The 46,130-nt window shown below is 69.6% G+C and carries 42 protein-coding genes and 1 pseudogene; 18 read left to right on the plus strand and 25 right to left on the minus strand.

Annotated features, from left to right (window positions below; translation table 11 throughout):
* Positions 1-72: 72 nt before the first annotated feature.
* The 3 genes from VFZ09_RS41210 to VFZ09_RS41220 form a co-directional block, all read right to left on the minus strand.
* Entirely contained in the window at positions 73-1,251 is a 1,179-nt protein-coding gene (locus VFZ09_RS41210) for a lipid-transfer protein (protein ID WP_329733278.1), read from the minus strand.
* Between the two features lie 36 nt (positions 1,252-1,287).
* Positions 1,288-3,861, minus strand: coding sequence for a peroxisomal multifunctional enzyme type 2 (locus VFZ09_RS41215; RefSeq protein ID WP_329733279.1), 2,574 nt, complete (start codon positions 3,859-3,861; stop codon positions 1,288-1,290).
* A 240-nt stretch (positions 3,862-4,101) separates the two neighbouring features.
* Positions 4,102-4,395: an aldo/keto reductase gene (locus tag VFZ09_RS41220; RefSeq protein WP_329733280.1), complete on the minus strand. Its 294-nt coding sequence runs from the start codon at positions 4,393-4,395 to the stop codon at positions 4,102-4,104.
* 129 nt (positions 4,396-4,524) lie between these two features.
* Here VFZ09_RS41220 and VFZ09_RS41225 point away from each other — a divergent pair, with 129 nt between their 5' ends.
* Positions 4,525-5,070 (plus strand): hypothetical protein, encoded by a 546-nt coding sequence (locus VFZ09_RS41225; protein WP_329733281.1) that lies wholly within the window; start codon positions 4,525-4,527, stop codon positions 5,068-5,070.
* 91 nt (positions 5,071-5,161) lie between these two features.
* Here the strand turns inward: VFZ09_RS41225 and VFZ09_RS41230 are convergent, their stop codons facing one another.
* The 3 genes from VFZ09_RS41230 to VFZ09_RS41240 form a co-directional block, all read right to left on the minus strand.
* Complete coding sequence (locus VFZ09_RS41230; protein ID WP_329733282.1) at positions 5,162-11,854, minus strand: myxosortase-dependent M36 family metallopeptidase; 6,693 nt, start codon at positions 11,852-11,854, stop codon at positions 5,162-5,164.
* Positions 11,855-12,099: 245 nt separating this feature from the next.
* A complete protein-coding gene (locus VFZ09_RS41235) occupies positions 12,100-12,648 on the minus strand; it encodes a DUF2062 domain-containing protein (RefSeq protein WP_329733283.1) in 549 nt (182 codons plus the stop codon).
* 118 nt (positions 12,649-12,766) lie between these two features.
* Positions 12,767-13,198 carry a hypothetical protein gene (locus tag VFZ09_RS41240; RefSeq protein ID WP_329733284.1) on the minus strand — a complete coding sequence of 144 codons (432 nt, stop codon included), beginning with the start codon at positions 13,196-13,198 and terminating at the stop codon, positions 12,767-12,769.
* Positions 13,199-13,485: 287 nt separating this feature from the next.
* On the opposite strand from VFZ09_RS41240, the gene VFZ09_RS41245 reads away from it, so the two are divergent.
* The gene (locus VFZ09_RS41245) at positions 13,486-13,995 is read left to right on the plus strand and encodes a hypothetical protein (RefSeq protein ID WP_329733285.1); all 510 of its coding nucleotides are present in this window, start codon (positions 13,486-13,488) and stop codon (positions 13,993-13,995) included.
* Here the strand turns inward: VFZ09_RS41245 and VFZ09_RS41250 are convergent.
* Positions 13,976-14,626: a TetR/AcrR family transcriptional regulator gene (locus VFZ09_RS41250; RefSeq protein WP_329733286.1), complete on the minus strand. Its 651-nt coding sequence runs from the start codon at positions 14,624-14,626 to the stop codon at positions 13,976-13,978. The two genes, VFZ09_RS41245 and VFZ09_RS41250, sit on opposite strands and share 20 nt — an antisense overlap.
* Positions 14,627-14,764: 138 nt before the next feature.
* On the opposite strand from VFZ09_RS41250, the gene VFZ09_RS41255 reads away from it, so the two are divergent.
* Positions 14,765-15,775: an aromatic ring-hydroxylating dioxygenase subunit alpha gene (locus VFZ09_RS41255; protein WP_329733287.1), complete on the plus strand. Its 1,011-nt coding sequence runs from the start codon at positions 14,765-14,767 to the stop codon at positions 15,773-15,775.
* A gap of 53 nt (positions 15,776-15,828) precedes the next feature.
* On the opposite strand, the gene VFZ09_RS41260 is transcribed toward VFZ09_RS41255, so the two are convergent.
* From VFZ09_RS41260 to VFZ09_RS41275, 4 genes are all read right to left on the minus strand, one after another.
* On the minus strand, positions 15,829-16,605 hold the full coding sequence (locus VFZ09_RS41260; RefSeq protein WP_329733288.1) for a hypothetical protein: 777 nt from the start codon (positions 16,603-16,605) through the stop codon (positions 15,829-15,831).
* A gap of 72 nt (positions 16,606-16,677) precedes the next feature.
* Positions 16,678-17,457, minus strand: coding sequence for a hypothetical protein (locus tag VFZ09_RS41265; RefSeq protein WP_329733289.1), 780 nt, complete (start codon positions 17,455-17,457; stop codon positions 16,678-16,680).
* A gap of 72 nt (positions 17,458-17,529) precedes the next feature.
* The gene (locus tag VFZ09_RS41270; RefSeq protein ID WP_329733290.1) at positions 17,530-18,603 is read right to left on the minus strand and encodes a CapA family protein; all 1,074 of its coding nucleotides are present in this window, start codon (positions 18,601-18,603) and stop codon (positions 17,530-17,532) included.
* Between the two features lie 35 nt (positions 18,604-18,638).
* Positions 18,639-20,000: an MATE family efflux transporter gene (locus VFZ09_RS41275; protein ID WP_329733291.1), complete on the minus strand. Its 1,362-nt coding sequence runs from the start codon at positions 19,998-20,000 to the stop codon at positions 18,639-18,641.
* Between the two features lie 266 nt (positions 20,001-20,266).
* Between VFZ09_RS41275 and VFZ09_RS41280 the strand changes: the two genes are divergently transcribed.
* Positions 20,267-21,670 carry a pyridoxal phosphate-dependent decarboxylase family protein gene (locus VFZ09_RS41280; protein WP_329733292.1) on the plus strand — a complete coding sequence of 468 codons (1,404 nt, stop codon included), beginning with the start codon at positions 20,267-20,269 and terminating at the stop codon, positions 21,668-21,670.
* Positions 21,671-21,771: 101 nt separating this feature from the next.
* On the plus strand, positions 21,772-22,284 hold the full coding sequence (locus VFZ09_RS41285; protein ID WP_329733293.1) for a hypothetical protein: 513 nt from the start codon (positions 21,772-21,774) through the stop codon (positions 22,282-22,284).
* A gap of 6 nt (positions 22,285-22,290) precedes the next feature.
* On the opposite strand, the gene VFZ09_RS41290 is transcribed toward VFZ09_RS41285, so the two are convergent.
* A complete protein-coding gene (locus tag VFZ09_RS41290) occupies positions 22,291-22,791 on the minus strand; it encodes a hypothetical protein (protein WP_329733294.1) in 501 nt (166 codons plus the stop codon).
* 35 nt (positions 22,792-22,826) lie between these two features.
* Positions 22,827-23,225, minus strand: a complete 399-nt coding sequence (locus VFZ09_RS41295) for a cupin domain-containing protein (RefSeq protein WP_329733295.1) — start codon at positions 23,223-23,225, stop codon at positions 22,827-22,829.
* Positions 23,226-23,247: 22 nt separating this feature from the next.
* Here VFZ09_RS41295 and VFZ09_RS41300 point away from each other — a divergent pair, with 22 nt between their 5' ends.
* Positions 23,248-24,543: a citrate/2-methylcitrate synthase gene (locus VFZ09_RS41300; RefSeq protein ID WP_329733296.1), complete on the plus strand. Its 1,296-nt coding sequence runs from the start codon at positions 23,248-23,250 to the stop codon at positions 24,541-24,543.
* A gap of 18 nt (positions 24,544-24,561) precedes the next feature.
* Here the strand turns inward: VFZ09_RS41300 and VFZ09_RS41305 are convergent, their stop codons facing one another.
* Positions 24,562-25,587 (minus strand): potassium channel protein, encoded by a 1,026-nt coding sequence (locus VFZ09_RS41305; RefSeq protein ID WP_329733297.1) that lies wholly within the window; start codon positions 25,585-25,587, stop codon positions 24,562-24,564.
* Between the two features lie 115 nt (positions 25,588-25,702).
* Between VFZ09_RS41305 and VFZ09_RS41310 the strand changes: the two genes are divergently transcribed.
* On the plus strand, positions 25,703-25,978 hold the full coding sequence (locus VFZ09_RS41310; RefSeq protein ID WP_329733298.1) for a hypothetical protein: 276 nt from the start codon (positions 25,703-25,705) through the stop codon (positions 25,976-25,978).
* A 154-nt stretch (positions 25,979-26,132) separates the two neighbouring features.
* Here the strand turns inward: VFZ09_RS41310 and ychF are convergent, their stop codons facing one another.
* The 8 genes from ychF to VFZ09_RS41350 form a co-directional block, all read right to left on the minus strand.
* Positions 26,133-27,242 carry a redox-regulated ATPase YchF gene (gene ychF / locus VFZ09_RS41315; RefSeq protein ID WP_329733299.1) on the minus strand — a complete coding sequence of 370 codons (1,110 nt, stop codon included), beginning with the start codon at positions 27,240-27,242 and terminating at the stop codon, positions 26,133-26,135.
* Between the two features lie 45 nt (positions 27,243-27,287).
* The gene (gene atpF, locus VFZ09_RS41320; protein WP_329733300.1) at positions 27,288-27,818 is read right to left on the minus strand and encodes a F0F1 ATP synthase subunit B; all 531 of its coding nucleotides are present in this window, start codon (positions 27,816-27,818) and stop codon (positions 27,288-27,290) included.
* Positions 27,819-27,938: 120 nt separating this feature from the next.
* Entirely contained in the window at positions 27,939-28,169 is a 231-nt protein-coding gene (locus tag VFZ09_RS41325; protein ID WP_047854685.1) for an ATP synthase F0 subunit C, read from the minus strand.
* Between the two features lie 144 nt (positions 28,170-28,313).
* Positions 28,314-29,402 (minus strand): F0F1 ATP synthase subunit A, encoded by a 1,089-nt coding sequence (atpB, locus tag VFZ09_RS41330; RefSeq protein WP_329733301.1) that lies wholly within the window; start codon positions 29,400-29,402, stop codon positions 28,314-28,316.
* A complete protein-coding gene (locus tag VFZ09_RS41335) occupies positions 29,402-29,758 on the minus strand; it encodes a hypothetical protein (protein WP_329733320.1) in 357 nt (118 codons plus the stop codon). Before VFZ09_RS41335 ends, atpB begins: the two co-directional genes overlap by 1 nt.
* A 41-nt stretch (positions 29,759-29,799) precedes the next feature.
* Entirely contained in the window at positions 29,800-30,063 is a 264-nt protein-coding gene (locus VFZ09_RS41340) for an AtpZ/AtpI family protein (RefSeq protein WP_329733302.1), read from the minus strand.
* A 142-nt stretch (positions 30,064-30,205) separates the two neighbouring features.
* Positions 30,206-31,624, minus strand: coding sequence for a putative metal-binding motif-containing protein (locus VFZ09_RS41345; protein WP_329733303.1), 1,419 nt, complete (start codon positions 31,622-31,624; stop codon positions 30,206-30,208).
* 5 nt (positions 31,625-31,629) lie between these two features.
* Positions 31,630-32,574, minus strand: a complete 945-nt coding sequence (locus tag VFZ09_RS41350) for a hypothetical protein (protein WP_329733304.1) — start codon at positions 32,572-32,574, stop codon at positions 31,630-31,632.
* A gap of 84 nt (positions 32,575-32,658) precedes the next feature.
* Between VFZ09_RS41350 and VFZ09_RS41355 the strand changes: the two genes are divergently transcribed.
* The 10 genes from VFZ09_RS41355 to VFZ09_RS41400 all read left to right on the plus strand — a co-directional run bounded on the left by VFZ09_RS41355 (position 32,659) and on the right by VFZ09_RS41400 (position 43,102).
* On the plus strand, positions 32,659-32,961 hold the full coding sequence (locus VFZ09_RS41355; RefSeq protein WP_329733305.1) for a metalloregulator ArsR/SmtB family transcription factor: 303 nt from the start codon (positions 32,659-32,661) through the stop codon (positions 32,959-32,961).
* On the plus strand, positions 32,958-33,314 hold the full coding sequence (locus VFZ09_RS41360) for an SdpI family protein (protein WP_329733306.1): 357 nt from the start codon (positions 32,958-32,960) through the stop codon (positions 33,312-33,314). The genes VFZ09_RS41355 and VFZ09_RS41360 overlap by 4 nt, the downstream gene beginning before the upstream one ends.
* 18 nt (positions 33,315-33,332) lie before the next feature.
* Complete coding sequence (locus VFZ09_RS41365; RefSeq protein ID WP_329733307.1) at positions 33,333-34,295, plus strand: CPBP family intramembrane glutamic endopeptidase; 963 nt, start codon at positions 33,333-33,335, stop codon at positions 34,293-34,295.
* A 720-nt stretch (positions 34,296-35,015) separates the two neighbouring features.
* Positions 35,016-35,792, plus strand: a complete 777-nt coding sequence (locus VFZ09_RS41370) for a hypothetical protein (RefSeq protein WP_329733308.1) — start codon at positions 35,016-35,018, stop codon at positions 35,790-35,792.
* A gap of 422 nt (positions 35,793-36,214) precedes the next feature.
* Positions 36,215-36,745 (plus strand): YbhB/YbcL family Raf kinase inhibitor-like protein, encoded by a 531-nt coding sequence (locus tag VFZ09_RS41375; RefSeq protein ID WP_329733309.1) that lies wholly within the window; start codon positions 36,215-36,217, stop codon positions 36,743-36,745.
* 73 nt (positions 36,746-36,818) lie between these two features.
* Positions 36,819-38,948 (plus strand): ATP-binding protein, encoded by a 2,130-nt coding sequence (locus VFZ09_RS41380; protein ID WP_329733310.1) that lies wholly within the window; start codon positions 36,819-36,821, stop codon positions 38,946-38,948.
* A 286-nt stretch (positions 38,949-39,234) separates the two neighbouring features.
* Positions 39,235-40,260, plus strand: coding sequence for a hypothetical protein (locus VFZ09_RS41385; protein ID WP_329733311.1), 1,026 nt, complete (start codon positions 39,235-39,237; stop codon positions 40,258-40,260).
* A 54-nt stretch (positions 40,261-40,314) separates the two neighbouring features.
* A complete protein-coding gene (locus VFZ09_RS41390) occupies positions 40,315-41,733 on the plus strand; it encodes a hypothetical protein (RefSeq protein ID WP_329733312.1) in 1,419 nt (472 codons plus the stop codon).
* Positions 41,734-41,869: 136 nt separating this feature from the next.
* Entirely contained in the window at positions 41,870-42,343 is a 474-nt protein-coding gene (locus tag VFZ09_RS41395; protein WP_329733313.1) for an ankyrin repeat domain-containing protein, read from the plus strand.
* Between the two features lie 207 nt (positions 42,344-42,550).
* Entirely contained in the window at positions 42,551-43,102 is a 552-nt protein-coding gene (locus VFZ09_RS41400; protein ID WP_329733314.1) for a DUF2378 family protein, read from the plus strand.
* On the opposite strand, the gene VFZ09_RS41405 is transcribed toward VFZ09_RS41400, so the two are convergent.
* The 3 genes from VFZ09_RS41405 to VFZ09_RS41415 all read right to left on the minus strand — a co-directional run bounded on the left by VFZ09_RS41405 (position 43,099) and on the right by VFZ09_RS41415 (position 45,314).
* The gene (locus VFZ09_RS41405; protein ID WP_329733315.1) at positions 43,099-43,731 is read right to left on the minus strand and encodes a cupin domain-containing protein; all 633 of its coding nucleotides are present in this window, start codon (positions 43,729-43,731) and stop codon (positions 43,099-43,101) included. The genes VFZ09_RS41400 and VFZ09_RS41405 overlap by 4 nt on opposite strands.
* A 4-nt stretch (positions 43,732-43,735) precedes the next feature.
* Positions 43,736-44,245, minus strand: a complete 510-nt coding sequence (locus VFZ09_RS41410; RefSeq protein WP_329733316.1) for an RNA polymerase sigma factor — start codon at positions 44,243-44,245, stop codon at positions 43,736-43,738.
* A gap of 133 nt (positions 44,246-44,378) precedes the next feature.
* Positions 44,379-45,314 (minus strand): hypothetical protein, encoded by a 936-nt coding sequence (locus VFZ09_RS41415; RefSeq protein WP_329733317.1) that lies wholly within the window; start codon positions 45,312-45,314, stop codon positions 44,379-44,381.
* 326 nt (positions 45,315-45,640) lie between these two features.
* Here VFZ09_RS41415 and VFZ09_RS41420 point away from each other — a divergent pair.
* A pseudogene (locus VFZ09_RS41420) lies at positions 45,641-46,130 on the plus strand (hypothetical protein); the annotation flags it as partial.

A 46,130-nucleotide genomic window follows, 5' to 3' on the forward strand; every position in this document is an offset into this window, starting at 1 on the left:
TGCCGTCGTCCAGGAGGGATGGAGAGGGAGAGCGCCAGGTGTGACGCGGGCCGCCATCGCCCGCCTGCCCGCTCAGTCGCGGCGGTACATCGTCACCACGCACGCACCGCCGAGGCCCAGGTTGTGCTGCAGCGCCACGCGGGCGCCCTCGACCTGGCGCTGCTCGGCCTGGCCCCGAAGCTGCCAGACGAGCTCCGTGCACTGCGCGAGCCCCGTGGCACCCAGCGGGTGGCCCTTGGAGAGCAGCCCGCCCGAGGGGTTGGTGACGAACTTCCCGCCGTAGGTGTTGTCCCCGTCCCAGATGAACTTCTCCGCCTCGCCCTCCTTGCACAGGGCGAGCGCCTCGTAGGTGAGCAGCTCGTTGGCGGTGAAGCAGTCGTGCAGCTCGACGACGTCCACGTCCTCGGGGCCGAGGCCCGACTTCTCGTACACCTGCTTCGCGGCGAGGGCCGCCATGTCGAAGCCGACCATCTTGATCATGCTGTCGCCGAAGCTGGAGGGCAGGTCCGTGGTCATCGACTGGGCGGCGATGTACACGGGGTTGGAGTGCCCCAGCTTCCGGGCGAACTCATCCGAGCAGACGATGGCCGCGGCGGCGCCGCACGTGGGCGGGCAGCACTGGTAGCGGGTGAGCGGATCGAAGACCTCGTCCGAGGCGAGGATCTCCTCCACCGAGAGCGTCTGGGTGAAGAGCGCGAAGGGGTTCTTGCTCGCGTGCTTGCGGGCCTTCTCCGAAATCTTGGCGAAGGTCTCGCGCTTCGTGCCGTACTTCCAGCGGTACTCACGGCCGGCGCCGCCGAACATCTGCGCGGCGAAGGGCGACTGGTTCATGCCCTGGGCGCGGTTCATGGTGTCCACGTGGCGCTCGAGCGGATTGGCGCGGTCGTCGAACTTGGAGGCGAGCGCGCCCTTCTCCATCTTCTCGAAGCCGAGCGCGAGGACGCACTCGGCCATGCCGCCCTCGACGGCCTGGCGCGCGAGGTAGAGCGCGGTGGAGCCGGTGGAGCAGTTGTTGTTCACGTTGATGACGGGGATACCGGTGAGGCCCACCGAGTACACGGCGCGCTGGCCACAGGTGCTGTCACCGAAGACGTAACCGGTATAGGCCTGCTGGATGTCGCCATAGGAGATGCCCGCGTCCTTGATGGCCGCCTGGGCCGCCTTGGAGGCCATGACGTCGTACTCCTCGCTGGCGCCCGGCTTGGCGAACTTCACCATCCCCACTCCGATGACATTGACTCGACGTCCCATGGTTGTTGTTCCTTTTCGTGTGGGTTCACGTGACCGTCAGATGAGCTGCTTGAGGAAGCCCAGGCGCGAGGCCACCCGGACATCTCCGTCCACCCGCAGCTTGCCGTGCTGGTAGAGCCGCTGCACGGCCTGCGGATCCTGCACCAGGGCCGCCAGGTCCTCGTCCGAGAGGCGAAGCGTCAGGTCCGCCTTGCCGGCCTTCCCCTCGCGCACGCCGGGAGTGTCCCTGCCATCCACCACCCAGGAGCCCTGGGGCTCGGTGACGTGGAACTGGATGACGGCGCCCAGCTCGCGGGCCAGCTCGGGCTTCTGCGCCAGCCGCTCGCCGAGCGCCTTGAAGATGGCGGGAGCACGGCCGTTGCCCGTCTTCTCGCTGCCCGAGGCCGGAGCCGGAGCCGCGGCCGCCTTCGCGGGAGCATCCCCCGCGGGGCCCACCTTCGCGAGGAAGCCGAGCTTCTGCGAGGCCATGACGTTGCCGGTGATCTTGAGCTTGCCGCCGAAGTAGAGCTTCTGCGGATCGGCCTTGCCGGAGGTCATGGCGAGGAAGTCCGCGTCGGTGAGCTCCAGCGAGCAGTCGGCCTTGCCCTGCGCGCCCTCCTGCACCGAGCCCGCGCCGTTCTTCAGGTCCAGGGTCCAGGTGCTGTCCGGCTGGGTGAGCTTGAAGAGGTAGACGTTGGCCACCTTGGCGACGAGCTCGGGGTGCTGGGCCACGTAGGCGCGGATGGCGCCGAACACCTTCGCGCTGGCGGAGCTTCCACCGGCCGCGGCGGGAGCGCTCGCCTGCGCGGCGGGCTTCGCCTGGGCCGAGGGAACCTCCTTGTGGAGCTCCACGGCGGCGTTGCTGATGACGACCTTGTCGCGCTCGACGACCTTGCAGCGGATGATGACGCGCTCGCCGTCCTTCCACATCTCGGTGCGGAGCGTCTCGCCGGGCAGCACGGTGTCGGCGAAGCGCACGCGGATGCTCTTGAAGAGGCGCGGGTCGCCATTGGCGAAGGCCTTGATGACGTGGCGGCCCACGTAGCCGAAGGTGCACAGGCCGTGGAGGATGGGCTTCTGGAAGCCGAAGTTCCGGGCGAACTCGGGGTCGGCGTGCAGCGGGTTCCAGTCTCCGGACAGCCGGTAGAGGAGCGCCTGGTTCTCGTGCGTCTTCTCGGTGATGACGGCGTCGGGCGCGCGCTCCGGAGGAGGAATGTCCGTCACCGGCCCACGCTCGCCGCCCCAGCCGCCCGCGCCACGGACGAAGGTGGTGATCTCATTGCGCACGAGCGGCTCGCCCGTCTGCGCGTCGTAGCTGGTGACCTCGGTGACGACGAGCGCGTTCTTGCCCTTGTCGAAGATGTCCTTGATGCGGCCCTTGTGGCGCAGCGTGGCCTTGGCGGGCAGCGGGCGGAGCAGCTCCGTGTACTGCTCGCCGTGGAGGACGCGGTCCAGGCCGTAGTTGAGGCCCGGGGCCTGCTTGCCCTCGGCGGACATCTTCAGGACGGAGTTGAGGGCGGGGATGACACCGTAGGTGGGCAGCGGGCGGAAGCCCTCGCCGTGGAGCTCGTAGACGTACTGGAGCTCCTTCGTGTCGAGCGGATCCTGCGCGGCGCCCACGCCCAGGGCGTAGAGCGAGAGGTCGCGCTCGTCATAGGCGGAGCGCGTCTCGGGGAACTCGTAGCCGAGCGCGGCGTCGACGTCGATGAGCTCGTTACCGCCCTTGCTCTGGGAGGTGAGGTTGTCCATGACGGGCTGCATGCCGCCCGCCACGTCGGTGGGGTGGGTGGCGCCGGTGAAGTCGGTGATGGACTCCCAGGACTTCTGGACGGCCTCGGGAGTGATGGCGCGGCCGAGCTTGAACACCTTGCCGCGCGTGCGCTCCCAGCGCAGCTTGGCCATGAAGCCGCCGCCGACCTCGAAGAGGGCACCGGTCTCCTGACAGTCCTCGTGGCAGAGCCAGGCGGCGAGCGGACTGACGTACTCGGGGCGGAGCGCATCGACGACCTCCTTGGGGAGGACGGTCTCGGTCATGCGGCTGCCGGCGATGGGGGCGATGGCGTTGACGAGGATGTTCTTCTTGCGGCCCTCGATGGCGAGGGTGTTGGCGAAGCCGACGAGGCCGAGCTTGGCCATGCTGTAGTTGGCTTGGCCGAAGTTGCCGTAGATGCCGGCGGCGGAGGCGGTGAAGAGGATGCGGCCGTAGCCCTGGTCGCGCAGGTGGGGCCAGGCGGCCTGGGTGACGCGGAAGGCGCCGAGCACGTGGACGCGGTAGATGAGCTCCCAGTCCTGCTCGGTCATCTTCTGGAAGCTGGTGTCGCGGAGGATGCCGGCGTTGTTGATGACGATGTCCACGCGCTTCCACGTATCGAGCGCGGACTGGACGATCTTCGCGCCGTCCTCGACGGAGTCGTAGTTGGCGATGGCCTCGCCACCAGCGGCCTTGATTTCAGCGACCACCTTGTCGGCGGCCTCGGAGCCGCGGCCGCCGCCGGTGCTGGAACCGCCGAGGTCATTGACGACCACCTTCGCTCCACGGCTCGCGAGCAGCAGCGCGTGAGAGCGGCCCAGGCCGTTACCGGCACCGGTGACGATGGCGACCTTCCCGTCGAAACGAAGCTCGTTGCCCATTCAGTCTCCTTGCGGAGCGGGAGCAGACGACGAGCCGGTCACTTTGACAAGTGAGTCAATCCAGCACCCCACCAGAAGCCAGGCACCGCAAACAACCCCAGGACGCCATGTTCCCAGGTTCCCCAAGAACCCCTCTCCCCTCGGGAGAGGGACGGGGTGAGGGTGCCACGGCCCCCGGGTTTTGACTCCGTGTGCGCCCCAGTGGCTCCCGGGTTTCGCCGAGCGACACGACGCTCCGCGTTACGGATGCGCGGAGCGCTCACTGTCGAGGTGCTTCATCTGTTCCGCGCCGTACCGTTCACCCGAGATGGTCACGATGGAATCGAGGGCGGCGAGGTCCGCCTTCGACAAGGTCCGCGACAGCGCCCCGAGCGAGTCCTCGAGCTGAGCCACGGTCTTCGCGCCCACGACGGGAACGAAGCCGGGCTGGCGCGCGAGCACCCAGGCGATGGCGAGCTGTCCAGGCGTCCGTGACTGCCCGGGACTGAGCAGGCGTGCGGAGGAGCGTTCCTCCCGCCCGCGAGTGCAATTCACGCGTGAGAGCGGGAGCAGAGCCCCCACCCCGTCGCCCCATGGAAGAGGGCACCTCCGGGTCCCCACCCTGAAGACAGGAGGCGGGCACCTCGACTCGGCCCGCCAGCATGCGGCACGGAGGGAAGGGACATGCGGGGAACCTGGACGAAGACGGCGCTCTTCACGCTGGTGGCGATGCTGGGAGTCTCGGGTTGCGGTGGCCCGATGGAGGAGGAGGACCCCCTCGACGAGCAGGAGGAGCTGACGCTGGACGACGGAGACGGCGTGAGCGCGCAGTGGGACGACTCCTCCTGCAAGAGCGTGAAGGCGGACCCGAAGCTGCTCTGGCCGCCGAACCACAAGCTCCACACCGTCACGCTGAGCGGGAAGGACGAGTACGGAAAGTCCTTCAAGGTGACCATCAAGAAGGTGCTGCAGGACGAGCCCGTGGATGGCCTGGGTGACGGTGACACGGCACCGGACGCGAAGTGGGTGGGCGACTACCGGGATCGGGTGCAGGTGCGAGCGGAGCGCAGCGGCCGGGAAGACGGGCGCGTGTACTGCATCACCTTCACGGCGAAGGACAGCAAGGGCAGGACGTGCACGGGCACGGTGGAGGTCGGCGTCCCGCACGACATGGGCGGACATTCGGAGCCGATCAACTCCGGGTGCAGGTACAACTCGTTCGGCCACTGAAGTGGGAGCACCTCACGGGCCCACGAAACACCAGCGGCCGGCACCTGGGTGACAGGGGCCGGCCGCCGGGGCACGACAGTTCAGCGGTCTGTCAGTTCAACCAGCGGCGGCGGCGCAGCAGGCCGAGGAGCGCCAGGCCGAGCACGCTGGCCGGGGCGCCCGTGCCGGTGGAGGAGCAGCCGCCCGGCTCCGGCGTGGAGGTGGACAGCGTGGCCGTGGCCTCCACGGTGGCGTTGTGCGAGGCCCCGCGGGCATCCGTCACGGTGAGACGGAAGCTGTAGGTACCGGTCGCGGGCACGTCCACGTTCAGCACCGCCTGGTTGGCGTTGCTGAACTGCACGGACGGGCCGTTGATCTGCTCCCACCTGTAGGTGAGCGCGTCCCCCTCCCCATCGCTGGAGGCCGAGCCATCGAGCGTCATGGACTCCTGGCTGCCGGAGAGGAGGATGCGGGCGCGGGCCACGGGCGCCTGGTTGTCGGCGGGCGAGACGGTGACCGTCACCGTCGAGGGCTCGCTGGAGAGCGAGCCATCCCGCACCACCAGCCGGAAGACGAGGTCGGTGTTGGACCTCACGGCCGGAGCGGTGAAGGACGGCGTGGCGGTGTCCGCCCCCGCCAGCGTCACCCACGGACCCCCCACCTGCGTCCACTGGTACGTCAGGGTGCCGCCATCGGCGTCCGCGCTCGTGCTGCCGTCGAGGTTGACGGTGGCATTGGACACCGCGGAGAGCGCGGTCCCCGCCCTGGCCACGGGCGCGCGGTTGACGTTGCGCACGGTCACCGACACGTCACGGGTGGCCGAGGCCTTGCCGTCGCTCACCGTCACGCGGAAGGTGAGCACGCGGTCCGAGGGCACCTCGCCGGTGGCGAAGGTGGCCGTCGCCGTGTTGGCGCCGGAGAGCGTGACCGACGGGCCGGTCAGCTGCGTCCAGGCGTAGGTCAGCGCATCGCCGTCCGGGTCCGAGGCGATGGCCACGAGGGAGGCGGTGCTCCGCTCGTCCACCGTCACCGGAGACGCCGTCACCACCGGCGCGCGGTTCACGTCGTTGACCACCACGTCCACCGTGTCGCTGGCGGACAGCTTGCCGTCGCTCACCGTCAGCATGAAGGAGAGCGTCTCGCCGGAAGCCGTCTCCGGCGCGATGAAGCTGGCGGACGCCGTGCTGGCACCGGTCAGCGCCACCGGGGTACCGGACACCTGCACCCAGGCGTAGCTGAGAGCGTCACCGTCCACGTCGCTCGCGGAGCCGCTCAGCGTGTAGACGCTCCGCTCGTTCGCGGTGCCATCCACACCCGCGTTCACCGTGGGCGCGCGGTTGACGGTGACGTTGCGCACCGTCACCGCCACGTCGGAGCTGGCGGTGGTGAAGCCATCGAACACCTCCACGCGGAAGGTGAGCACGCTGTCGGCGCTCACCTCGCCCGCGGAGAAGGTGACCCGGGCCGTGTCGGCCCCGGAGAGCACCACCGGCGTGCCGGTCAGCTGCGTCCAGCTATAGGTCAGCCTGTCACCATCCGCGTCCGAGGCGATGGCCTCGAGCGTGGCGGTGCTGAGCTCGTCCACCGTCACCGCGGGCACCGTCACCACCGGCGCGCGGTTCACCGTGTCCACCACCACGTTCACCGTATCGCTGGCGCTGCTCTGGCCGTCGCTCACCGTCAGGCGGAAGGAGAGCGTCTCACCGGACACCGTCTCCGGCGCGGTGAAGGTGGCCCGGGCCGAGGTGGCACCGGACAGCGCCACCGGCGTGCCGGACACCTGCACCCAGCTGTAGCTCAGCGTGTCGCCGTCCTCGTCGCTGGCGGAGCCGGAGAGCGTATAGGACGCGCGCTCGTTGACGACGCCGTCCACGCCCGCGTTCACCGTGGGCGCGCGGTTGACCTGGCGCACGTTCACCACCACGTCCTGGGTGGCCGTGGCGCCGCGGCCGTCGCTCACCGTCACGCGGAAGGTGAGCACGCTGTCGGCGCTCACCTCGCCCGTGGAGAAGGTGGCCCGGGCCGTGTTGGCCCCGGAGAGCGTCACCGCCGTGCCGGACACCTGCGTCCAGCTGTAGCTCAGCGTGTCCCCGTCCGCGTCCGAGGCGGTGGCCTCGAGCGTGGCGGTGCTGCGCTCGTCCACCGTCACCGAGGACGCCGTCACCACTGGCGCGCGGTTCACGTCATTCACCGTCACGCTCACCATGTCGCTGCTGGTCACCTTGCCGTCGCTCACCGTCAGGCGGAAGGTGAGCGTCTCACCGGACGCCGTGTCCGGCGCGGTGAAGGTGGCGGAGGCCGAGGTGGCACCGCTCAGCGCCACCGGCGTGCCGGACACCTGCACCCAGCTGTAGCTCAGCGTGTCCCCGTCCGGGTCGCTCGCGGAGCCGGAGAGCGTGTAGGACTCGCGCTCGTTCACGGAGCCATCCACGCCCGCGTTCACGGCCGGCGCGCGGTTGACCTGGCGCACGTTCACCACCACGTCCTGGGTGGCCGTGGCCCGGCCGTCGCTCACCGTCACGCGGAAGGTGAGCACGCTGTCGGCGCTCACCTCGCCCGTGGAGAAGGTGGCCCGGGCCGTGTTGGCCCCGGAGAGCGTCACCGCCGTACCGGTCAGCTGCGTCCAGCTGTAGCTCAGCGTGTCCCCGTCCGCGTCCGAGGCGGTGGCCTCGAGCGTGGCGGTGCTGCGCTCATCCACCGTCACCGAGGACGCCGTCACCACCGGCGCGCGGTTCACGTCGTGGATGGCCACGTCCACCGTGTCGCTGACGCTGCTCTGCCCGTCGCTCACCGTCAGGCGGAAGGTGAGCACCTCGTCGAACGCGACCTCCGGCGTGGCGAAGGTGGCGGACGCCTTGTCGTAGTTGCTCAGCGCCACCGGCGTGCCGGACACCTGCGTCCAGAGGAAGCTGAGGGTGTCGCCGTCCGCGTCGCTCGCGGAGCCGGAGAGCGTGTAGCCGCCGCGCTCGCTGGCCGAGCCATCCAGGCCCGCGTTCACCGTGGGCGCGCGGTTGACGTTCAGCACGCGCACCGTCACGGTGTCGCTGGCGGTGAGGGTGCCGTCGCTGACGGTCAGCCGCAGCACCACGTCGCTGTCACCCGTCACCTCGGGGGCCGTGAAGGACGGGGTGGCCGTGTCCTCGCCCGTGAGCGTCACCGCCGGGCCGGACACCTGCGCCCAGCTGTAGCTCACGCTGTCCCCATCCACGTCCGACGCGCTGCCGGACAGCGTCACGCGCGAGCGCTCGTTCGCCGTCAGGTCCGTGCCCGCGTTGGCCACGGGCGGACGGTTCATGCACACGCCGTCCTCGCCGACGATGCTCGTGAAGGGCGTGCCGATGATGCCGGTGAAGGCCAGGTCATCCAGCAACCAGCCCGTGCGCGCCGCGGCGTCGTCGGAGCCGATGCGGAAGCGGATTTGAACCGTCTGGCCCGCGTAGGCGGTCCCCAGGTCCAGCGTCGCGGGCGCCAGCGTGGGGAAGCCCGCCGAGGTCCCCACGAAGCCGCGGCGGCCCTTCAACGGGTTCTTGCCCGTCGTGGTGTTGATGATCGTACCGGTGTACAGCGAGTCACCGATGTCCACCCACGTCGCCCCTCCATCGCTGGAGAGCTCGATGACGGCACCGTCGTAGTAGCCGGTGGCGTCGAACTCGAGGTCATACGCGTGACGGAAGGAGAGGACGAGCGGCTCCGTGGCGCTCACCTCCAGCGGCGGGGTGACGAGGCGGATGTCGCCCGGGGCGCCCAGGTTCGGGCCGAAGAAGGCCCGGTTGAGGTCGGCGATGAACTCGACGACCTGGAAGGAGCCCGGGGTCAGCGTGGTGTCGGACTCGAAGCCCCACGGCAGCGTCCGGCCCTCCACCGTCTCCGTGGCGGTGGTGGCGGGCGCCTCGTCGTACTGCGTCTCGAGGCCGAACGCGTGGACCTTGTCCCCCGGAATCGCCTGGGCCTCGTCACGGAAGGCGAGGCTGAAGTTGACGACCTGTCCCTTCGTCGCGCCGCGCAGCGTCACGGGCACGGACACCTCGGCCTGCCCGCCCACGGGAATCACCGGGAAGCGCATGGAGCCGCCGTTGCCCACCGTCACGCCCGCGGAGGGAGAGAACACGGTGACGCTGGTGTTGCTGGCCTCCTTCGAGCCCGAGTTGCGCACGGTGACGATGATGCGGCCCGTCTCCCCGTTGTCCAGGACGCCGTCCTTGTCGCAGGAGCCGGTCGCCAGGTCATCGGCGAACACGGCGGAGACGAGCTCCAGGTTCGTCCCGACGCTGAAGCTCTCCACCACGCCGGCGTGGTTGGTGGAGTAGCGGTCCGGAGCCACCGCGCCCACGCCCGCGCCGCGCCGGGCGAAGGCCGCCCAGAAGCGCTCGCCGTCGGCCGGGTCGTTGGCGTTGGCCGCCGCGATGATGGCGTCACGCGCCTCCAGGTAGGTGGGCGCCACGGGCGTCATCTTGAACCCGTTCACCAGGTAGCTCTTCATGCGGCGCTGCGCCTCCTCGAACGGATGCGCGCGCAGGAGCGACACGTAGCACTCCCACAGCATGGTGGCCCACACCTCACCGGAGTTGTGGACCTGGGAGTTGACGCCGCCCGGGGAGATGGGCGCCGAGGTGGGCAGCGCCACGCCATCGGAGATGTGGCGGAACATCAGCGCGTTCCGGGCCATGTCCGCCGAGTACGTCACGCGGCGGATGCCGAAGAAGGCGGAGTCCGGGGAGCTGCCACGCGTGGCGAACTCGGCCGCGGCGTAGGCCCCGTTCCAGTTCGCGTTGGAGGCCACCAGGGCGTCCTCCGCGCGCGTCACCATCAGCAGCGCGGTGAAGTCACCCCAGCCCTCCCCCATGGCGCGGCCCTGGTTGTTGACCAGACCGGCCGCGTTGCCGATGAGGCGGTTGCTGATGTAGTGGCCCCACTCGTGCGCCACGATGATGTTGTCCACCGTGCCGTCCAGGTACGGAGCCGCCGCGCGGTACAGCCGCACGTTGACGCCGGTGGCCTCGCGCAGCACCTTGCCCTCCGCCATCGTGAGGCGCAGCGAGGGAATGGTGATGGTGGTGGAGGTGCCGCCCATGTTCGAGCGCAGACCGTCCACGTTGTCCACGAGGATGACGCCGATGGCCCCCGCGTTCTGCGCGTTCGTCATCTTGACGGTGAAGTCGCAGTTGCCACGGTCGATCAGGGCGATCTTCCCGGCCACCTCCGCCGCGTTGGACAGCGCGGTGCACGCGTCGGTGCTGGTGGCCACGCCGTCCTGCGCCCCCACCACGTCCCCGGTGGTGTCGAAGGACTGCGGACCGAAGCCCCCGGCGATACCCGCCGCGAAGTCACGCGCGATGCTCTCGGGCGCGTTCACCGTCACGCGCGCGTCGCGGCCGGAGAAGCGGTACATCTGCATGCGCGGGGACCTGCCGTCCGCCGGCGTGGACATGTTCGCGTTGTTGAGGCCGCTGTAGTCCTGCGCCTGCGCGCGGATGGCGTCGCCGCCCAGGCCTCCGCGGCCGTAGTTGTCCGTCTGCGCGTTGCCGGACGCCTCGTCGAAGCCCGAGTCGTAGAACCAGTCGTGCAGCCAGTTGTTCAGGAAGAACAGGCTGGTGGTGGCCGCGGCGATCTGCTCCGCATCGGCGTTCGGCTCGATGTCGAAGCGCATGGTCCGGTCGAACACGCCCGGCGCGGTGACGGAGGGACGCAGGTCTCCCGCGTTGTAGTTGTCCGGCGCGACGAGGTCCGCGTACGCGTCCACGTTGTTACCGGTGGTCTCCGTGGCGCCGTCCGGCAGCCAGGGATCGTTCTGGCTGAAGGGAGCGTTCCGCAGGGTGACCAGCGAGGGCGGCACGAACGCCGGGAAGAAGCCGCTCGGCGTGCCCGTGGGGTGCGGCGTGGCCTGGGTGCCCGAGGGGCCGTCATGCGGGGTGTACGGCGGCGTGGCGTCCGCGAAGACGCGGTAGCTGTACTCCGCGTCCGCCGTCAGGTTGTTGCGCAGCAGCAGCCGGCCATCCGCCGCGGACACGACGTACGCGTAGTAGTCCGACTCCTTGCTGTCCGCGCGTCCCGTGTTGAGCTCCACGTAGTACGCGGGCACGAGTCCGCCCGGCAGCGAGTAGAGCACCTGCTTGGCCCGGGCCGGCAGCAGGAACTGCTCCGTCAGCGGGCGCGCGTAGGACACCGGCTCGTAGTGCGAGTAGCGGCCGGTCTCCAGCTTCGTGTCCACCGGCGCGAGCAGGCTCTTGTCCAGCGCGTGCCCCGTCAGGTCCTGGTAGGCCAGGGCGATGACCTCGGAGGCCGTCAGCTGGAAGCGCACGCGCGAGGCGGGCACGTCCGCGGAGACATGCTTGGAGAGGGTGCCGGAGACGGCCACCAGGTCATTGCTCCGGTTGAGCAGCAGGCGGAGCGACTGCCGGAAGACCTCGATGCCCGCGGCCTCCTGGGCGATCGTCACCACCTTGACGCCCTGCTCGTTCTGGCTGACGGACTGCACCCGCGCCCCCGCCGACTCGAGGGAGCTCAGGCCGTAGAGGCTGGCGTGCTCGGAGAGCTGCGCCAGGGCGGCCTCCCCCGGCGCCATGCGCGCGAAGGGCGCCATCAACCGCGCCGGGGGACTGCCCTTGTTGACCCAGAGGAACGTGGGCGAACCCGTCCGCTCGTCCTGATGGGCAACGCGCGCACCCGGCTCCTCCACCGGCCTGAAGCTCGGGCCCGTGGGTTTCACGTCCTGCAGTGCATCGTAGTTCGGCAACGACCGGGCCGCGGCGCCTGTACCCGACAACACCAGCGCCAGCCCTGACAGCGTGGCAACCAACCTTCTCACGTGGGGGAGCTCCCTTTGCGTACGACAGCGGGACGGGGAGCGTCTCCGAGACTTCTCGCGACCTGAGAATCCACCCCGGCATCCACGCCGGAGCGCCCGGTCACCTCGGGTCACTCCCAGGTGACAAAGTGTCACCTGGTGAAAATCGTAGTGCCCCGGCGCATGTGGGTTCAAATGCGACAACCGCTTTTTCAGCGGGCCTGCTACAGCCGGGACGGAATCACGGTCTCTCCCGGGCGGGCCGCCTACACCTCGGGGGCGAGCTTCAGGCCGCGCGCCCTGCGAGCCCGGCGCTGCTCGCGATCGGCCTGGTGGCGGGACACCATGCCGTAGGTGATGCGGTAGCCGAGCCAGGCGGTGGGCACGCCCAGCACGACGCCGCCGATGACGAGGCCGAGCCCCACCTCGAGCGCATCCGGTCCGGAGAGGGACAGCGCGCTCAAGTCCAAGGCGCTGGCCGTCGCCACGCCCTGGGGGGAAGCCGGGAGGAGGCGGTGCGCGATGGGGCGGCCGATGAGGTAGCACAGGCCGTAGACGGGGGCGGCGGTGACGGGGTTGTTGAGCCACACGCCCGCGGCGGCGGCGACGCGCGAGAGCTGGAAGTGCGTCAGCCGGCGCACCAGCTCGGAGGCGGCGAGGGCCAGGGGCAGTTGGAGGCCCATGACGGGCAGCACGGCGATGAACAAGCCGAGCGCCATGCCACCGGCGATCTCACCCGGAGCTCCCGAGCCGCGCAGCAATCGCACGCGCGCGCGCCGGAGCTTCCTCTTGGCAACCTTCCACCACGACGACACGGGGCACCACGCTTCTTCGGAACCGGGACACTCTCGGGGGACGGCGCCAGGATAATGCGAAGCCCGGGCGCGCGCAGGACATCATGGCGGAGCGCGATGGGCTGCCTGCCACCAGACATCAGATGGCGTGAAGCGCGCTCGGGAAGGGGCGGAAGCCGAGCGCGGCCTCCACGAAGGCGCGCAGCTCCCCGGCGGCCCACGGCGTGGCGAGCGCGAAGTGGATGATGCTGGCCTGGCTGAGGGTGGAGGCTTCCTCGGGGCGGAACTTGGTGGACAAAAGAACGCGCGGACCGGGGTAGCCGCGCTCCACCAGGGCGGCGAGGAAGTCCGCCGCGCCCTTCGCGTCCGCCAGCCCCATGTCGATGACGACGGCGGTGGGCGCCGGCTCGAGGTCGAGCAGGGGCAGGGCGAGGGAGAAGGTGTTGACGGGGAGCAGCTCGAAGGCCGGCGACAGCTCCCTGCGGGCGGTGTCGCGCAGCACGGGATCGTCCGCCACGAAGAGGACACGCAGGGGCCCGGAGGTGGCCCGGCCTTGGGACGAGGAAGGCACGGACGCAGGGTACCGCCGGAGAGGAAGCAGGGGCAACGCTTCCTCGGGCCAGGACAACCCGTGAACAGGGCGCGGACGCGAGCCCTCCACTCACGAGGAGGATGACGGCCCCCACACCGGGCGCGCCCGGCAACCGGGCGGCCGCTCGCCGTGCCGTCCTGGCGGAGCACGCCATCCCCTCCTCCCCACGAGCGGGCGGCCGGGGGTCCGGCACACGGGAGTGCCTCCATTCCTATCCTCCCCGCATGAATTCCTCGTACACCCAGCGAATCGGTCGAGCGCTCGGGATGACCGCCCTGCTCGCAATGGGAACGGCGGCCGCTCAGGGCTGGGACCAGTACCTCTACCTGCGCACCCCGAACGCCGCCATCACGGCGCGCGTGACGGGCGACAGCATCTCCAGCCCGGACCTCCAGCTCTCGCGGGATGGAAAGACGCTGCGCGGGAGGGCCTTCGGCCAGACGGTGTTCCTCGGCCTCAACGGCAAGGAGCTGGGAGGCACCGTGGGCCGGGAGCTGACGCGGTTGAGCTTCGAGGACCACGACGGCGTCACCCACGCGCGGGGCTCCTTCTACGGCCGCGTCTCGGAGCTGAACATCAGCGCGGAGGAGCTCACCGGGACGGTGGGCGCGTGCAGCTACGACTTGAAGGCCACGAAGGACGGGAGCTACGTGGGCTCGCGCAGCTGCGGAGGCGTGCCGGAGCGGCCCGTCATCCTCGACATTCCGCCCGCGCTCGCGAAGCAGGGCACGGCGATGACGCTGGCCACGCTCGGGCTCATCCTCGGCGTGCCTTGAGCGGCTCGGGCTCCGGAGCGTAGGCGCGGAGGAACGTGTCCAGGTGGTCCTCCAGGAAGCGCTCCACGTCCAGCGGACGGCAGCGCGAGCCCGCGAGCTGCACCTGGTGCAACATGCCGAGCACCACCGGGCACACCAGCTCCAGCGCGGCGTGGCGCACGTCGCAGCGGCGCAGCTCCCCGTCGGCGATGTGGCGGGACAACCGGGCCTCGGTGGCCTGCAGCGTGGGCTCCAGCAACTCCTGCACGTAGACGGGGCCCAGCTTCTCGTGGCCCAGGCTCGAGGTGAGGCCGAAGGCGTGCACCTCCCCCACCCCGGCGCGCCAGCCCACGAGGAACTGTTGGAGCAACCACTGGAGCGACTCGCGCACCGGGCCGTGGAACTCCGTGGCGGTGGCGTGCAGGTAGGGCAGGCCGCGCTGGTGCATGTCCGCCATCACCTCCGACAGCAGCGCCTCGCGCGAGCCGAAGTAGTGACGCAGCGTGGCCACGCTCACCCCGGCCACCTCGGCCAGCTCGCGGAAGCTCGCCTGCGCCCCGTCCTTCGCGAGCAGGCGTTCGCGCACGGCGTGCAGCAGGCGCTCGCGCTCCTTCTCGTAGTCGGCGTTGCGGCTTCCCTTCACCCGGGCCATGCGTTCTGAATAACCCGCGTGGGGTATGAAATCCACTCTCCGCCCGGTCGGGGGCCGCGCTCCGACGCACTTCGACTTGAAATTAAATAAACCAACGTGAATATTCTATACCCGGAGCGGTACCTGCGGGAGGACTTCATGCTGGACGGTTTCGCCGACGAGGGTTTCGCGGACGTATGGACGCCGGTGGCGATGTCGAAGGAGGTGCGCAAGGCGCCCTACGCACTGACGCTGGCGGGGGAGCGGCTCGTGCTCTTCCGGGACGCCCAGGGCCGGGTGTCGGCGCTGCATGACCAGTGTCCGCACCGCGGGGTGAGGCTGTCGCTGGGGAAGGTGGGCAAGGACGGGTGCCTGGAGTGCCCCTTCCACGGGTGGCGCTTCGCCTCGGGCGGGGCGTGCACGCACATTCCGCTCAACCCCATGCCCGAGGAGAAGCGCCAGCGCTACGCCGCCACGGCCTTCCCGGTGCAGGAGCGCGGAGGCCTCATCTGGGTCTACACGCGCCCGGGAGCCGAGGCCCCGGAGGAGCTGTCCGTGCCCGCCGTGATGGAGCAGCCGGGCGTGCACGTGTGGCACTACGCCGAGACGTGGAACGCGCACTGGACGCGGGCGATGGAGAACATGCTGGACTCGCCGCACCTGCCCTTCGTGCACCGGCGCACCATCGGTGGAGCGCTGGCGAAGCGGATGAAGCCGGACTCGAGGATGGAGATCGAGGTGCACCCCACGCCCACGGGGTTCCGCACCTCGGCGGACATGGATGGAGCAGGCTCGGAAGGCTTCCTGGACTGGCTGCGGCCCAATGGCATGTCGCTGAACATTCCCGTGCCCAAGCGCATCATGAACCTGTTCATGTGGTGCGTGCCGGTGGATGAGAGCCACACGCGGATGATGCTGGTGAGCACGCGCGACTTCCTGAAGGTCCAGCCGCTCGCGGCCGCGATCGACCACTTCAACAAGCGCATCCTCAAGGAGGACCAGGCGGTGGTGGAGTCGAGCCGCCCGATGGAAGCGCCGCCGGTGACCGAGGAGCGCAGCGTGGGGACGGACCGGGCCACGCTGACGTTCCGCCGCTGGTACCTGGAGCGCAAGAAGCGGGGCCCCCGAGAGGCCACCGCCCTCACCGAGGTCCCGCCGCTCGCGAGCTGACACACGAAGGCCCCGCCTCCATCCTCCGGAGACGGGGCCCTGGCACGAGCCCGTTACGCCTTGGCGGCGGCCGAGGCCTTCTGCGCCACGTCCTGCGCGGTGAGCACCGCCGTGGTGGCGACGTTCTGGGTGTTGGGGAGCAGGTCGGACTTCGTCTTGCTCGCCAGCTCGTTCAGGTACGCGCTGAACAGGCCGAAGTAGACGTTGAGGTGATAGAGCACGCGCTCCTCGTCCTGCTTGCCGTTCACCATCGTCATCAGCACGTTCCACACGTCGGTCGAGTGGTCCTCGTTCACGTCGTAGTTGAGGTGCGCCTCGGCCCCGCGCACGGCCTTGTCACCCAGCGAGCGCTTGATGTTCTCGTTCCAGGAGCCCTGCGTCTTGCGGGTGGTGTACTCGACGAAGTACGACTTGGTGATGAGGCCGCGGGGCCCCTCGTGCTCGAGCGTGTAGTAGAGGTAGCCCTGCAGCAGCTTGGTGGCCAGCAGCGGATCCGTGCCGTAGACCTCCTCCTCGGTCATCCCGATGTTCGTCAGGTCCTTGAGGAAGAGCCGGTCGTGCAGCATCTCCTCCTCGGTGTACTTGGCCCACTTGTGCGCGGCCACCGGGTCCGTCTTGGTGAACAGGCACAGCGCCTTGCTGTCGGCCACGCGCGCCAGGCGGATGCGGAGGATCGTCTCCACCGTGTGGCGCTTGAACATCGTCAGGTCCACCTGGTTGGAGCTGGCGAGGTAACGCGCCGCCGGCGCGGCCTTGTAGACGGACTCGATCATGGAATCGAGGAGCGCATCGACCTTGGTACGGAACTCGGGATTCACGGCTTGCGACATGATGTCTCTCCTTGGAACTGCGATCTTCGAAGGGTGATGAGGGGTACTCTGGCGGACTCGGGAAGTACAGCGTCAGGAAGCGCGGGCGCTGCTCAGCATCCGGCCCGCGAGGCTTCCCAACCACCGCGGCACCGAGAACAACACTTCCCTGGAGAGCTCGCCCTTGAGGAGCTGGTAGGCGTGCTCCCCTCTCTCGGGAATCGTGAAGCTGGGGGCATTCTGTGACAACTGGAAGCCCGAGAAGGACTTGCGCCCATGCGGCCGGGCATACCCGAAGTACTTGCGGTAGGGCGTGAGCCCATGCAGGTACAGGCCGGCGTAGGTGAGCAGCGCCGGAGTGAGCCGGTTGAAGCCCTCGGTGGAGTCCACCAGCAGGCGTCCCCACTCGAGGAAGTCGGTGTCCCAGCCCTCCTTCATCCAGCTGGAGAGGGCCGGCTCGGGCACGTACCGCAACGTCTCGTAGGGATAGCGGGTGGTGCGGACGGTCGCCACCACCCGGTCCTTCCACCAGGTGGCGAAGATGAAGGAGTGGGCGTCATACGCGTCCATCCCCTCCGGGGAGAGCTCCTTGAGCAGGTAGGGCAGCTTCGCCCCATACACGCGCAGGCGCATCCGTCCCACCGCCGCGAATTCCTCCGGCTCCCTCACCAGCCCAAAGCGCAGCGTCTCCGAGCGCGGCTTCTGCACCACGAGGTGGGCGGCCCCCTGCGCGAAGGCATGAACCCACCGCTCCCGCAGGCCGGGCTCCCGGCCCGGAGCCGCAATGGCTCTCAGGGACCGGGCGGCGCCCTGTGAGGGCAATACCTCATTGACCACCTCGAACGAGGCGGCCAGCTGTTCCGTCGAACTCATGATGACCTTCTCCCAGGGATGTCGGCGCCAGCACCGCTGGCGGCCGTCCTGTACGAAAAAATTCCGGACAACTCAGGCCCGGCGCTCGGCTCCCTTCACCGGCTCGTAGACGAGCCCGAGCCGCTGCTGCCATCCGGCCTGCTTCACGGCCGGCGTCTTCTCCATCGGCAGCAGGGAAACACGCTCCCCCTCATGGAACTGGATGAAGGGATGAAGCTGATAGCCCATCACCCGGCCCCGGTTCGCCCCCCGCGTCCCGACCCGGACCTCGAGCAGGGAGATGAGCTTCACCGCCCAGGCGAAACCCAGGCCGCAGAAGTTGCCCAGGCTGTAGGCACACAGCCCGTCGTCGAACCACTCCATCGGCTGCACCACGTGGGGGTGACATCCCACGATGAGCTTGAAATTGCGGGCGTTGAGCTGCCGCGCCAGCTCCCGGGTGGAGCGGTGCGGGAAGTGCTGGAACTCGTACTCCCAATGGGGGAAGGCCACCACGAGGTCCAGACCGTGGCGCCGCTTCAGCTCCTCCGCGTCCAGCCCGTCCAGGTGCGTGTGCCGCCACACGCCGGGCTCTTCCCGCCGCGGCTCGATGTTCATCCACTGCGTCCAGGAGACCACCCCCACCGCCATGCCCTCCACCTCCACCCGCACCACCGGCGACGTGCCTCCATTCCACAGCCCGAGGGGCTGGATGCCCAGCGCGGCGAAGCGCTCCTGGGTGGAGAAGTAGCCGGCCTCGCCCTGGTCGAAGGTGTGGTTGTTGGCCACCGAGAGCAGGAGCCGCCCCGGCTTCACGCCCAGCTGCTCCACGATGGCCCGCAGGTATTCGTGGGACATGTTGAACACGAAGCCGTTGCGGGTGACGTTGCTGAGCGGGCGGTTCATCACCGGCGCCTCGCAATTGCCAATCACCAGGTCCGCGCCGGAGAGCAGCTCGCTGATGGCGGGGTCCACGCGGGAGATGCGGTCCCCGTGCAGGGACATGATGTCGCCGAGGAAGAGCAACCGGAGCGGTTTGTCTTCCGGATCGGACACGAAGGTGTGCTCGAGCGGGCGCTGTCCGAGCTGGGTGCGGTTCCAGATGGAGGGGCGGCAGAAATAGAACGGCCACCGCACGGTGTAGTGCCAGGGATAGGGGGAAGGCATGTGCGCTTGGGAGTGCGGAGAGCAGTCGCCGGGCGTCAGGAAAGTCCAGGAGCCGGAAGCGCCGGGGCGGAGGCTCGCGGGTGGAGCGCCAGGGGAAAGAGGGAATGAGAGAGCAGCCCATAGAGGGCGAAGGAGGCCGCGATGGCGGCGGCGGCGAGCCCGGCGGAGCCACCGGACCAGACCGCCAGAGCGACCCCGGGCAGTGCGACCAGGGCCACGCGGGTGAAACCAAACAGGAGCCCCCACTCCGCCCGGGCGAGCGTCTGGTAGGCATAGTTGTACATGAGGCCCAGGGCGTAGAAGGGATAGGCCAGGGCCACCACCCGGAAGTACGCGCTCCCCGCGGCCACGACGGCCTGCTCCGTCTCGAAGAGGGAGAACCACACCTGGGGAAGGAAGAACAGCACCAGCGCCCCCACGCCCACCGCGCCGGCCGAGAGCCCCGCGGCGGTGCGGACCACCCGGCGGAATCCCTCCCGGTTGCCGGCGCCCAGCTCCTCCCCGCCCAACGTCACCACCGCGCTCCCCAGCCCGTAGAGGGTGAGGATGAGCACGTACTCGAAACGGCTGGCCAGCCCGTAACCCGCGACCGCCTCCGTCCCGAAATGGGCCCAGGAGAAGGCCAGCAACATGTACGTCACGTTGTTCACCACGTAGGTGAGGATGGTCGGCAGGGCGATGCGGATGATGTCGCGCGCGGCCGCCCCGTCCCATCGCAGCCGCGAGGGCCGGAGGGTGAGACGCGAACGGCCCATCATCACCCAGGCGCCCAGCAGACTCGACGCCACGAAGCCCGCCACCGTGGCCCACCCCGCGCCCTTCAACCCGAGGGCCGGCACCGGTCCCCACCCGAACATCAGCACCTGGGCCGCCACCGCGTTCACCACGCCTCCCACCACCATCATCACCGAGGGCACCACCAGATTGCGCTCGGAGCGCAGCATGTTGGTCAGCGTGAGCGAGAAGCCCAGCACCGGACTGCCCAGGAAGATGGGCAGCGAGAAGTCCAGGGCGGCCTGCACCAACGCCGGCTCCGGGCTCGCCCTCCTGAGCACCACCTCACCCAGCAACAGGTAGAGCACCGAGAAGAAGACCGCGACGAGCAGCCCCAATCCCAGACATGTCCCCACACACGCCTGCGCGTCCTCCACCCCTCCCCTGCCCAGCCGCCGCGAGATGACCGCGGAGATGCCAATGCCTATCCCACCCCCGAGGGCGGTGAGGAGGATCATGAACACGGGAAAGACAAGCGTGGCGCCCGCGAGCTCCGTCGTCCCCAGGCGGGCAATGAACCAGGTGTCCACCACCAGGAACAAACCAGACAACATCATCACCACGGTGGCCGGCACCGCGAAGCGGACCAGCGCTCCGATGGGTTTCAATACGGTCGTCGACACACCCTCACCTCGTCCCACATGACGGCCGCTCGGCCCGTGTTTCACAAGCGTTGCACAGGCGTTGCAAAGGCGCGGAACTCCCCAAGGAATCCAGCTTTTCCAGATATATCTACCCATTCGACTATCAACCGGTCAACAGATAATTCAGTTCTTGATATCTGAAAAACCAAGGGATGTCAGACTGCTGTGCTGACCGTCCGCCAGGTGTGGGCCGTGCACGGAGGTGGCCGTGGCCAGGTGAAGGCCGCTCGGGTATAGGGGCCGCCATGGACAAGGCGTTGACAAGGGATTTGCACGAGCTCGCGGCCCTGTTGGAGCGGACGAAGACCGAGGCCCAGCGATTCCTCGGCGAGTTGGATCGCACACCCGCGGCGGTGAAGGCCAGCGAGAAAACACAGCTGGAGCTGCCGTCGGAGGGGCTGGGAGCGGAGAAGGCTTTCAACCTCTTCCTGGACCGATACGGAAAGGAGATGGGCGGCTGCACGGGCCCGCGCTACTTCGGTTTCGTGCAGGGAGGCTCCACCCCGGCCGCCCTGGCTGGAGACTGGATGGCGAGCGCACTGGACCAGAACCCGTTCAGCCCGGGGAGCTCCGCCGCGCCGCAGGTGGAGTTGGAGACCCTGAAGTTGCTGCGCGAGCTGCTGGGCCTGCCCGACAGCTTCTTCGGCAGCTTCGTGTCGGGCGCCACCATGTCGAACTTCGTCGGGCTGGCGAGCGCGAGACAGTGGGTGGCCCGGCAGCGGGGAGTGGATGTGGCGAAGGAGGGGCTGTACGGGATGAAGCCCATCTCCGTGCTGAGCGCCCTGCCCCACTCGAGCACCCTCAAGTCGCTGTCCATGCTCGGCATGGGACGCGGCTGCCTGGTGAAGGTGCCCTGCCTTCCGGGCCGGGAGTCCGTGGACCTCGCCGCGCTCCAGGCCCGTCTCGAGGCGCTCGGGGGTGAGCCCTGCATCGTCGTGGCGAGCGCCGGCACGGTGAACACCGGGGACTATGACGACCTGGAGGCGATGGGCCGGCTCAAGGAGAGGCACTCCTTCTGGCTCCACATCGACGGGGCCTTCGGAGGATTCGCGGCGTGCTCGCCCCGGTTCGCGCACCTGACGCGCGGCATGGAGCTGGCGGACTCGCTCACCGTGGACGCACACAAGTGGCTGAACGTGCCGTATGACTCGGCCCTGCAGTTCACCCGCCACCCGGAGTTGCTGCACGAGGTCTTCCGCAACGGGGCCGCCTACCTCGATGTGAGGCAGGGTGCGCCGTCATTCGCGGACATGGGGCCGGAGAACTCCCGCCGCTTCCGGGCCCTGCCCGCGTGGCTCACCCTCATGGCCTATGGGCGCACGGGGTACCAGGACATCATCGAGCGCAACTGCCAGCTCGCACGTGAGCTGGGAGCGCGCATCGAGGGCTCCGGCGCCTTCAGGCTGCTGGCGCCCGTGCGGCTCAACATCGCCTGCTTCACCCTGCGCCGGCCGGAGCAGGGACCGTCCCAGGAGGAGGTCCGGGCGTTCCTGGATCGGCTCCGGGATGACGGCCGCGTGTTCCTCACCCCCACCGTCTACGACGGGGTGCAGGGCATCCGCGCCGCCATCTCCAATTGGAGAACCACCCCTCAGGACATCGATATCGCCTGGGCGGCCATGACCGAGCGGGTCTCCTCCGCCCTGTAGCTGCCCGGCCTTGTGGCTCACCTGCGTGACGGGTGGGCCACCGTGCGGTGGAGTGCACCCCACGGGTCGCGGGACTATGCTCCCGGAGACGGGGTGCAACCGTGGCGAAGACGGAAGAGCGCGAGCTGAGGGATCTGCTCGAGGCAACACAGTCGGAGGTGAAACGCCTCAAGGCCGAGCTGGCGGCACGCGAGAAGGCGGCCCCCGTGGCCCCCCCCCGCGACGAGAAGCAGGAGGCGGCGGAGCTCCAGGCCCTGCGGACGCAGGTGCAGTCGCTGGAGAAGGAGAACACCGCCCTCCGCTCCGCGCGCACGGAGGTGGAGCAGCAGCTCGCCACACTCACGGCCGAACTGAGCGAGTCCCGGCGGGAAGCCACCCTGGCGCGTGACGAGGTGAAGCAACTGAAGAAGCAGCTGGAGGCCACGAATCAGGCGCTGACGAAGGCCAGGGCGAAGCGCGGTTCCCGCTCATCCAACAAACGCTCGTTGTTGGAGCGGCTCCGGGAGCTCTTCGGTGGCACGAAGCCGTCGGAGGAGCTCGAGGCCGCGCGGAAGGAGATCGCCCGGCTGAACCAGCAGCTCAGCCTGGCGCAGTTCAAGCGGCGGGGACGCTGACGGGCCTCAGTCCCTCTCCGGCTTGTTCTCCAACGCCTCCCTGTTCTGGGGCGCGAAGAAGCGCTCGCGCAGGAGCTTCGGGAGGGAGCGCTTGTCCACGCACAGGAGCTGGAGCGCATCGTTCCACTCGCCGAGCAGGGCGATGGCGCGCACGTCGGGAGCGTCGCGGTAGAGGCTGTTGAGGTTGTGCACGAGCGCCCAGAGGTCCTCCACCTCCCAGCGCTCGGACGTCTCTCCGGCGAGGACGTGGAGCTCGAGGCGCGGGCGCTCGCGGACATCGACGACCTTGAAGCGCTTCGCGGCGCCACCCATGGCCATGGTGAGCGGACCCACGAGCTCATCGGGCCGCACGCCGAAGGCCACGGTGAGGCCGCCCTCGAGCAGCCCGGCGTCGCACAGGCGCAGCAGGGAGACATGAGGAGGCTCGGCGGGGTTGAGGACCTCCCGCGCCGCTTCCCGGTCCTTGAGGAGGCGCGAGCGTTCGAGTGAGTCCAGGAGGGAGGCCATGGGACGGCGAGGGTGCCACGGCGTCTCCCCGAGGCTCAACCTTCCTCGCCGTCCCAGTAGCCCACCTGTGAGGCAAGAGGCAGGTACGCCTCCAGGGTGCGCGCGGCCTTGTTGCCCCCGGGAGCGGCCCCGGCGAGCACGCCCACCTTGTTGGAGTCCGGGTACACGATGACATCGGGCTCGAGCATGGTGGAGAGGGCGAGGTAGCGCAGGGGCGAGTCGCCGTCATTGCGAAGCTGGTGCGCGCACGAGGGCCCGGCGGGGAGGGCCACGTAATCCCCGGCCTTCAGGGGCACGGTCTGCTCGCCGAGCCGCAGTGTGCCGGAGCCCTCGAGGATGAAGAGGGCCTCCTCGTTGGCGAGGTGGTAGTGGCGGGGCCAGGAGTACCTGCTCCTTCCCTCTCGACTCGACGCGCCATCGAGTCGAGTCGACAATGCGCGCCGGGAGGCATGACGCATGGTGAAGGCGAGAGGGCCCAGGGCTCAATCTCGATTCGACAGTCGAGATGAGGAGCTGGTGCCGGCGGCGGAGGCGGCGGCGCTGCTGGGGGTGAAGCGGGCAACGCTCTACACGTACGTGAGCCGGGGCCTGGTGCGGTGCGTGCCGGAGCCGGGGACGAAGGAGAACCGGTACGTCCGGTCGGACCTCGAGCGGCTGAAGGCGCGGCACGATGCACGGGCGGGACACGCGGCGGTGGCGGCGGGAGCGCTGCGCTGGGGCGAGCCCGTCATCGACTCGGCGGTGTCCCGGGTGGGGGCGGAGGGGCTGGCATACCGGGGGTACCCGGCGGTGCGGCTCGCCGTGGAGGGGCGGAGCTTCGAGGACGTGGCGGAGCTGCTCTGGACGGGAACGCTGCCAACGCAGCCGGTGCGATGGCCCTCGCCGGAGCTGCCCGTGCAGCCCTCGGCGGTGGCGGGGCTGGTGCCGAAGCGCTCGCCTCCGCTGGCGGTGTTGCTGGCGGTGGTGCCCTTGCTGGGAGCCTGGGACGAGGTGCGCTTCGCGGCCCCGGCGGAGCAGGAGCGGCTGCGGGGGCGCCGGCTGTTGCGGCACCTGGCGGCCTGGGTGTGCGCGGCGCACGCGCCGGCGCGGGTGGCCCGGGCGCTGAAGGAGGAGACGGTGGCGGCCTCGCTGGCGGTGGCGTGGGGAGCGACGGCGAAGCGGGCACCGGAGATGCTGGACCGGGCGCTGGTGCTGTGCGCGGACCACGAGCTGAACGTGTCCACGTTCGCGGCGCGGGTGACGGCGTCCTCGGGGGCGGACCTGTACGCGTGCATGAGCGCGGCGCTGGCGGCGGTCTCGGGGCCGAAGCACGGAGGCGCGAGTGACCGCATCGAGGCCCTGCTGCAGGAGGTGGGAAGGCCGGAGCGGGCGCGCACGGTGGTGCACGAGCGGCTGCGGCGGGGCGAGTCGGTACCGGGCTTCGGACACCGGCTGTATCCGGAGGGAGATCCACGCACCCCGCCGCTGCTCGAGGCGGCATATGCCTTCCGTCCGGAGACGGTGGGCGTCCGGGTGCTGCGCGCGGTGGAGGAGACGATGCGGGAGGCGGGCCACCCGGCGCCGACGGTGGACTTCGGCCTGGTGGCGCTGGCATCGGCGCTGGAGCTGCCCGCGGGAGCGGCGGCGGCGCTGTTCGCGGTAGGGCGAGCGGCGGGCTGGATAGCGCACGTGCTGGAGCAACGCGAGCAGGGACACCTGCTACGCCCGAGGGCCCGCTACGTGGGAGCCCCGGTCACCCCGCCCTCGAGCTGAAGCCTCGCCAGAACGCCATCAGCGCGGGGCGAGCAGCATCTTCTCGAGGCGCTCGAGCTGCTCGTCCGTGCCCAGCGCGAGGAGCCGGTCCCCCGTGGCCAGCACCAGGTCCGGCTTCGGTGCGGCGATGGCCGTGTTGTCCCGCAGCACCGCCAGCAACGTGGCCCCCGTCTCCTGCGACAGCTCCGCGAGCGGCCTGCCCACCATCCTCGACCCGGACACCAGGACGATCTCCCCGATGTTGAGCGCCTGGTTGCCCCGGCGCATGGCCGTCTCGAAGAACTCCACCGCACCCGGGCTCAACATCAGGTGCGCCAGCCGCCTGCCTCCAATGGCATACGGGCTCATCGCCCGGTCCGCCCCCGCGCGCATCAGCTTGGGCACGCTGTCCTCTTCATCCGCTCGCGCGACGATGAAGAGGTTCGGATTGAGGATGCGAGCGGAGAGCACCACGTAGAGATTCGTCGCGTCGTTGTTCGTGGTGACGATGAGCCCCTTCGCCCGGCGGATTCCCGCCCGCTCCAGCACCTCGTCCTCGGTCGCGTCCCCCTGCAGGTGCAGGTAGTCCCGCTCCCCCGCCAGCGCCTCCACCTCTTCCGAGGGGTCCACCACCACCACCGCTGCCTTCGCCTCCCGCAGCTCCTCGGCCGCGCGGCGCCCGACCCGGCCCAGCCCCGCCACCACGTAGTGGCCACTCAGCGCGTCGATCCGATTCTGCATGCGTCTCCTCCCCCGCACGTCCAGGAACCGCTGCGTCACCAGGTAGTCCATCACCACGCTGAACAGGAAGAAGGCGCCGCCAATCCCCGTCACCCCCACCGCCATGGTGAGCCACCGGCCCGCCGCATCCAGCGGCCTCACCTCCTTGAAGCCCACCGTCGCCAGCGTGTTGAACGTCATGTACAGCGCGTCCAGCCACGTCCCCCCCTGCTCCCGCCACAGCACGTAGAAGCCCACCGTCCCGCCCAGTCCCGCGATGCAGATCGCGGTCAGCGGGATCAGCACGCGGATGCGCAGCGAACGCAGCTCGTCCTGACGGGCCATCTCCCGGCCATCCTACGCCTCCGTGCGCGCCCTCCCGCCCACCGGCCGTCTCCTGGCGCACGCCGGATGACAATGCGCTGGACTCCGCCCCCGCCCCGCCTTACCCGAGCACCCCATGAGCCCCTTCGCCCGCCTCCAACTGCTGCTCCTGCTCGGCAACGTCGCCTTCATCGGCGCCTGGGCCGTGGCCGTCTCCCGCCCCCCGGGATGGAAGTGGATCGGCGCCGCCCTGCTCGCCTGCTTCGTCGCCATCCGCGTGGGCGGCATGTGGGTGCGCGCCCGGAAGTTTCCCGACGAGGGCCGCTCCCGCCGCGCCGCCCTCTTCTCCACCGCCGTCGCCGCGCTCGCCGTCGCCATGTGGCTCTACACCGCGTTCCGCGGGCCGGCGTAGTCGCTGAAAACACAGAGGGTGCCGGGACCCCTTCGGTCCTCTCGGCACCCTCTCTTCGGGCACAGTGGGTTCAACCCCTGGTCCCCGATACCCTCACCCCGTCCCTCTCCCGAGGGGAGAGGGGAAATGGGCTCGGGTCGTCTGGCTGGTATGGCTACACGTTGAAGCGGAAGTGCATGCAGTCACCGTCCTGCACCACGTACTCCTTGCCTTCCACGCGCAGCAGACCCTTCTCCTTCACCGCCGACTCGCTGCCGTACTTCAGCAGGTCCTCCCACCTCATCACCTCGGCCTTGATGAAGCCGCGCTCGAAGTCCGAGTGGATGACGCCCGCCGCCTGCGGCGCCTTGTCACCCTTGTGGATGGTCCACGCCCGGCACTCCTGCTCGCCCACCGTGAAGTACGTCTGCAGGCCCAGCAGCTTGTAGCCCTCGCGCACCACCTTGTGCAGGCCCGGCTCCGTCAGCCCCGCGCTCTCCAGGAAGCCCGGACGCTCCTCCTCGGGCAGCTGCTGGATCTCCGCCTCCATCGCCGCCGCCAGCACCACCACCCCCGCGCCCTCCTTCGCCGCCATCTCCCGCACCCGCTGCACCATCGGGTCCGAGTCTTCCTTCCCAATCTGCTTCTCGCTGATGTTCGCCACGTACAGCACCGGCTTGTCCGTCAGCAGGAAGAGGTCGCGCAGCAGCGCCCGCTCGTCGGACGTCAGCTTCTGCGCGCGCACGGTGATGGCCGCGTCCAGCCCCGCCTTCACCTTGTCCAGCAGCGCCAGCTCCGCCTTCGCCTCGTCGCCCGCCTTGCCGCCCATCTTGGCGTTCTTCTGCGAGCGCTCGCGGCGCTTCTCCACCGTCTCCATGTCCTTGAGGCACAGCTCGGTGTCCACCACGTCCCGGTCCCGCACCGGGTCCACGCCCCCCTCCACGTGGGTGACGTTGTCGTCCACGAAGCAGCGCAGCACGTGCAGCACCGCGTCCACCTGGCGGATGTTGCCGAGGAACTGGTTGCCCAGTCCCTCGCCCTTCGAGGCGCCGCGCACCAAGCCCGCGATGTCCACGAACTCGAGCGAGGTGGGAATCTTCTTCAGCGGCTTCACCAGGGCGGACAGCTTGTCCAGCCGCTCGTCCGGCACCGGCACCACGCCCACGTTGGGCTCGATGGTGCAGAACGGGTAGTTGGCCGCCTGGGCCCCCGCCGCCGAGAGTGCGTTGAACAGGGTGGACTTGCCCACGTTGGGCAGACCGACGATGCCGATGGAAAGCGCCATATTGGATTCCTGAACAGCGGTGCGCGGACCCGGAAATCCGGTGGGCTACGCCCGGCCCTGCTTGACCGGCAGGCCCTGCACGAACTGCTCGGCCAGGGCGCGGTGCTTCGTGTCGTCCAGGCGCTCGTTGAGCAGCTTGCTGGCCACTTCCATGGACAGGTCCACCGCCATGGCCTTCACCTCGGCGATGGCCTTGGACTTCTGCTCTTCAATCTCGCGCGTGGCGGACGCCTTGAACTCCTCGGCCTCCTTGCGGCTCCTGGCCATCAGCTCCTCGCGGAACTTCTCCACCTCCTGCTGATTGCGGCGGAGCATCTCCTGCGCGTCGCGGCGGGCCTCGGCGATGGCCGTCTTCTGCTCGGCGAGCAGCTTCTCGGCCTCGGCGCGCTCGCGCTTGGCCGCCTCGATGGAGCTGGCGATCTGCTTCTCGCGCTCCTCGACCAGCGACAGGATGGGGCCCCACGCCTTCGCCCGCAGGATGATGGCGACGATGATGAAGGTGACGAGGGTCCAGAAGATGAGGCCCGGGCGGACCTCCACGAAGCTGCTGGCGGCGAGAACGTTGGGCAGGAGCATGGCGGCCTTCGGCGGTGCGGCAGGGGGACTGCAGGGAATCTCTACATGATGCAAGGGCCGGCGCCCCCCGTCTGGAGCGGGCGCCGGACCCCGGGTCCTACTCGACAGCGAGAACCTGAATCAGGTCTTGATGGCGAGGAGGATGCAGACGACCAGCGCGAACAGCGTGGCGCCTTCGATGAGGGCCGCGGCGATGATCATGGTGGTGCGGATGTCACCACCGGCGGCCGGCTGACGGCCCGTGGCGTCCATGGCGGCGGCGGCCAGGCGGCCGATACCGAGGGCGGCACCGATGATGGCGAGGCCGGCACCGATGCCGGCGGCGAGGAAGGCGAGAGCGACGTTGGTCATGGGAGTGCTTCTTCTTTCTTCGGAGGGGGACCCACTTGTGGGGGGGTCGTTGCTGCCCTTTGGGACGACCTCCGGCGACCTTTCGAATCGCCGGGTACTCACCGGGGCCCCGGACCGCCGGGCCCCGCTCACTCAGGAAGGGACTCAGGAGCCCAGCATGTGGGCCTTGCCGTGGTCGTGGCTGTGACCCGCCTCGCCATGGCCGTGCTCCTCGGCGTGCTCGTGGCCGTGGTGGCCCATGGCCACGCCCATGCCGATGAAGAGCGCCGAGAGCATGGTGAAGACGTACGCCTGCACGAAGGCCACGAAGAGCTCCAGCAGGTAGATGCCGAGCGCGAAGGGCACGCTCACCAGCGCCACCGCCGGGTGGCCGAGCATGAAGATGAGGCCCAGCAGGAAGAAGATGACGATGTGGCCCGCCAGCATGTTGGCGAAGAGACGGATGGTGAGGGCGAAGGGCTTGGTGAAGAGGCCCAGGATTTCCACCGGCACCATGATGGGCCACAGCCAGGGGGCCACGCCGCCCGTCAGGTGCGCCAGGTAGCCGCCGAAGCCCGCGGCGCGGATGCCCGCCACCTGCGTCAGCACGAAGGTGCACAGCGCCAGGCCGCACGTGACGGCGATGTTGCCCGTGGCCGTCGCCATCCAGGGGAACAGGCCCAGCAGGTTCATGAAGAGGATGAAGAAGAAGGCCGTCAGCAGGTAGGGCGTGTAACGCGGACCCTCCTCCTTGCCGATGTTCTTGATGGCCAGCTCGTCGCGCACGAAGAGCACGAGCATCTCGAAGAGGTTGGCCGCCGCGCCGCGGGGCACCAGCTTCGTCTTGTCGCGGTTGCTCCAGATGAGCAGCGAGCCGATGAGCAGCGCCGCCGCCAGCCACATCATCACCATGTGCTTGGTGATGGAGAGGTCCAGGCAGCCCGCGCCCAGGCCGGGGACGGTCTCGCCGTGGTCCGTCATCTGCTTCTCACACGCCCCGGCCTTCAGGGGGACGAGGATCTCCGGCAGGTGGATGGGGATGTGGTTGCGGCTGAGCGGAACCTCGATCTCCAGCTCCCGCGAGTCGGAGACGTGGTGGAGGATGTAGCCCGCGACGTCCTGCTCCTCATGCTCCAGGCGCGTCTCGGCCTTGCCGTGCTCGCCGCCCACGGGCTGCACGTGCTCATCGTGTGCGGGGGCGGCCAGCGCCACACCCGCCATCAGCCCGGCGACAAGAATCATTGCCTTGCGCATCACTCGTCTCCGCCCGCCGCGTCCCGGGACGCGGCCATCACGTAACTCACTTCAATCCACTGCAGCGCGAAGTAGGTCCCGAAGAACCCCGCCACGAACGCCACCGGACTCAGCCCCGACTCCACCGCCCACAACAGCCCCACCACCACTCCCACCGCCCTCAGCCCGAACACCACCCCTACCGCCTTCAGCGCCGCCTTCAAGTCCTTGCGCACCGCCCGCCGCTTGAGCACCAGGGCCACCACCCCCGTCGCCGCCGCCAGCGCCACCCCGATGAAGGCCGACTGCCTGGCCTCCGGCACCTTCGGGAGGAAGGCCGCCACCGCCAGCCCCGCCACCGCCACTCCCGCCGCCATCCCGGCATGCTTCCGGAAGGCCTTCTCCGCGTCGTGCTCGCTCACCGCTTGCGCTTCCCCAACCGTGCCATCTCGCGGAGGAATCCGTAGAAGCCCACGGAGATGCCCACCAGACTCAGCCCCAGCAGCAGCCAGGGCGACGTGCCCAGCTTCCCGTCCAGGAAGTAGCCTCCCAGCACCCCCACCACCGCCCCGCCCACCAGCTTCCACACCGCCGCGATGTACGGCTCCGCCGCCCTCATCTGCCGGGCCGTCTCGCCCAGCTCGCTTCCGTCCGAGTCCTTCCGGGGCTCCTGCTCCGCCATCGCCACAACCCCCGGGAAAACCTCGGGTTTGCCTTCCGACCACCCCGCCGTTCCTACGCGCGGGCGCCGCTTAGCATTGAAGGCGAGCAGCGCGCAACCGCCACGCTCCCGGAGTGCTCCCATCTAGAAGGGGGCGGAATACCTAGGGCAAGCCGAAGTCCGGTTGGAAATCCGCCGTGAAGCTGACGGTGGAGCCGGCGGGCTGGACGAGCAGCTCGATGCGCTTCACCTGCCGGAGCACCCCCTGGACGTCCGAGGTGCTGTTGCTCCCGATGACCCAATCTCCCCCGTCCGTCGGGGGGAGGGGGAGGATCTTGCCGAGGGTCTCGGTCCCCCCGGACGGGGTGAGCAGGGGCGTGCGGTGCACCAGCCGCAGGAACCCCCCCGGCCCGCACACGAGCACCACCGGCTGGTTGTGGACGGCCCAACGGCTCGTCCCCCCATCCGGGAGCGCCCCCCCCGTACTGGTGAAGGTGACGAACAGATTGAGCCGGGTCATCGAGCGCGAAAGGTCCCACGTGCCGCCATCGCGCTCCGCCCAGAAGACGTGGCTGGTCGAGCCCGAGCCCGCCCACACATCGCCCGTGACGCTATCGTCCGGGGAGAGGGTGCCGTACGCGGAGTCCTTCAGGCAGCCACCCGGCACGCCCTGGAGGGCCGAGTCCAGGTGACGCGCCCCCTTCACCACCGAGGGGTCCGAGAAGAAGCGGATGGGCCCGCCACAGTCCGGCTTCTCGTCCGTGGTGCCGTCGCAGTCGTCGTCCTTCGCGTTGCACGTGTCGAGCGCCGCGGGGGCCCTGACGGAGTTGCAGACGTCCTTGCCGCCGACACAGGCCCGGGTGCCCTCGGCGCACACCCCGAGCTTGCCGGGGGCGGTGCACGCCTGGCCAATCTGGGCGGTGTCGTCCATCGCGCCGTTGCAGTCATCGTCCAGGCCGTTGCAGACCTCGAGGGCCCCCGGATAGGAGGTGCCACTGTCCGGGACGCAGTCATTGCGGTTGTCCGCCCAGCCCACCGGCCGCTGGCAGAACGTGCCCGGGCGCGCGGGGTCTCCAAAACCGTCGTTGTCGTCGTCGAGGTAGTAGAGCCCGCCGTCGAGCCCCTCGTCGGCGACGCCATCGCAGCTGTTGTCGAAGCCGTCGCACTGCTCGGGGGCTCCCGGGAAGAAGAGCCGGCCGCTCGCGTTGGGGTTGTCGTTGCAGTCCTGGCCGTTGGTGGCCGTCGGCACCGACTGGGGCGGGGAGCAGCGGTAGAGGGGCCTGGTGAGGTTGCCGAAGCCGTCCTCGTCCAGGTCCTCGTAGAAGGTCTGGGGCGCGCCGCCATCCAGGCAGGTGCCCCCGTCCGAGCCTCCGTCCAGCACCCGGCCGATGCAGAGGGGGTCCTCCCGCTCGCGGCAGCACACGCCGTCGTCGCAGACGAAGCCCCCGTCACCGCACTCCGCGTCCTCCTTGCAGGAGTAGTAGTCGCGAACCTCGGGCACCTCGTAGCAGGCGAGCGCCAGCACCCCGCAGGCGCCCAGGGCGAGGAGGACGGAACGGACGAGACGGTCGATGGGAGGCATGGGCACTACTCGGAGTGGGAGGAGAGGAGATCGAAGACGAAGAGGCCGGCGCCCACCGTGGCGAGGCCCGCGCCCGCGCCGAGCAGCACGTTGCCCGTGCGCGCGTAGCGGCCCGCCCGCTCATAGACGGGGCCCGCCTCGGGGAAGGAGGTGCAGCTGCGGGGGTACCCCGCGCAGGGCTCCACGCCGCGCAGCGCCCCCCGGGACAGCCCACCCGCCACCAGCGAGCCCGCCACCGCGAGCGCCCCCAGGCTGAAGGTGACATAGGAGGCCGTGCGCAGCCCCTTGCCCCGCGGCGCCCGGGACTCCCCCGGCTGGGGCACGAAGTCCGGCCGGGCCTCCAGGCGCAGGCGCACGCCCTCGGGAATCCGCTCGCGGGAGAGGGACGCCTCGCCCGAGGGCAGCAGCAGGTCCACCTCGTGCGGCCCCGCCGTCAGCGCCACCACCTCGCCCGGCTCGGTCATCCGCCCGTCCACGCGCAGCCGGGCCGAGCCCGGTGCCACCACGCCGCCCCAGCCCTTGCGCGCGAAGGCCGGCACCAGCCCCGCCACCACCGGCCGCAGCTCCTTCGCCAGCGCCGCGGGCGCCACGGTGCCCACCGCGCGCCGCGCGATGCTGCCCCGCACCGTGTCCACCCAGGCCACGTCCACGTCCAGCGTGCCCTGGCGCTTCGGCGTCAACCCCACCACCAGGACGTGCTCCGTCTTCACCTCCGCCGCCACCGCCCGCAGGCACGCGTCCTGCGCCCCGCATCGGCCCGACAGCAACCCTTCCGGGGCCTGGGTGACCTCGAGGCCCGTCAGCTCCCGGGCCACGTCCTCCGTCAGGCCGAGCACGCGTTGGGACTCGGCCGCGCCGAGCGTGCCCCCGTGCTGCAGCCGCACGGCGAGCCGCTCCGCCGCAGCCGCGGGCAGGGAGAGGAGGAGGAACAGGAGCAGGGTCCGCTTCACGGCGCGCCACTGTAGCGCAGGTGACCCGGGGTCCCACTCGGGCCTTGAATTTAGATGTCCGTCTAAATAGATGATCATCTAAACATGGCCCGCTCTTCCCGCAGCCCCTTCGAGGCACTCGCAGACCCCAACCGCCGCGCCATCCTCCGGCTGCTGCGCCAGGGCTCGCTCACCGCCGGCGAGGTCGCCGCCGCCTTCGAGCTGACGCGCCCCACCCTCTCCCACCACTTCAAGGTGCTCGAGTCCGCCGGGCTGGTGCGCTCGGAGAAGCGCGGCACCCACGTCGTCTACACGCTGCGGAGCAATGTCCTCGAGGACCTGGCCTCGGAGCTGCTGGAGCTGACCGCCTCGGTGAAGGCCGCCACCCGCCGGAAGGGCAAGGCATGAGACCGCCCCGCTTCAACCACGCGGACATGGCCAGCCTTGGCCTCGCCGCCTTGGGGTTGGGGCTCTCCACCCTCCTCTACCCCCGCCTGCCCGGGCTCGTCTCCGGCCAGGTCATCCCCCGGCTCCGGCGCAATCCCTTCGCCGGCTTCCGCAACCCCTGGGCCCTGCGCTCGGACGAGGTGTGGCAGCGCACCCAGCGCTTCGGCGGCTACAGCCTGACGCTCGGCGGGCTCGCCACCCTGGCCCTCGCGCCCTTCTCCACCCCCGCCGCCCTCGGGGCCCTCGTCGTGTCCGGCCTCGCGCCGGCCCTCTACTCCTTCCTCCTCTCCACCTCGCCCGTGCGCGAGCGCTGACAGCCTGGAGCCCACGCCATGCACTCCTCTTCCCGGCTCGATACGCGCGGTGTCGCCGCCTTCGTGGCCATCGCCTATGGCTTCTCCTGGCTGTGCGTCCTCGGCTTCGTGCTGGGTTTCGGCACCGAGGTGGAGAAGTCGCCCGGCGTGTTCAAGGCCTTCGCCGCCCTGTCCATGTTCGGCCCCACCGTGGCCACCCTCCTCGTGGCCCGCAAGGTGTCCCCCCTGCCCTCGCTCAAGCGGGACACGGGCCTGGGGCTCGGCCAGCACCGGCTGCGCTTCTTCCTGCTGGCATGGCTGGGCACTCCCGTGGTGGTGCTCGGGGCCCTGCTCCTCTCCGCCCTCGTCTACCCCCAGGCGCTGGACCTCGCCGGGCTCTCCAGCGTGCGCGCCCTGATCGCGCAGCTGCCTCCCGGGGCCGTGGAGAAGCTCGGGAAGCTCGCCGAGCCCCACGTCTTCCTCGCCCTCCAGGTGGTGCAGGGCGCGCTGCTGGGTCCTCTGATCAACGCACCCGTCATCTTCGGCGAGGAGTGGGGCTGGCGCGGCTACCTGCTCCCCCGGCTGCTGCCGCTCGGACAGTGGCGCGCGCTCGTGCTCAGCGGCGTCATCTGGGGCCTGTGGCACGCCCCCCTCATCCTGCTGGGCTACAACTATCCCCAGCACCCCGTGCTCGGTGTCCTCTTGTTCATCGTGGTGTGCGTGCTGCTCGGCATCCTCCTCGGTTGGATGCGGCTGGCCACCGGCAGCATCTGGTCCGCGATGATCGCCCATGGCTCCCTCAACGCCCTGGGGCCTGTCGTCATGGTGCTCGGTCACGCGGGCTCGCCGCCCGACACCGCCCTGGTAGGAGTGACGGGCTGGCCCGGGTGGCTGGTGCTCGCCGCGCTCGTCGGCGTGCTGGTGCTCACCCGGCAGCTGCCGGTGCGCCCGCCCGATGAGAACCAGGATGTGCCCGGCGGTGCCCACGCCTCGCGGGCGTAGGCGGCCTCTGGCCAGGTGCAGCCTCCCGCCAGGGTTGGCTCGCTTGCGACTTCTCGTTCCAATGGCACAGTCGTCCAGCGCCATAGGGCACGCTGCGTGCATGACGTTTTTCGCCCCGTGAGGGCCCCTAAGGTGGGGGCCCGGGCGGGGCCCCGGCCCGGGCTACAGGACAAGTGGCATTGCGCATGCTTGTCGTGACCCAGTGCTGGGTGGGTTCGAAGCCTCACGGCTCGAGAGCCCATCACACGCAGAACGGAGGCAGGTCATGAATCCGCAACGACTTGAAGCCCTCGAACTCGTCCTTGACTGCCTAGACGCACGCCGCTTGCGAGCCACGTACGGTGCGCTCGCGCCCTTTCTCGATGTCGCCAGTGGGCACCAAGTGGGTTCGATCCTTTATCGGCGGCCCAAGGATCCTCGCCACTCCTGGATCGTAGCAAAGAGAACGCGTCGTCCTACGGGATACAGCCCCAGTCAGTGGCACCCTCAGTTGTTCGAGTCCCAATGGGTGATTGAAAACCCGAGCACCTTGGCAGACTTGCTGCTCGCTTGGCTTGAGGCGCTACCCACCCCAGTTTGACGGAGCTGGGGTGCATCCGCGATTTCCAAAACCAAGGCAGATGCCAAAAGACTCTTGAGAAGTTCCGTGGTGCATCATCCACCTCTGTCGGATTCTCGGTGGAGGTGGGCAATATCGATGTCCGAGGGCGTAGCTCGTCCATGCCGAAGCAGAACCTCGAGACCCAGATTCATCTGCCTCCAGATACCCCCTCGAGCTCCGGGGCCCGAGAACTCCTGGCACTCGTCTTCAACGAGTTCCAGTGGTTCGCTCCCTCCCGGTATGGAGATGCCGATCTGTCCGAGCCAGTCCCTCCGGGCAAATCCATGCTCGATGTGCTCATGGCTTATTACGAGGAGCACGGTCACCTGTGCGTGGCGGCGAGAACGGACCAGGACTACCTCTGGCTCTTCCCGTGCGAATCCAGCCCCGAGCCCTACCATGGCAGCATCATCTGGGTGACCTCCGCGGCCCACACGAAGAAGGCCGCCTGGCGAGCAGCACATGCCGAGCAGGTCCTCGCTCTGATGCGCCTCGTCCAGTCACCTCTTGCCCTGTCCACAGTGGAAGAGGACTTCAAGCGGAAGACACAACGGCTGGTGCCCGAAGGCATCGGCTCGAAGCGCATCCCTACCGTCCGCGACTACAGCGAGGGCCTTCCGGGCCTCCTCTGGCGCAACTTCTACGGGCCCCCCTTCGTGCGCATGTTCGGCCAACGGCTCGATACGCTGCCCACTGAATGTCGCAAGCCGCTCGGTGAGGACATCGTCCTCGTGCAGCCCTACGCATTACCCACCGAGGCAAGCACCGAAGCAGGCATGGCCCGCGAACGCGAGCTCATCTCCCTGCTCGGCCCCGAGTGCTTCTACGACCACGAGCACCACACCCTGCCGTCCCGCCGCCCCGTTCTCGACGCCCTCGGTCAGGCCATCCACTGAATCGCGGGAACGGTGCTCACGCATCGCGGGCGTAGGGCTCAAGGCCCTCGCCGCAGCAACCAGAGCGCGTTCAACAGGTCCGTCGTGAGCAGCCGGCTCTGGCGCTCCTGCTCCGCGACGAACCCTCGCACCCACTCCGCCGCCTCCGGGTGGCGCAGGGCGAGCGCCTCGGCCCGGTGGGCAGGAAGGGCAGCAGCTCCGGGGTGGTCTCCAGCGCCGTCGCCACCTGCTCCTCCAACGGTACGCTCCGGTTCATGAGGCGACGCTCACACGCCTGCCCCCGGCCATCCAGGGGAAACGGCCAGCGCAGCGCCCCGGAGCATGGGTGGCACCGCAGCCGCCCAGCGGGCCTTCCTCGCCAGGAGGTGTCCCCGTTCCCAGCTTGCACTTGGACCTCTTTCCCAGAGCCGGAGGACCCACGGATGCCCATCCCATTCCAACTCACCTCGCCCCGCTTCAAGGACGGAGAGACGATTCCCATCGCCTATACCTGCGAAGGAGATGACCTCCCCCCGCCCCTCCACTGGGAGGGCGAGCCTCCAGGCACGCGCAGCTTCGCGCTCGTGATGCAGGACCCCGACGCGCCGGACCCGGACAACCCCCAGACCACCTGGACGCATTGGGTGCTCTACAACCTGCCGCCCAACATCCACGACATCCCCGAGTCCATGCTCCCCGAGAGCCTCCCCGCGGGCGCCCGCGAGGCCCTCAATGACTGGAAGAACCTGGGCTACGGCGGCCCGTGTCCTCCCATCGGCCGCCACCGCTACTTCTACCGCGTGTTCGCCCTGGACACCGTGCTGCCGGACATGGGCCATGCCACCTGGAAGCAACTCGAGGCCGCCATGCGGGGCCACGTCCTCGCCCAGACGGAGCTCATCGGCACCTACGAGAAGGTGCAGGGCTTCAAGGAGCGCCAGAAGGAGGAGGTCCGCCACCATCGCCGGCACTGACCCCCGCCCGGCCCGGCCCGGAAAACATCCGGGCCTGCTTCCCCCGACCGGTCCGGAGTGCCATCCTCGCCCCGTGACGACGCCCGACGGAGCGGGGGGGGCCCCGTACCAGCACCTGGACACGCTGCCATTCGCCCTGGCCATCGTCCGCGAGCGAAGCATCGTCCACGCCAACACGGCGCTGCTCGAGCTGCTCGGCTTTCCCCGTGAGGAGGTGGTCGGCAAGCTCTTCGAGCTCTTCTCGCCGCAACAGCGGGCCTTCCTCGCCGAGCGGCACACGCGCCGGCGCCGGGGCGAGCCCGTCCCCGACACCTACGAGACGGTGATGCGCACCTCCACCGGCGAGCGGCGCGTGGAGCTGTCCATCTCCATGAAGGGGCCGGAGACGTGGATGCTCGTGCGCGACCTCTCCGGCCGCGTCGTCCACCGCCAGCTCCTCCAGCGCGTGGCCACGCTCGGCGCCTCGCTGCCGGGCCTGCATGACGAGGAGGAGGTGCTCAGCCACGTCTTCCAGGGCCTGGCCGAGCTAGAGGTGTCCTACGGCTACCTCGTGCCGGACGCGGAGCGGGTGTGGCTGGGCCATGCCTTCGTGGCCACCGGCACCGCCGCGGGCCAGGCGCGCCTGAGCGGCCAGCACCTGGTGGATGTGCCCGGCACCTGGAGCCCCATGCTGCGGCTCGCGTGGACGGAGGGCTCCGCCTACGGGGACGACTTCGCCCGCGAGACGGCCCAGTTCGTGGGCCCCGACTGGTCCGAGCCGGTGCTCACCCACCTGCGGCGCGTGGGGCCCCTGCGCTCGCTCTGCGTCCGCATCGACCAGGCCGGCAAACCCCGCTCCCTGCTGGTGCTCGCCGCGGACTGGCTCAGCGAGGAGGAGCTGCCGCCGCTGCGCCTCTTCGCCGCCCAGGTGTCCGCCGCCCTCGAGGCCGCGCACACCATCTCCCGCCTGTCCACGCACAACACCGCCCTCACCGCGCTCAGCCGGCTGGCCGCCGTGGCCGCCACCGCCCCCGAGCCCCGCGCCTTCTTCGGGCCCGGCACCGAGGAGATCATCGGCCTGCTGCACTGCGACTCGGTGCTCCTGCTGCTGCGCACCGAGAGCAACGACGAGCTGGAGCTCGTCTGGCAACAGGGCGGCAGCGAGGAGTCGGTGCGGCCCTTCCTCCGGCTGTCCATGAGCGGCACCATGTCCGGCAAGGTCATCGAGCTGGGCATCCCCATGGTGCTCCAGGTGGATGACTTCCCCGAGTCCGTGCGCGAGCACCTGCGCAAGCATGGCCGCTCCACCGTGGCCATGGTGCCCCTGCAGGTGCGCTCGCGCATGGTGGGCACGCTCGTCATCACCTTCGCCCAGCACCGCCTGCTGTCCGCCATGGAGCTGGAGACGCTCCAGGCCATGGGCTCCCACTTCGCCGCCGCCATCGAGTCCCACCGGCTCCTCCAGCAGGTGCGCGGGCGCGCCGAGGAGCTCGCCCGGCTCCACGCGGAGCTCAAGCACACCCAGCGCCAGCTGGTGGAGCACGAGAGGCTGGCCGCGCTCGGCGAGCTGTCCGCCGTGGTGGCCCACGAGGTGCGCAACCCCCTGGGCGCCATCTTCAACGCCGTGGCCACCCTGCGCCGCTTCGTCGAGCCCAACGCCCCCGCCCGCACCCTCGTCACCATCCTCGAGGAGGAGGCCAACCGCCTCAACCGGCTGGTGGATGACCTGCTCGACTTCGCCCGCCCCTCCGCCCCCGAGTTCTACCCCGTGCCCCTGGCGCGCATGCTCGAGGAGGCCGTGCGCATCGCCACCAGTGGCCAGCCGCGCATCCGCGTGGAGTGGGCCCTGCAACCCGACGTGCCGCCCGTGCCCGTGGACGAGCGGAAGATGCGCCAGAGCTTCCTCAACCTCGCCCTCAACGCCGTGCAGGCCATGCCCCACGGCGGCACGCTGCGCGTGGCCGCGTACCGCTGCACCGAGCAGCCCGGCGCGGTGGTGGAGTTCACCGACACCGGCACCGGCATCCCCCGCGAGCTGCGCGAGCGCCTCTTCCAACCCTTCTTCACCACCAAGGCCACCGGCACCGGCCTGGGACTCACCATCGTCCAGCGCACCCTGGAGGCCCACGGCGGCCACATCCACGCCGACTCGCCTCCCGGCGGCGGCACCACCTTCCGGCTCGTGCTGCCCCTCGGGCCCGAGGCCGAGAGCCAGGCCGGCTGACACGGCGGGGAAGCGCAGCGGCCGCTCTCCTGGCTGCCCTGCTGCCCGCCGGTTTCCAGTGTCGGCTTCCACACGCTCCCGGGCCCGGGCATAATCACTTTCAATCCCTTGTCAAGGAATTCTTCCAGCGAGCCCTGGCCAGCGCTTGCCGGACGGAGTAGAACGAACGAATCCCCAGGTACCGTTCCGTCGCTCGGTGTGGCCGGCCCCTGTCGCCGCCTGGGAAGAGTGCCTCGAGACGCCGGACCACCCACCGAGCCCATCCCGTCGTCCGGGAGGAGTCGTGATGCGTCGTCTGCTCGTAGGGAGTGTCGCAGTGTCCGCGCTGATGTTGGCGGGAGCCGCCCACGCCAAGGGGGAGTGTGGCTCGACATCCGCTGGCTGGAACGCGCCCAACGGCGCGGTGGTGTTCGACCGGAGCTTCGGCCCCATCCGCGACGTGCTGGATGCCATCGGCGAGTACCGCACGCACTCGATGCTCTCGCATGGCCCCGGCTCCACCGTCTCGCACGCCACCATGGCCAACCCCACCCAGGAGCCCTGGCCCGGCGTGTGTAGCAAGCCCATCAGCGGCTTCGACTTGCGCTACGGCTACCCGGGCCTGGAGCAGATCAACCAGGGCGGCATCTACATGTCGCTGTTCGGCAAGGGCACCGGCCCCGAGTGGACCGGCTGGCAGCAGGGGGACCCCACCCAGGCCGCGCTGATTGGCGACTCCATCTGGTACAACCACGCGTACACCAGCGACGTGTCCCGGTTCGACTCCGGCCAGTACCTCGACCGGCCGGTGCGCAACGGCGCCCGCGTCAACTACTCGCTCTTCCAGTACCGGACGCTCGAGACCGCCAACCTGATTCCGGGCAATGCCTCCAACAACGGCATGGTGTGCTCCACCTTCATGGCCTACGCGCACAACTACGCGGGCCGGGGCGTGGTGACGCCGCACACGTACTCGCACGCGCAGATCGCCAACGCCTCCAACTCGCTCTACACGGGCATCTACAACGAGTGCAAATCCTCGCTCGGCTGGTTCGTCGACGCGGCGCTCACCATCGCCTGCCCCACCTACAACGTCTGCGGCAACGCCGGCAACCAGGTGGCCAACTGCATGTCCGCCAACATGTGCGACTCCTCCGACGGCCGCTACTGGAAGAGCGTGCGCGATGATCCCAACGCCACCGCCACCTCCATCAGCCCGGACCGCATCGGCGGCTGGGGCGTGCACCCCCTCAACAACACCGTCTGGGGCCCGGACTACACGCACCAGCTCCAGTGGAACTCGGGCGGCAACGTCTACGGCTGCTGGCAGTAACCCACCGTCACCCGTTCCCCCCCTCGCTTCCCCTCGCAGAGGAGCCCCTCCCCGATGAGCCCGACCCCCGAGAACCGTTCCCAGCGGCCCTGGCGATGGGTGCTGCTGCTCGCACTCCTCGCCCTCGGGGGCCTGGTGGGCTGGCTCCTCTCGCGGGAGCGGCCCGCGCCGGCCGCCCCCGTCATCCAGGTGCGCACCCGCGCTCCGTCCTCGCCGGAGCAGGAGTCCGCTCCCGCGCTCGCCGCCGCGCCGAAGCCTCCCGAGGCCGAGGCCCCCGCCGCCCCCGAGCCCGCGCCGCCCATCGTGGATGAGATTCTCGTGGAGAAGCAGGAGGTGTGCTCGGGCGAGGACAACCTCATCACCGTGCGCGCCCACACGCCGGATGGCAACGACGCGTACCTGCACTACACCGTGGGCGATGGCACCGGCCAGCGCATCCCCCTCCGCGTCTGGCGCAACGACGCGGACGGCTCGTATGAGCTTCCGCGCGTCACCGTCTTCACCAAGGACAACGTCTCCGTCACCGTCCCCGTCCCGCCCTACCGCGTGAAGGACTGTGAGCCCGAGCGGCTCATCCACGTGATGTCCCGGCGCCAGCCCAACTCCGAGGATGACTTCGAGTTCTTCGCGAAGTTGATGGAGCGGCCCGTCCGCCCCGGACAGCCCGCGCCCAAGCCCTTCGTCGCCGTGCGCTACGTGTGGACCTTCGACGACGAGGCCCCCGTGACGACCACGAGCCCCATCGTCTCGCACTCCATGCTGAGCAACACGGGCGCCAGCGGCATGTACACCCAGCACCTCATCCGCGTGGACGCCTACGACGCCGCGGGCCGCAAGGAGACCGGCCGCTCCTCGCTCCAGGTGCTCAACACCTCCTTCGAGAACTTCGACAAGAAGGGCATCGTCACCCTGCTCGCCGTGGGCACGCCCCGATTCCCCGTGCTCGATGCGGACGGCGTGGTGCGCCAGACGTTCCGCCTCTACCACCGCTTCCGCGGGCCCGTGCGCATCACCCGGGTCCGCGCCATCCGCGCCTTCCGCGGCACCGACGAGGCCCCTCCCCCTCCCGAGCAGGTGGACGTCGCCTCCCTCCCCGTGAGCGAGGTCCCCGAAGGCAAGGGCACCGAGGTGAAGGTGTCCTTCGACACCAGGGCCGAGCCCGAGGTCTTCGCCATCACCTATGCCCTGGAGGGCCTCAGCGCCGAGGGCCACCCCGCTCGCGGCACCTTCTCCGTCATGCGCCCGCCTCCCCGGCCCACCCAGGAGAACAGCACCCCCATCAGCGACCCCGTCCTGCTCGCCAAGGTCAAACGCGCGCGCGAGCTGCTCCAGCAGGAGTTCGTCACCGACGAGGACATCTTCCGCCTCGAGCGCGAGGGGAAGTTCGCCGGCTTGAAGGTGGAGAAGCCCTCGGGCGAGGTGGCTCCCGCCGCGGGCACGCTCAACGGACGCCCGAGGAATCCCTCGCGGTAGCACGGAGGAAAACCCGGGGCCCGGATACCCTCACCCCGACCCTCTCCCGGAGGGCGAGGGAGTGGGCCCACGGAGAGGGCTTATGGAGAGGATGCCCCCGGTTGGAGTTGGTGGAACGCAGTGACATGCTCTGGCCATGTCCCTCTTCGATGCCGTGGCCGCGGGTGACCTGGCCCAGGTGGAGGCGCTGCTCGCCGGTGGCGCCGACCCCAATCCCTTCGACTCCGAAGGCCGTACCCCCCTCATCCTCGCCGCCGAGAAAGGTCACGAGGAGCTCGTGCGCACCCTGCTCGCCGGTGGTGCCGATCCCTCCCTCAGCGACCGCATGGGCGAGTCCGCCCTCATCAAGGCCGCCGCCCATGAGTACCCGCGCGTCGCCGCCCTCCTCTACCCCCACGCCTCCGAGGACGATCAGGCCATGGCTCGCACCCTCCTGAGGGTGGGCACCGACTTCTTCAACCTCCCGCGCGCCCCTCCCCCTCCCCCCGACGACTTCCGCCGCAAGCTCGCCTCCGCCAGCGCCTACCTCTCCCACAAGCTCGGCGACTCCAACCCCGCCGAACGCCTCGAGCGCCTCCACCGCGCGGAGAAGAACTCCAAGAAGTCCTGAAACTCCCGTCCACAGGTTTTTCGCGAAATCGGGCCCCTCTGTCGGGTTTTCAACGCCCCATCCGCTCACCGCTCAACACTTTCCCCGGCCAGTTTCAGGCGGACCACCCCCTTCCATGTCACCATGGGTGCTGTCTGGTGCGGCCTTGTGAGCCGCACGGTGCCACGCAGCCCCTCGTGTAGGGGCTCTCGCTACCGGGGGTCATGCATGATGATGATGGATGAGCGTGTGGTGTTCGGTAATACCTTCGACGGCCTCTTCCAGATTGCCCTGCACGGAAGGCTCTCCATGGCGGCCCGGCATGCGCTCGGGCGCATGGGCCTGCACGTCGACCGGCAGCCGCTCCCCTTCTACCCGGCGTCCGTCTGGCGCCCCTCCCTCGACATCATCGTCCGGGATCTCTTCCCCGAGCTGCACCGCGAGGAGGCCTACCGCCGGCTCGGCCAGAAGATGGTGACGGACGTCAGCGAGACGGTGCTCGGCCGCGGAATGCTCGCGCTCGGCCGCGCGCTCGGGCCCCGCCGGCTGCTCATGCGGCTGAACCACAACTTCCGCAACGCCGACAACTACGTGCAGATGCAGCTCAAGGAGCTGGCCCCCACCACGTACGAGGTCCACATCAACGAGACGCTCGGCATCCCCTCGTACTACCAGGGCATGCTCGAGGCGGCGCTCGGAGCCGCCGGCGCCCGCCAGCCCCACGTGCACCCCGCGCACGCCGACGGCAGTGGGTGCACCTACCGCGTCGAGTGGCACTAGACGAGGCGCTGCAACACACCCCTCCAGCCCGACAGCCGCACGTCCTCGCACTCCTCGCGGATCAGCGCCCAGCAGCCCTCCTTCGCGTCCGCGAGCAGCTCGTGGCTGGAGCCCGGAGGCGCACTGCCCCAGTCGCCCGCCTCCAGGAAGCGGCCCCGGTCCCAGACGCCTCCGGCCAGCACCATCCCCTCCTCTCCGCCCCGGTGCGCATGCCTCGGGAAGCGCGCCCCCGGCTTCATCCGCACCAGGAAGAGCCCACACCCGCCCGGCGCCTCGCGCACCAGTCGCGCCGTCTGGCTGCCGCTGCCCGGCACCGTGTGCCAGCGCCAACCCTCCACCGGCGGCAGCTCCGCCAGCACCGACGGCGGCAGCGGCACGCCCTCCACCGGGCGCGGCGGCTCGCGCTGGGAGGCCTCCGTCCAGATGCGCTCGAAGAGCCCGGCCGGCACGGGCTCCTCGGGCACGGCCTCGAGCAGCGTGCCTCCGGGCGCCGTGAGCCGCCCCACCTCGCGCTCGCAGGCGGGGCAGAGGGACAGGTGCGTCTCCAGCAGCAGGCGCAGGGGCACGTCCGCGGCGCCCGTGGCGTACGCCAGCAACCGCTCGGAGGGGGGATGGTTCACGGGCATCATCGCTTCACTCCGTCAGCAGGGCCCGCATGTGGCGCAGGGCCATCCGGATGCGGGACTTCAGGGTGCCCAGCGGCACCGCGAGCTCCGTCGCCGCCTCCTCGTGTGTGTAGCCACCCAGCACCGCCAGCTCGACGGCCTGGCGCTGCTCCGGGCTGAGTCCTTCCAGCGCCCGCTCCAGGCTCATCGACAGCTCGGGGTCCGCCTGCACGAGCGCCAGCACCGGCCGCTCCGCCTCCGGGGCCACCGGCGGCCCGCGCCGCCACCGGTCCACGAGCTTGTTGCGGGCAATGCGGTACGTCCACGCCAGGGGCGTGCCCTGCGCGGCGTGGTAGCTGGAGGCCTTCTGCCAGATGGCGGTGAAGACCTCCTGCACCACGTCCTCGGCGAGCGAGCGGTCCCTCGTCACGCGCAGCACGTAGCCCAGCAGCCGGCCCGCGTGCCGCTCGTAATACGACTGGAAGGCCGCCTTGCTGCCCCGGGCGATGGCGCCGAGTAGCGCCCCATCCTCCTCCATGGCTCCCCCACCAGGTTCATCCAGAGGCACTACGCGGGAAAGGTGGGTTTGGATGCGGGCATGAAAAAGGGGAGGACGCTCGTCAGCGCCTCCCCCGGGGGACGGGCAACCCGCCGTCAGCGGTTGCCTGGACTCAGAACTGGTTGTTGCGCGCCTGCTCGAAGGGCACGCGGTGATTCAGGTAGGTCTCCTGGAGGCTGTGGTTCTTGAGGAGGTTGAGGCCGCCATCGCCGAAGCGGTGGATGACCGCGTCCTTGCCGGCCTTCTTGGCGAAGGCGAGCGGATCCACGCTGCCACCCAGGCCGGTGACGGTGGGGACCGCGTCGCGGTTGTTGATGTAGTGCACGTACTTGGGGCCGTCCGGGTAGGTGGCCGCGGCCGCCCCGAAGGTCTCCACGTTCAGCTTGCTCATCACCTTCTCGGTGTCCGCCTTGGACAACCCATCTTCGATGCGCAGCCGGTTGTAGACATCCTTGAGCGCGCGGCTGGTGATGAGACCGCCCTGGCTGTAGCCCATGAGGTGCACTTCACGGCCGGCCTTGAGCTCGGAGTAGACGGTGTCGGCCAGGGTGTCCACGGCCGGGTTGGTGCCCTTGTCCAGCTTGTCCTTCACGCACTGGGCCAGGTCGGAGATGAAGCCCTCGGTGGAGTTGTGGATGCCGATGGCCTTGGCGTTCGTCTTGTCGGCGATGGCCTGGAGGTCGCTGGACTGGCCCGCCTTGTCCGTCATGATGCCGTTGACGTAGATGACGGTCTTGGCCGGGTTGGGGTTGTTGCGCGGGGTGACGCCGGGGATGTCCTTGAGCGGCGTGCCGGGCGGGAAGGTCTGGCCCCCGGCGCCCACGAACTGGCCGTCGAACACCTTGTCCTTGGGCTTGCTGCCGCCCAGGAGGCTCGCCGACACCTGGCGCGCCGGACCGGACTCGAAGGTGTCACCGGCCTGCTTCGTCACCTTGGCGGAGTCGGCCTTCACGGTGTTCACCGCCGGAGCCACGGCCGGCTGGGCCTTCTCGACGGTCTGGCGGCCCGCCGGGGTGAGCGCGTTGCGGTTGCGGTCAATGGAGGTCATGGGGGCTCCTACGAAGTCTTGTGTGAAATCCGTTGATCCATTCTCCCATGGACCCCTGTGGAAGTTGCGTACCCCCGTCACTTTTCAGGGTGGGTCGGTGGACCGGCGGATCAGGAGGCCTGGACACCGGGCTGGCCCCGTGCTCTCAGTCCGTGAGAATGAGGGGGCCCGGGAGCGCGGACGAACGCGGATGGCACCGGCATGGGCAGCGCGGTCATCAATGCTTGCCCGCTCGCGCGTCGTGCCGCATCCAGGTCAGGCGCTCTCAACACGAGGACAGCCGTGCTCTTTGCACGTCTGATGCTTCGGGATAACCTCCCACCTCAGTGAGCAATCTTTACATGAAAGTGAATTCCCGGAGGCTTGCTGGTCAAGGAGCACTCGCCCTTGTCCTGGCCTTGGTCCTTCCCTTCGCCTCGCCCGCTGAGAATGGTAACGAGATCCGCAACCACATCACCTCGATCAACCGCCTGTACGAAAACCTCGATTACGAGGTTGCGCTCAGCCGGATTGCACTTGCACGCAAACTGCCTCGCGGGGCGGATGAAGAGATCACCCTCACCCTCTATGAAGGCATCCTCCTGTACGAGTTGGGAAGGCATGAATCGAGCGCCTCCAGCTTCAGAGCCGCCCTCCTGCGGAGGCCCGACTCGAAACTGCCTGTGCAGGTCGCCCCTAATACTACAGTGGGACTTTGGCGCGAGGGTCTCTGCGTCGGTAATGGCAGCGTTTGGCGATGGCCTGATGGCGGCGTCGCCAGCGGCTCCAGTGCAGGACGAAGTCCAAGGCCGGCCGCACCACCCAAGCGATGTTCAG

The sequence above is a fragment of the Archangium sp. genome, assembly GCF_036277355.1.
In the GTDB taxonomy this organism is placed as follows: Bacteria; Myxococcota; Myxococcia; order Myxococcales; family Myxococcaceae; genus Archangium.

Excerpts from the sequence above, each read along its gene's own strand:
- VFZ09_RS41250 (WP_329733286.1), bottom strand. The coding sequence starts at position 14,626 with ATGGCCCGGGTGAAGGGAAGCCGCAACGCCGACTACGAGAAGGAGCGC.
- VFZ09_RS41360 (WP_329733306.1), top strand. The coding sequence starts at position 32,958 with ATGAGACCGCCCCGCTTCAACCACGCGGACATGGCCAGCCTTGGCCTC.
- VFZ09_RS41215 (WP_329733279.1), bottom strand. The coding sequence starts at position 3,861 with ATGGGCAACGAGCTTCGTTTCGACGGGAAGGTCGCCATCGTCACCGGT.
- VFZ09_RS41390 (WP_329733312.1), top strand. The coding sequence starts at position 40,315 with ATGAGCCCGACCCCCGAGAACCGTTCCCAGCGGCCCTGGCGATGGGTG.
- VFZ09_RS41395 (WP_329733313.1), top strand. The coding sequence starts at position 41,870 with ATGTCCCTCTTCGATGCCGTGGCCGCGGGTGACCTGGCCCAGGTGGAG.
- VFZ09_RS41325 (WP_047854685.1), bottom strand. The coding sequence starts at position 28,169 with ATGACCAACGTCGCTCTCGCCTTCCTCGCCGCCGGCATCGGTGCCGGC.
- atpB (WP_329733301.1), bottom strand. The coding sequence starts at position 29,402 with ATGCGCAAGGCAATGATTCTTGTCGCCGGGCTGATGGCGGGTGTGGCG.
- VFZ09_RS41370 (WP_329733308.1), top strand. The coding sequence starts at position 35,016 with ATGCCGAAGCAGAACCTCGAGACCCAGATTCATCTGCCTCCAGATACC.
- VFZ09_RS41305 (WP_329733297.1), bottom strand. The coding sequence starts at position 25,587 with ATGGCCCGTCAGGACGAGCTGCGTTCGCTGCGCATCCGCGTGCTGATC.
- VFZ09_RS41270 (WP_329733290.1), bottom strand. The coding sequence starts at position 18,603 with ATGCCTTCCCCCTATCCCTGGCACTACACCGTGCGGTGGCCGTTCTAT.
- VFZ09_RS41280 (WP_329733292.1), top strand. The coding sequence starts at position 20,267 with ATGGACAAGGCGTTGACAAGGGATTTGCACGAGCTCGCGGCCCTGTTG.
- VFZ09_RS41375 (WP_329733309.1), top strand. The coding sequence starts at position 36,215 with ATGCCCATCCCATTCCAACTCACCTCGCCCCGCTTCAAGGACGGAGAG.
- atpF (WP_329733300.1), bottom strand. The coding sequence starts at position 27,818 with ATGCTCCTGCCCAACGTTCTCGCCGCCAGCAGCTTCGTGGAGGTCCGC.
- VFZ09_RS41405 (WP_329733315.1), bottom strand. The coding sequence starts at position 43,731 with ATGATGCCCGTGAACCATCCCCCCTCCGAGCGGTTGCTGGCGTACGCC.
- VFZ09_RS41365 (WP_329733307.1), top strand. The coding sequence starts at position 33,333 with ATGCACTCCTCTTCCCGGCTCGATACGCGCGGTGTCGCCGCCTTCGTG.
- VFZ09_RS41340 (WP_329733302.1), bottom strand. The coding sequence starts at position 30,063 with ATGGCGGAGCAGGAGCCCCGGAAGGACTCGGACGGAAGCGAGCTGGGC.
- VFZ09_RS41225 (WP_329733281.1), top strand. The coding sequence starts at position 4,525 with ATGCGGGGAACCTGGACGAAGACGGCGCTCTTCACGCTGGTGGCGATG.
- VFZ09_RS41245 (WP_329733285.1), top strand. The coding sequence starts at position 13,486 with ATGACCGCCCTGCTCGCAATGGGAACGGCGGCCGCTCAGGGCTGGGAC.
- VFZ09_RS41385 (WP_329733311.1), top strand. The coding sequence starts at position 39,235 with ATGCGTCGTCTGCTCGTAGGGAGTGTCGCAGTGTCCGCGCTGATGTTG.
- VFZ09_RS41255 (WP_329733287.1), top strand. The coding sequence starts at position 14,765 with ATGCTGGACGGTTTCGCCGACGAGGGTTTCGCGGACGTATGGACGCCG.
- VFZ09_RS41290 (WP_329733294.1), bottom strand. The coding sequence starts at position 22,791 with ATGGCCTCCCTCCTGGACTCACTCGAACGCTCGCGCCTCCTCAAGGAC.
- VFZ09_RS41345 (WP_329733303.1), bottom strand. The coding sequence starts at position 31,624 with ATGCCTCCCATCGACCGTCTCGTCCGTTCCGTCCTCCTCGCCCTGGGC.
- VFZ09_RS41265 (WP_329733289.1), bottom strand. The coding sequence starts at position 17,457 with ATGAGTTCGACGGAACAGCTGGCCGCCTCGTTCGAGGTGGTCAATGAG.
- VFZ09_RS41355 (WP_329733305.1), top strand. The coding sequence starts at position 32,659 with ATGGCCCGCTCTTCCCGCAGCCCCTTCGAGGCACTCGCAGACCCCAAC.
- VFZ09_RS41335 (WP_329733320.1), bottom strand. The coding sequence starts at position 29,758 with ATGGCGGCGGGAGTGGCGGTGGCGGGGCTGGCGGTGGCGGCCTTCCTC.
- VFZ09_RS41310 (WP_329733298.1), top strand. The coding sequence starts at position 25,703 with ATGAGCCCCTTCGCCCGCCTCCAACTGCTGCTCCTGCTCGGCAACGTC.
- ychF (WP_329733299.1), bottom strand. The coding sequence starts at position 27,242 with ATGGCGCTTTCCATCGGCATCGTCGGTCTGCCCAACGTGGGCAAGTCC.
- VFZ09_RS41415 (WP_329733317.1), bottom strand. The coding sequence starts at position 45,314 with ATGACCTCCATTGACCGCAACCGCAACGCGCTCACCCCGGCGGGCCGC.
- VFZ09_RS41260 (WP_329733288.1), bottom strand. The coding sequence starts at position 16,605 with ATGTCGCAAGCCGTGAATCCCGAGTTCCGTACCAAGGTCGATGCGCTC.
- VFZ09_RS41210 (WP_329733278.1), bottom strand. The coding sequence starts at position 1,251 with ATGGGACGTCGAGTCAATGTCATCGGAGTGGGGATGGTGAAGTTCGCC.
- VFZ09_RS41400 (WP_329733314.1), top strand. The coding sequence starts at position 42,551 with ATGATGATGATGGATGAGCGTGTGGTGTTCGGTAATACCTTCGACGGC.
- VFZ09_RS41410 (WP_329733316.1), bottom strand. The coding sequence starts at position 44,245 with ATGGAGGAGGATGGGGCGCTACTCGGCGCCATCGCCCGGGGCAGCAAG.
- VFZ09_RS41300 (WP_329733296.1), top strand. The coding sequence starts at position 23,248 with ATGGTGAAGGCGAGAGGGCCCAGGGCTCAATCTCGATTCGACAGTCGA.